At 43.3% G+C, this 42,745-nt stretch carries 39 protein-coding genes and 1 pseudogene; 17 read left to right on the forward strand and 23 right to left on the reverse strand.

The genetic code is table 11. The features are described 5' to 3' along the window. Window positions 1–162: 162 nt before the first annotated feature. The 4 genes from erpA to FTV13_RS13060 all read right to left on the reverse strand — a co-directional run bounded on the left by erpA (window position 163) and on the right by FTV13_RS13060 (window position 4,092). Window positions 163–498, reverse strand: a complete 336-nt coding sequence (gene erpA / locus FTV13_RS13045; RefSeq protein ID WP_004780362.1) for an iron-sulfur cluster insertion protein ErpA — start codon at window positions 496–498, stop codon at window positions 163–165. A 116-nt stretch (window positions 499–614) separates the two neighbouring features. Then, on the reverse strand, window positions 615–1,628 hold the full coding sequence (locus FTV13_RS13050; protein WP_180012283.1) for a putative solute-binding protein: 1,014 nt from the start codon (window positions 1,626–1,628) through the stop codon (window positions 615–617). A 194-nt stretch (window positions 1,629–1,822) separates the two neighbouring features. Continuing rightward, window positions 1,823–2,833 (reverse strand): putative solute-binding protein, encoded by a 1,011-nt coding sequence (locus FTV13_RS13055; RefSeq protein ID WP_004780360.1) that lies wholly within the window; start codon window positions 2,831–2,833, stop codon window positions 1,823–1,825. Between the two features lie 254 nt (window positions 2,834–3,087). Beyond that, complete coding sequence (locus FTV13_RS13060) at window positions 3,088–4,092, reverse strand: putative solute-binding protein (protein ID WP_180012244.1); 1,005 nt, start codon at window positions 4,090–4,092, stop codon at window positions 3,088–3,090. A 211-nt stretch (window positions 4,093–4,303) separates the two neighbouring features. On the opposite strand from FTV13_RS13060, the gene FTV13_RS13065 reads away from it, so the two are divergent. Both FTV13_RS13065 and FTV13_RS13070 read left to right on the forward strand, forming a co-directional pair. Beyond that, window positions 4,304–6,247, forward strand: coding sequence for an ATP-binding cassette domain-containing protein (locus FTV13_RS13065; protein WP_180012246.1), 1,944 nt, complete (start codon window positions 4,304–4,306; stop codon window positions 6,245–6,247). A 304-nt stretch (window positions 6,248–6,551) separates the two neighbouring features. Further along, complete coding sequence (locus tag FTV13_RS13070) at window positions 6,552–7,715, forward strand: zinc-dependent alcohol dehydrogenase (RefSeq protein ID WP_180012249.1); 1,164 nt, start codon at window positions 6,552–6,554, stop codon at window positions 7,713–7,715. Window positions 7,716–8,411: 696 nt separating this feature from the next. Here FTV13_RS13070 and FTV13_RS13075 read toward each other — a convergent pair. From FTV13_RS13075 to dnaA, 5 genes are all read right to left on the reverse strand, one after another. Next, window positions 8,412–8,759, reverse strand: a complete 348-nt coding sequence (locus FTV13_RS13075; protein WP_180012252.1) for a hypothetical protein — start codon at window positions 8,757–8,759, stop codon at window positions 8,412–8,414. Window positions 8,760–8,951: 192 nt separating this feature from the next. After that, window positions 8,952–11,417, reverse strand: coding sequence for a DNA topoisomerase (ATP-hydrolyzing) subunit B (gyrB, locus tag FTV13_RS13080; RefSeq protein WP_180012254.1), 2,466 nt, complete (start codon window positions 11,415–11,417; stop codon window positions 8,952–8,954). A gap of 54 nt (window positions 11,418–11,471) precedes the next feature. Further along, entirely contained in the window at window positions 11,472–12,554 is a 1,083-nt protein-coding gene (recF, locus tag FTV13_RS13085) for a DNA replication/repair protein RecF (RefSeq protein ID WP_179993059.1), read from the reverse strand. Window positions 12,555–12,579: 25 nt separating this feature from the next. Beyond that, complete coding sequence (gene dnaN / locus FTV13_RS13090) at window positions 12,580–13,728, reverse strand: DNA polymerase III subunit beta (RefSeq protein ID WP_004780351.1); 1,149 nt, start codon at window positions 13,726–13,728, stop codon at window positions 12,580–12,582. Between the two features lie 109 nt (window positions 13,729–13,837). Next, window positions 13,838–15,220, reverse strand: coding sequence for a chromosomal replication initiator protein DnaA (gene dnaA / locus FTV13_RS13095; protein ID WP_004780349.1), 1,383 nt, complete (start codon window positions 15,218–15,220; stop codon window positions 13,838–13,840). A 658-nt stretch (window positions 15,221–15,878) separates the two neighbouring features. Here dnaA and rpmH point away from each other — a divergent pair. From rpmH to mnmE, 5 genes are all read left to right on the forward strand, one after another. Then, window positions 15,879–16,013, forward strand: a complete 135-nt coding sequence (rpmH, locus tag FTV13_RS13100) for a 50S ribosomal protein L34 (protein WP_000831329.1) — start codon at window positions 15,879–15,881, stop codon at window positions 16,011–16,013. A gap of 29 nt (window positions 16,014–16,042) precedes the next feature. Further along, the gene (gene rnpA, locus FTV13_RS13105) at window positions 16,043–16,438 is read left to right on the forward strand and encodes a ribonuclease P protein component (protein ID WP_180012256.1); all 396 of its coding nucleotides are present in this window, start codon (window positions 16,043–16,045) and stop codon (window positions 16,436–16,438) included. 9 nt (window positions 16,439–16,447) lie between these two features. Then, window positions 16,448–16,768 (forward strand): membrane protein insertion efficiency factor YidD, encoded by a 321-nt coding sequence (yidD, locus tag FTV13_RS13110; RefSeq protein ID WP_005233127.1) that lies wholly within the window; start codon window positions 16,448–16,450, stop codon window positions 16,766–16,768. A gap of 5 nt (window positions 16,769–16,773) precedes the next feature. Then, window positions 16,774–18,537, forward strand: a complete 1,764-nt coding sequence (gene yidC, locus FTV13_RS13115) for a membrane protein insertase YidC (protein WP_180012258.1) — start codon at window positions 16,774–16,776, stop codon at window positions 18,535–18,537. A gap of 91 nt (window positions 18,538–18,628) precedes the next feature. Continuing rightward, complete coding sequence (gene mnmE / locus FTV13_RS13120; protein ID WP_180012260.1) at window positions 18,629–19,984, forward strand: tRNA uridine-5-carboxymethylaminomethyl(34) synthesis GTPase MnmE; 1,356 nt, start codon at window positions 18,629–18,631, stop codon at window positions 19,982–19,984. A 43-nt stretch (window positions 19,985–20,027) separates the two neighbouring features. On the opposite strand, the gene FTV13_RS13125 is transcribed toward mnmE, so the two are convergent. Then, window positions 20,028–21,173, reverse strand: a complete 1,146-nt coding sequence (locus FTV13_RS13125; RefSeq protein WP_179993070.1) for an MFS transporter — start codon at window positions 21,171–21,173, stop codon at window positions 20,028–20,030. Between the two features lie 172 nt (window positions 21,174–21,345). Continuing rightward, window positions 21,346–21,609 (reverse strand): metal/formaldehyde-sensitive transcriptional repressor, encoded by a 264-nt coding sequence (locus FTV13_RS13130; protein ID WP_159124458.1) that lies wholly within the window; start codon window positions 21,607–21,609, stop codon window positions 21,346–21,348. A 56-nt stretch (window positions 21,610–21,665) separates the two neighbouring features. Here FTV13_RS13130 and dmeF point away from each other — a divergent pair, with 56 nt between their 5' ends. Together dmeF and FTV13_RS13140 are read left to right on the forward strand one after the other, a co-directional pair. Further along, window positions 21,666–22,601, forward strand: coding sequence for a CDF family Co(II)/Ni(II) efflux transporter DmeF (gene dmeF, locus FTV13_RS13135; protein ID WP_180012261.1), 936 nt, complete (start codon window positions 21,666–21,668; stop codon window positions 22,599–22,601). Window positions 22,602–22,737: 136 nt separating this feature from the next. After that, window positions 22,738–23,436, forward strand: a complete 699-nt coding sequence (locus tag FTV13_RS13140) for a DsbC family protein (protein ID WP_180012263.1) — start codon at window positions 22,738–22,740, stop codon at window positions 23,434–23,436. A gap of 81 nt (window positions 23,437–23,517) precedes the next feature. Here FTV13_RS13140 and FTV13_RS13145 read toward each other — a convergent pair whose 3' ends face one another. The 5 genes from FTV13_RS13145 to FTV13_RS13165 all read right to left on the reverse strand — a co-directional run bounded on the left by FTV13_RS13145 (window position 23,518) and on the right by FTV13_RS13165 (window position 28,755). Then, window positions 23,518–23,775, reverse strand: coding sequence for a GlsB/YeaQ/YmgE family stress response membrane protein (locus FTV13_RS13145; RefSeq protein ID WP_034171345.1), 258 nt, complete (start codon window positions 23,773–23,775; stop codon window positions 23,518–23,520). 175 nt (window positions 23,776–23,950) lie between these two features. Next, complete coding sequence (gene hpt, locus FTV13_RS13150) at window positions 23,951–24,478, reverse strand: hypoxanthine phosphoribosyltransferase (RefSeq protein ID WP_004780337.1); 528 nt, start codon at window positions 24,476–24,478, stop codon at window positions 23,951–23,953. Window positions 24,479–24,689: 211 nt separating this feature from the next. Further along, window positions 24,690–26,009 carry a guanine deaminase gene (gene guaD, locus FTV13_RS13155; protein WP_180012265.1) on the reverse strand — a complete coding sequence of 440 codons (1,320 nt, stop codon included), beginning with the start codon at window positions 26,007–26,009 and terminating at the stop codon, window positions 24,690–24,692. 255 nt (window positions 26,010–26,264) lie between these two features. Further along, entirely contained in the window at window positions 26,265–27,230 is a 966-nt protein-coding gene (locus tag FTV13_RS13160) for a TerC family protein (protein WP_180012267.1), read from the reverse strand. Window positions 27,231–27,561: 331 nt separating this feature from the next. Further along, the gene (locus FTV13_RS13165) at window positions 27,562–28,755 is read right to left on the reverse strand and encodes a sugar transporter (protein WP_180012285.1); all 1,194 of its coding nucleotides are present in this window, start codon (window positions 28,753–28,755) and stop codon (window positions 27,562–27,564) included. Between the two features lie 292 nt (window positions 28,756–29,047). Here FTV13_RS13165 and FTV13_RS13170 point away from each other — a divergent pair, with 292 nt between their 5' ends. Then, window positions 29,048–29,335, forward strand: coding sequence for a GNAT family N-acetyltransferase (locus FTV13_RS13170; protein WP_004780333.1), 288 nt, complete (start codon window positions 29,048–29,050; stop codon window positions 29,333–29,335). On the opposite strand, the gene FTV13_RS13175 is transcribed toward FTV13_RS13170, so the two are convergent. Beyond that, window positions 29,328–29,681, reverse strand: coding sequence for a hypothetical protein (locus FTV13_RS13175; protein ID WP_180012269.1), 354 nt, complete (start codon window positions 29,679–29,681; stop codon window positions 29,328–29,330). The two genes, FTV13_RS13170 and FTV13_RS13175, sit on opposite strands and share 8 nt — an antisense overlap. A 202-nt stretch (window positions 29,682–29,883) precedes the next feature. Here FTV13_RS13175 and FTV13_RS13180 point away from each other — a divergent pair, with 202 nt between their 5' ends. Next, on the forward strand, window positions 29,884–30,354 hold the full coding sequence (locus tag FTV13_RS13180; protein WP_180012271.1) for a BLUF domain-containing protein: 471 nt from the start codon (window positions 29,884–29,886) through the stop codon (window positions 30,352–30,354). Between the two features lie 57 nt (window positions 30,355–30,411). On the opposite strand, the gene FTV13_RS13185 is transcribed toward FTV13_RS13180, so the two are convergent. The 5 genes and pseudogenes from FTV13_RS13185 to mpl all read right to left on the reverse strand — a co-directional run bounded on the left by FTV13_RS13185 (window position 30,412) and on the right by mpl (window position 34,282). Further along, a complete protein-coding gene (locus FTV13_RS13185; protein WP_306669480.1) occupies window positions 30,412–31,122 on the reverse strand; it encodes a zinc-binding dehydrogenase in 711 nt (236 codons plus the stop codon). A gap of 3 nt (window positions 31,123–31,125) precedes the next feature. Then, window positions 31,126–31,212: pseudogene (locus tag FTV13_RS15900) on the reverse strand (hypothetical protein); the annotation flags it as partial. A gap of 27 nt (window positions 31,213–31,239) precedes the next feature. Then, a complete protein-coding gene (locus FTV13_RS13190; protein ID WP_180012273.1) occupies window positions 31,240–32,202 on the reverse strand; it encodes an IS30 family transposase in 963 nt (320 codons plus the stop codon). A gap of 69 nt (window positions 32,203–32,271) precedes the next feature. Further along, a complete protein-coding gene (locus FTV13_RS13195; protein ID WP_306669479.1) occupies window positions 32,272–32,571 on the reverse strand; it encodes an alcohol dehydrogenase catalytic domain-containing protein in 300 nt (99 codons plus the stop codon). Window positions 32,572–32,917: 346 nt separating this feature from the next. Next, window positions 32,918–34,282 (reverse strand): UDP-N-acetylmuramate:L-alanyl-gamma-D-glutamyl-meso-diaminopimelate ligase, encoded by a 1,365-nt coding sequence (mpl, locus tag FTV13_RS13200; protein WP_180012275.1) that lies wholly within the window; start codon window positions 34,280–34,282, stop codon window positions 32,918–32,920. A 241-nt stretch (window positions 34,283–34,523) separates the two neighbouring features. Here mpl and FTV13_RS13205 point away from each other — a divergent pair, with 241 nt between their 5' ends. The 4 genes from FTV13_RS13205 to FTV13_RS13220 all read left to right on the forward strand — a co-directional run bounded on the left by FTV13_RS13205 (window position 34,524) and on the right by FTV13_RS13220 (window position 38,745). Next, window positions 34,524–34,865 (forward strand): DMT family protein, encoded by a 342-nt coding sequence (locus FTV13_RS13205; protein ID WP_180012287.1) that lies wholly within the window; start codon window positions 34,524–34,526, stop codon window positions 34,863–34,865. Window positions 34,866–35,062: 197 nt separating this feature from the next. Continuing rightward, a complete protein-coding gene (purE, locus tag FTV13_RS13210) occupies window positions 35,063–35,575 on the forward strand; it encodes a 5-(carboxyamino)imidazole ribonucleotide mutase (protein ID WP_004780321.1) in 513 nt (170 codons plus the stop codon). 28 nt (window positions 35,576–35,603) lie between these two features. After that, window positions 35,604–36,725, forward strand: coding sequence for a 5-(carboxyamino)imidazole ribonucleotide synthase (locus FTV13_RS13215; RefSeq protein WP_179993046.1), 1,122 nt, complete (start codon window positions 35,604–35,606; stop codon window positions 36,723–36,725). Between the two features lie 724 nt (window positions 36,726–37,449). Next, window positions 37,450–38,745, forward strand: a complete 1,296-nt coding sequence (locus FTV13_RS13220; RefSeq protein ID WP_218946471.1) for a lytic murein transglycosylase — start codon at window positions 37,450–37,452, stop codon at window positions 38,743–38,745. Between the two features lie 102 nt (window positions 38,746–38,847). Here FTV13_RS13220 and FTV13_RS13225 read toward each other — a convergent pair whose 3' ends face one another. Beyond that, complete coding sequence (locus FTV13_RS13225; RefSeq protein ID WP_180012277.1) at window positions 38,848–39,975, reverse strand: anhydro-N-acetylmuramic acid kinase; 1,128 nt, start codon at window positions 39,973–39,975, stop codon at window positions 38,848–38,850. Between the two features lie 63 nt (window positions 39,976–40,038). On the opposite strand from FTV13_RS13225, the gene tyrS reads away from it, so the two are divergent. Continuing rightward, window positions 40,039–41,271, forward strand: coding sequence for a tyrosine--tRNA ligase (tyrS, locus tag FTV13_RS13230; protein WP_180012279.1), 1,233 nt, complete (start codon window positions 40,039–40,041; stop codon window positions 41,269–41,271). A 498-nt stretch (window positions 41,272–41,769) separates the two neighbouring features. Next, window positions 41,770–42,060, forward strand: coding sequence for a hypothetical protein (locus FTV13_RS13235; protein ID WP_180012281.1), 291 nt, complete (start codon window positions 41,770–41,772; stop codon window positions 42,058–42,060). Window positions 42,061–42,745 lie beyond the last annotated feature (685 nt).

The following is a 42,745-nucleotide window of genomic DNA, read 5'->3' on the forward strand; positions in this document are numbered from 1 at the left end:
TACTGGAGAAATCTAGGAGGTATGTTTTGCCTGAGAGGAGGGTTAGAAGTTGCCCAAGAGTTGTGAAAGGTAAACCACTGAAATACCCAAGAAAATGCCAGTCAATTTCTTAACTGACTGGCATTACTCATATGAGGACTTTTTTATTCAACTTGATAGGTATTAGATCGAGAATGAAGATCCACAACCACAGGTCGTGGTCGCATTCGGGTTTTGTACCACAAAACGTGAACCTTCCAGACCTTCAACATAGTCAACCACTGAACCGACCAAATATTGATAGCTTAGAGAATCGACCAGCATTTTGACATCGCCATTGACGAATTCTGCATCATCTTCATTTTGGCTTTCCGCAAAGTTAAAGCCATAAGAGAAACCTGAACAACCGCCACCGGTGACATACACACGGAGCATTAAGTCTTGGTTACCTTCACTGTCACGCAACTGGCGTACTTTATTTGCGGCATTGTCGGTGAGCACAAGCGCTTGAGCATTCATGGCGGATTCCTCTGTTGAATGGAATGTCTTTAAAAAGAAAAGACCATATTTCAAGTATAACACACTCAATATATGGTCAGTCTGTACAGATTAAAAGTCAAATCAGAGTAATTTTATCAGGATTGTTTATAGTTCTCATCCTGTAATGCACATTCGAAGTTTTTCGGATTCTGCTTGCAGCGGAATTGCCAGAGTAACTTCATCATACGTTTGTCATAAATACCGCGTTTGGTCAGATCAATCCGCGAATCACGCATCAGCTTTTGGTAACCCGGCTTATCTACCTCAGGAATATCCATCCAGTATTTAGAGGGAATATCTGCCTTCATTTTACCTAAAATACCAAAAGCACGTGGTAACTGGCTTTTCACCCATTCACGTGATTTTTGTCCATATCCTGCCGGGAATTTATCTGGACGAATAATGATATTACCAGTGACCTGCAATACCGGATAATTCACAATGGCACCCTTGCTGCCCAAACCTTTATGCAGCTCTAGCGGTTTAAATACGGCAGCAGGCGCACCAATAATATCGACCTGGCCATTGTTAAATTTAGAGCCAAAGTTGGTCACATCGGCGCTGACTGCCTGTGCACCCACTTGTTGAACCATGATTTTTTGTGCTTCGTCATAGTCAAGTACAGCAATTTTTTTACCTGCTGCTTTCGCAACTGTATTAATGCTTCGGTCATTGACCATCAGGAAGGCATCGCCTACCGGAATCACTCCTGCGACTTCATATTTGCCTTGAACCATGAGCTTGGCAAAGGTTGGACTCGCCAGGCCTTGCATGACTTTTACCGCCAGGTTCAGATCTGGAATTGCGCCGATCGCATCGAGTGAACCGGTAAAACGGTTAAACTGACGGCCACGCATACCGGTAACACTGATCCCGTCACATTTACCGGCTTTAAAATCTTCTGCGACGACAGCTTCATTGGTATTTACCCTAAGCTCGATATCAGCACCCCAGTTTTTTGCAGCCAACTGATAGTCTTTCATTACGGCATAGACGTCACCATTTTTGCCGACCAGATCGAATACACATACCACCTGTTTAGCCTGAGCCAGACCTGAAACTGCCGCGAGTGCTGCACCTACAGCTAGGGCTTTCCATCCTCTCTGCATCATTTTGCTTTCCTTGATTGCCTTGTTTTTGTTATCTGCTTTAAGTGCTACATGTTATTGTTTTTTATACTAAACATGAAAACATTATTTTTAATCAGCTTAACTGCTTTACCGTGATCTGCAATGGCAGATCTGACTTTGTTTAATATAAAAAAAGCTTAGATAAATCTAAGCTTTTTTCCTTAAAAATCAAATTATTCGCCAGAAAGTGAACATTCAAAGTTGGCCTTATCGACAGAGCAACGTGCACGTTTCAATACCGACATCATGCTGGCATCATAGATTCCACGCTTGGTCATATCCATACGCCCTTCACGTAATAACTTCTGGTACTTGGTTTTATCTTCTGCACTCAGATTCAGCTTATATTTCGCCGGAATACCTGCTTCCAGACGATTAATCATCGCCATGCTCTTAGGCAGATTTTTAATGAACCAGTCACGAGACTTCTGGCCAAAACCGGCTGGGAATTTCTCCGGACGGATCACAAAGTCAGAGGTGACATGCAGTACCGGGAAGTTAAACATCGCACCGCTATTGCCCAGACCTTTATAGATTTCGAGTGGCTTGTACGCATACGCCGGTGCGCCCACCATATCGACTTGGCCATTATTAAACTTGGCCACGAAGTTGGATACATCAGACACTACGGCCTGAGCACCTACACGTTGAACCATGATTTTTTGCGCATCATCATAGCCAAGAACAGCGAACTTCTTCCCTGCGGCTTTTTCAATAGAGTTGATGTTTTTGTCACGCACAAAGATAAAAGCTGAACCCAGTGGCGCAATCCCGGCCACCTCATATTTTTTACCGCCCATGGTGGTAACCATTTTAGCGGCATTACGCTTATCCAAAGCGAAGCTAATCGCACGCTGTGCAATGGCATTACTTGGAGCACCACCTAAGGCATCGATTGAACCGGCAAACTTGTTATATTGACGGGCACGCATGGCGGTCATGAATACGCCATCACATTTGCCAGCCTTAAAGTCATTGTCAGCGACGGCTTCATCCTGACGAGCGATCAGATTAATATCTGCGCCCCAGCCTTTTGCTGCCAGTGCCCATTCCTGAGCCATCTGGAAAGACTCGCCAGATTTACCAAGTAGGTCAAACACACAGATATCGACCTTTTCTGCATGTGCCACACCTGCAAAACCAAATGCAGAAAATGCAGCCAATGATAAGAGTGTTTTTTTCATTTTAGTTATCCTTTGAAATCTTGTTGTTAGCTGAGTGTCCGTACACGCGTCAAATATTAAGCAAATTTATTTCAAAAAAATAGAGCATTTACTCCAGATAAAAGCGGCTTTTTGGCCTATAAAGATAAATCAGTTTTTCTTGATTTCTTTTATCTTATTTTTTTATAAATATATCAGCATCTTAATATTTTAGCTTAGCTACTTCGAATTACATTTCATTCGCTGTAGTTACAAAGATATACATGATTTTAAAACTATTCACCACTAATTGAGCATTCGAAATTGGTTCTTTCCACAGTACAGCGTGCCCGTTTTAATACCGTCATCATGCCAGCATCATAGATGCCCTGTTTGGTTAAATCCATACGCCCTTCACGCAGAATTTTCTGATAACTGACCTGTTCCTCACGACTCAGGTTCAGAACATATTTACGCGGGATTTCTGCTTCCATCCGTTTTACCATCGCGAAGCTGCGTGGTAACTGCTTAACAAACCATTGTCGGGAATTGGCTGCAAACTGTTCCGGAAATTTATCCGGTCGAATAATCAGATCTGCCGTGACATTGACCACCGGAAAGTTAATCATGGCTCCTTTTTGGCCCAGTCCTTTAGTCACTTCGAGAGGTTTAAAGGCATAAGCGGGCGCTGCCACAATATCCACTTCACCCTGATTAAATTTACGGATGAAATTGGAAATTTCCGAATTTACCGGTACAGCTTCTACCCGGTTCACCATAATGGTTTGGGCATAGTCATAATGTAGAACTGCAAACTTCTTGCCTTTAATATGTTCCAGCTTGTTCATATTACGATCACGGACAAAGATATAAGCAGGACCAATCTGGCCAATACCGGCTACTTCAAATTTTTCCTTGCCAATCTGAGTGGTCATGCGCTTGGTATTACGCTTATCCAGCACATAACTCACCGCTTTCATGGCAATGTCATTATTAGGAACGCCGCCAATGGCATCAATGGAGCCTGCAAATTTGTTATAAGCTCGCGCGCGCATGGAGGTCATATAGAAGCCATCGCATTTTCCGGCTTTGGCATCCTGATCGACTTTGGCTTCATCCTGATAAGCAATCAATTGAACCGTAGCCCCCCACTGCTTGCTGGCCAATGCCCATTCTTCCAGCAGTTTGAAGGATTCACCCGATTTTCCCAGTAAATCAAATACACAGATATTGACTGGGGCAGCATGTGCACTCGAAGCCCATAGGCCTAGTGCAGATAAAATTAAAAATCCTTTTTTCATTTTTATTTTACTCAATATTATTATGAGCCTTGATGGCTCTATCTTTCGGTTTTTAAACAAAATAGAGTATTTACTCAAAACATAGTTCATCATATATGAATCTATAAATTTTTAAAGCTTGAACAGGATAAACTGCAACGAAGATTTTTTGTTTTCTCTCGGCTTTCCATTAGAATAGCGGCATTCTCTTTTGCCCTTGTTAGTAAGTTCAATGATTCAGTTAGACCAAGTTTCGTTACGCCGTGGTGGGCGAGTGTTATTTCAAAAAGCCTCCATGCAGCTTCATCCCGGCTGGAAAAATGGTTTAACCGGCGTGAATGGTGCAGGAAAATCCACCCTGTTTGCGGCTCTTTTAGGTGAGCTCAGTGCAGATGAGGGTTCGCTAACCCGTCCATCCGTTTGGACCGTAGCGCATATGGCTCAGGAAATTAAAGCGCTAGATATGCCGGCCATTGATTTTGTTCTGTCAGGCGATGAAGAGTATTGGGATATACAGGCCAAACTGGCACATCCGGAACAACTATCCGATGCTGAACTGGCACAGTTACATGGCCGTTTCGACGAGATTCATGGCTATTCCGCTCCCTCTAAAGCAGCACAGTTAATGGCTGGTTTAGGCTTTATGGATCATCAGATTCGCCTGGATGTTTCCAGCTTTTCAGGCGGTTGGCGGATGCGTTTGAATTTGGCCCGTACCCTGATGAGCCGTTCAGACCTGCTATTACTCGATGAACCGACCAACCACTTGGATCTGGATGCGATTTTGTGGCTCGAAGACTGGTTAAAGGCATATGAAGGCACTTTAGTATTGATTTCGCATGACCGTGATTTTCTGGATGCCGTGACGGATCATATTCTGCATATCGAAAATCAGGAACTCACCCTCTATACCGGCAATTATTCAACTTTTGAAGTGACCCGTAGTGAACGTCTGGCGCAACAGCAACAAGCCTTTGAGAAACAGCAGGAAGCCCGGGCACATTTACAAAAATTTATTGACCGTTTTAAAGCCAAAGCGACCAAAGCACGTCAGGCCCAAAGTCGGATCAAAATGCTGGAGCGCATGCAGGATCTCGCCCCTGCTCATGTGGATACACCTTTTACCTTCAGTTTCCGTGAACCGACCAAAATGAGTTCACCACTTCTGGCCTTGGAACAGGCGGAAATTGGTTATGGCGATAAATCGATTGCCAGCAAAATTAACCTGCAAATCACCCCAAATTCACGTATCGGTTTATTGGGGATGAATGGTGCGGGTAAATCAACCCTAATCAAAACCTTAGTCGGAGATTTGCCTTTATTAAATGGTCAACGTAAAGCCTCAGAATTACTCAATATCGGTTATTTTGCCCAGCACCAGATGGATGCTTTGGACGCTAATGCCAGCCCAATGCTACAACTGGCACGTATCGCCGATCCAAAAATCAGTGAAGCTTCTTTACGCTCTTTCCTCGGCAGTTTCGGTTTTAGCGGTGAGCGCATGGATACCCCATGTGAGAGTTTCTCTGGGGGTGAACGTGCACGTTTGGCTTTGGCTTTAATTGTTTGGCAGCGTCCAAATGTACTGATTCTGGATGAACCGACAAACCATCTGGATCTGGATATGCGCCATGCCCTGACTATGGCTTTGCAGGATTTTGAAGGTGCGGTGGTACTCGTTTCGCATGAACGTCAATTGATTGCGACAGTATGTGATGAATTGCTGTTAGTGCATGCCGGACGTTGTAGCGAATTTGAGGGCGATCTGCAGGACTATGCCAAATGGTTACGTGAAGCGCGTCAACAGCAGATCAATGCGCAGAATGCCTTAGCCAAAGCACAGGTAGTAGAAACAGAAGCTAAACCTGTGGTGGTAGCCAAAGTAGATAAGGAAGCACAGCGCAAACTGGCCGCTCAACGTCGTGAGCAGACTCGTCCGATTCGCAAGAATATCGAAAAATGCGAAGCGCAAATTGACAAGTTACAACCGCGTCTGGCAGAAATTGAAGAATTGCTGGCAGATAGCGCTTTATATGAAGCTGCACGTAAAGATGACTTGCTGAAACTTATGAACGAGCAAACTGAACTGAAACAGAAACTGGAAACTGCCGAAGAGCAAATGCTAGAACTGATGATGGAGCTAGAAAGTTTGGAGCAATCTTTTCAGGAAGGTTAAGTTTTAAACCTTGATTCAAATCTTAGAGATTAGCTGCAACTGGAGCTAATCTCTTTTTTATACTTTTTATATATTGCTCTCTCCATCTTTTCCCTGATTTTTTTATCGAAACCGTTTTTTGACATATTTTGTAGTGAATTACGCAAATCCTATATAAGTTTATTTTTTAAACACTCGGATGTCTTATTTCATACATTAATTTACAGCGATTTCTTGGCGCATAAGGCTCTAATAAAAGTGTTTTTTATTTTTGGTAGCCTTGATACGAGTCTGTTTAATGTTGAACTAGAGAGAGGAAATCCGCATGCGTGCTCTTACCTATCATGGTGCTCGGGATGTACGAGTTGAATCCGTTCCAGATCCAGTGATTCAGGAACCAGATGACGTCATTTTAAGGGTGACAGCGACTGCCATCTGTGGCTCAGATCTGCATCTATACCGGGGTAAAATCCCGGCCACTGAAGATGGCGATATTTTCGGCCATGAATTTATGGGAATTGTAGAAGAAGTCGGCCCTGAAGTCACAGAAGTCAAAAAAGGCGACCGGGTAATTATTCCTTTCGTGATTGCATGTGGTCACTGTTTTTTCTGTGAACATGAACTGATGGCTGCCTGTGAAAATACCAATACTGGCCGTGGTGCAATTATCAATAAGAAACAAATTCCACCAGGTGCCGCTCTATTTGGTTATAGCCATTTATATGGCGGTGTACCAGGCGGACAGGCTGAATATGTTCGTGTGCCTAAAGGTAATGTGGGCCCATTTAAAGTGCCAGGATCATTACCGGATGAAAAAGTCCTGTTTCTGACTGATATCTTGCCTACTGCATGGCAGGCTGTAACCAATGCCCAGGTCACTCGCGGCTCCAGTGTTGCGATTTATGGTGCTGGTCCAGTTGGTTTACTGTCGGCTGCCTGCGCACGTATGCTGGGTGCCGAACAGATCTTTATGGTCGATCACCACCCTTACCGTCTGCGTTTCGCCCATCAAACTTATGGTGCAATTCCAGTGAATTTTGATGAAGTCGATGCAGCTGAATATATTATTCAAAATACTGCCGGTCATCGTGGTGTTGATGCCGTCATTGATGCGATTGGTTTCGAGGCCAAAGGCAGTTTGCTTGAAACTGTGATGACGAATCTAAAAATTGAAGGTTCGAGCGGCTTTGCCCTACGTCAATGTATCGCCGCAGTACGCCGTGGTGGTGTGGTGAGTGTGCCAGGCGTATATGCTGGTCCAATTCATGGCTTCCTGTTTGGTGATGCCTTTGATAAAGGATTGACCTTTAAAATGGGTCAAACGAATGTACATAAATTCCTGCCACAATTACTTGAATATGTAGAAAATGGCCAGCTGTCTCCAGAAGTGATTATCACCCATCGCATGAAACTGGAAGAAGCTGCTGAAGGCTATCGTATTTTCGATAAACGTGAAGAAGACTGCCGCAAGATTATTCTGACCCCATAAATACAATGGTAAAAAATAGAAAGCGCCATTAGGCGCTTTTTTTATTTTTGATCACCATTTTATAAACCGTATTTTTTTCTATTTTCAGTTTCTAAAAGCTCAGATCTATTGCCTGTTTATCAAATGAACTGGCACTAGGTCACGTGATGATCCAGCTTAAAGAAACTAAGCTATAGAAGTAAAAGTTAGAAAAATCTATAAGCCTATGATTCAGTAATAAAAAATTGAAAGTTCACTTGATTATTAAATTAATTGTGTAGTTTAGCTACAGTGAAGATCTTTAGAATTAAAATATGTTCCACGCTGATTATTAATTAAATCTACAATATTAATATAAGCTATTAATTTTTAGCTGGTTTATATAATTTTTCCATTAAAAACAGATAAAAATTCACCTGAACTGGTTGCTTTTAAGAGCAGAGAAGTTATGGCTCCAACTAGTCTTTTAAATTCAAAAACCCATTTTAAATTTAAAAACACTTATCCACAAGATAGAGAAATTAAATTTAAATTTAAAAAATTAAGAGATAAGAAAGACAATATAACTTGTGGATAAATACTATCTTATTCACATAAAAAAATATGGATAACTTTGCAGTTATCCACACGATTGATCAGGGTTTAAACAAAATTTAAAACAACACTATTCAAATATTTTTAGAAAATTTCGAAGTAACTTAATAAATCATTGGAACTTTAGGATTTCAAAAATCTAAGTTCTAGAATTTTCCATTCATCCTCTAGCTTCCAGATCTCCTGAAGACGCTGTTTATTATTTTCCAGTCCAATCAAGATCCGGCATTCGGTCTGATCTTCATTGTACTCGTATTCTTCATATTCTATGTCTGGCTTCAGCGGTTTCCATACACCGTTTTGTACCGCATGAGCGATCCGGTCATAACGCAGATAACTTCCTTCTACGCGGCCTTCCTGTTCAAAAACCACCTGAAAGTCCTGATGTTCGTAGTGGCGCAGCACATCATAGTCGCCACTATAGAATGCATTGGCCCAGATCTCACGTATTTCTTCAAGCTGGCTATCCATGGATAAACCTCTTTATAAATAAGACTTGATTCTACTGAACCAGGCTTTTTTGAAACCTAATATCAGCGGATCATTGGTCTAAAAACTGCTTAGATTAAAATTATTCTAAACAGTTCATCTGGCATTAATAGAAAATTTACGTAAAAAAAGCGCCTTAAAAGGCGCTTTTTCGTTTCGATTTATTCCGATGGATCAGGTATCAATATCGGCATTCAAGGCATTTTCTTCAATGAAGGCACGACGTGGTTCCACATCATCCCCCATCAGACAAGAGAACATACGGTCTGCTTCAATCGCATCCTGTACCGTCACTTGTAGCATGTTACGGTTTTCTGGATCCATCGTGGTTTCCCACAGCTGGTCTGCGTTCATCTCACCCAGACCTTTATAACGCTGGATCATCATGCCGCGGCGAGAGTCTTGCAGAATGTGCTGCCAAACCTGATGGAAACTGCTGACCTGAATCTTGCGCTCACCTTTCTGTAAATAAGCACCCTCTTCAAGCAGCGTGAACCAGCTTTTCGAATTTTTCAGTAAACGTGCATATTCACTTGAGCTGAGCAGGCTAGCATCTAGCAGATAGTGATGCGGCAGGTTATGCACATAAATCGTAATCCTCGGCAACCAGCTTTCTACGATCTGGCCATCAACGTTTTTTTCAAAACGTTCCAGACTCAATTCAGGACGTAAACTTGGCTGGATTTTTTCAATCGCAGCACGCAGGTCTTCACCCCAGGTTTCCACATAAGCTTTATCTTCCAGCTGATCCAGCTTGAATGCTTCCAGTGAAATCAACGCATCCAGCAAGCTTGCAGGATAACGTACAGTTAAACGTGCCAGACTCTTTTGTGAAGTTTGATAATCGGTAATCACATTGGCTAGAGCTTCACCACGAATCGCAGGGGCATCAGCACTGATATGCAGTTCCAGCTCATCAATCGCATTCGAAATCAGGTAAGTTTCCAGTGCATCATTGTCCTTGATGTACTGTTCCTGTTTGCCTTTTTTCAGCTTGTACAATGGTGGCTGCGCAATATAGATATGACCACGTTCCACCAGTTCCGGCATTTGACGGAAGAAGAAAGTCAGCAACAACGTACGAATGTGTGAACCATCCACGTCAGCATCGGTCATGATGATGATTTTGTGATAACGCAGCTTGTCCGGGTTATATTCTTCACGACCAATCCCACAGCCGAGTGCCGTAATCAGCGTACCCACTTCTGCAGAAGAAATCATACGGTCAAAACGGGCACGTTCCACGTTCAGGATCTTACCTTTTAGCGGCAGAATTGCCTGCATCTTACGGTTACGGCCCTGTTTTGCAGAACCGCCCGCAGAGTCACCTTCGACCAGGTACAGTTCAGATAAAGCTGGATCTTTCTCTTGACAATCCGCCAGTTTACCTGGAAGACCGGCGATATCCAGCGCGCTCTTACGACGGGTCATTTCACGGGCTTTACGCGCCGCATCACGGGCACGCGCTGCATCAATGATCTTGCCTGCAATTGATTTAGCCGCCTGTGGATTCTCTAACAGATATTCAGAGAATGCCTTGTTCATGGCCTGCTCAACGGCAGATTTCACTTCACTCGATACCAGTTTTTCTTTGGTTTGTGAAGAGAATTTCGGATCCGGCACTTTTACTGACACAATCGCAGTCAAACCTTCACGCGCATCATCACCTGAAACCACAACTTTTTCTTTTTTCAGGATATTTTCACTGTCCATGTAGTTATTTAAACCACGGGTCAGTGCTGCACGGAAACCGGCTAAGTGAGTACCACCATCCTTTTGCGGGATATTGTTGGTAAAGCAGCGTACATTTTCCTGATAAGAATCATTCCATTGCAGTGCAACTTCTACACCAATGCCATTTTCCGCCTGAGTGGTGAAATGGAAAATGTCATTCAGGTGGGTTTTACCTTGGTTAATGTACTTAACAAACTCAGCCAAACCGCCTTCATAGTCAAAAATGTATTCGGCATTGATACGTTCGTCACGTAATACGATTCGCACACCTGCATTCAGGAAGGACAGTTCACGTAAACGACGTGCCAGAATGTCGACATTAAAAATGGTTTGGCTAAAGGTTTCAGCACTTGGCCAGAAACGCACGCGAGTACCGGTCTTATCGGTCTCACCCACCACTTTTAACGGGAATTGTGGATCACCATGACGGTATTCCTGTTCATGGATTTTACCGGCACGATGAATAGTTAATTCCAGTTTTTCTGACAACGCATTTACTACGGATACACCTACACCGTGCAGACCGCCAGAAACTTTATAGCTGTTATCATCAAACTTACCGCCAGCATGCAGAATGGTTAGAATCACTTCTGCAGCAGACACGCCTTCTTCAGGGTGAATGTCGGTCGGAATACCACGGCCATTGTCTGATACTGAAACTGATTCATCTTCATGAATAGTCACTAAAATTTCATCACAGTGACCTGCCAGCGCCTCATCAATCGAGTTATCTACGACCTCGAAGACCATGTGGTGTAAGCCGGTACCATCGTCTGTATCACCAATGTACATGCCTGGACGCTTACGTACTGCGTCTAAACCACGTAATACCTTGATGCTAGAGGAATCATAAGCTTTTTCAGTGGTTTGTTCTGTTTGAGAAGCAGCTTGATCTTCTGAACTCATGGTTTCTCCCTAGTGAAATATAGGTTTATCCAAAGATAGGTAAAAATTTAAAAACTATTGCACAACAACTTGAACTGTACCGTTTTCAACATTGAATAACTGATATGAGATAGACAGATCATGTAGGTGCTTTTGTACTGATTCATGGTCTAAAGTGGTAATAAAAACTTGACTACCAAGCTGGCTCAATCGCTCAATTAAACGTTGTTGTGCGGTTAAATCTAATTCTGCTGTCACATCATCTAATAATACCACAGTTTCCTTATTACAAGAATGCAGCATTGCGATTTGCGACAGTTTAAGTGCCATCATTAAAAGCTTTTTTTGTCCACGGGACAGGATCACATCAGCATCCCCCAAAGGGGTCTTGATACGCAAATCTGCGCGATGTGGACCATATTCGGTATAGCGTCGTTCCACATCTTTATCATGATGATTGGTCAGGTCATTCAGCAGGCCGTTTTCGCTGTGAAAGCCAGGGCTGTATTCCAGAGAAATCTCCAGATCAGGCAGTAGATGCTTGAGATCATCCTCAAAAAATGGCTTCCACTGTTCCACGATGCCGACACGCTGGGAGTGCAAAATCTCGCCATACTCACTCAGCATCTGGTTCCACGGTTCCAGATCAGACAAACTTAGAAAACGTTTGGATTTAAGCAGGCTGTTCCGCTGTTTTAAGGCTCGTGAATAATATTGCCAGGCATGATAAAACTCTGGTTCCACGTGGAACATTAACCAGTCCAATAACTGACGACGTGGTTTGGCGCCATGATCGATAATATCGGTACTTTGTGGATCGAGCAGTTGTAAGGGCAACATTTTGGCAAGCTGGCCTTGAGTCGCAATCGCATCGCCATTGACCTTAATCAGCTGTTCCCCGCTGGCCATTTTTTGCATGCCGACTTTTTCAGTTTCCGATTGGGCGAACACAATCGCATCCGAGGCGCCATGCTGAATGTAATTTTTCGGGATATGGGTACGAAAGGAACGTCCTGTGGCCAGTAAATGAATAGCTTCCAGTACTGAAGTCTTGCCTGAACCATTCTGGCCATAAAAAACATTAAACGGTTGCAATCCCTGGAGTGCAACCGTTTTTAAGTTTCGTACACGTTCAATATGAAGACGCGTAATATGCATAGCGTTGGCTTAGCTCAGCTGTCGCTTAGACACGCATTGGCATCACGACATAGGTCTGATCGGTATGAGATGGATCCTGAACCAGCACAGACTGATTCGCTTCAGTCATGGTCATTGATACATCTTCACCATCTAGTACACCTAGCACTTCAATCAGGTATTGCGCATTGAATGACATTTCCAGTGGTGCATCTGCATACTGGATGGCCAGATCTTCAATCGCCTCATCCTGTTCCGGGTTATTGGCACGAAGTTGTAATGAACCGGCATTAAAGTTCAGGAATACGCCACGCAGTTTTTCATTACTCAAAATAGCCACGCGTTGTAAAGATTGCTTAAACACGTCATGCGCAATAATCACATTCTTGTCGCCACCACGTGGAATCACACGGCGGTAGTCTGGGAATTTGCCGTCAATCAGTTTCGTGGTGAAACGAACCGTAATATCGGCCTGTTCTTTATCACGGCTGGCCATACGAATGGTCACATTCAATAATTCACGACCAATCAGCAAAGAAAGCTGCTCATCTTCAACGCTTAATAAACGTTGCAATTCAGCGACTGCCTTACGTGGAACAATGGCTTGAATCGGTTGAGTTGCTGTCGATTGTGCTGCTGTTTCACACAGTGCCAAGCGGTGACCATCTGTCGTTACCGCACGAAGCTGATTGGCGTCAATTTCAAGTAAAGTACCGGTCAGGTAGAAACGCACATCCTGCACTGCCATTGCGAAAGCCGTTTTTTCAAACAGACGCTTTAATTCGCGCTGAGTCACAGTCACTTGCGTGCCTTGAGTATTTTCAGTATTCAGTAATGGATAGTCATCCGCAGGCAAAGTACCGAGCACAAAACGACTATTTCCAGATTTCAGGATACAACGCTGGTCATCGGTAATTTGCAGGTCGATCAGGGCTGCTGATGGCAAAGATTTACAGATATCAATCAGCTTACGTGCTGGAACAGTGGTTTCACCGGCTTGCAGACATGCACCTTCAGCCAATTGTGTGCTGGCAACCAGTTCCACTTCCAGATCCGAACCAGTGACGGTCAAAGCTTCAGCAGTCACCTGGATTTTCAGGTTTGAAAGAATATTTAAGGTATGGCGACGTTCAACCGCTCCTACGACATGTGAGAGAACATTCAGTAAGCTTTCTTTCGCGATTTTTAAACGCACGGTACATTCCTCTAAAGCTGAAGATTAATAAGATAAAAGTTGAATTTTTAGCAGTTAACTATGCGGCAAAACAGGCCGCATAGCAAGAACAGAATTTGAGCGTTTTAGGTCAACTCTGCAACAGGCGTTGCAGGTTTTTATAGTCCTCATTGAAGATCGGATCTTCTTCACGCAAGCTCTGTACTTTTTCGCAGGCATGCATGACTGTACTGTGATCTCGACCACCAAAAGCCATACCAATTTCCGGGAAACTGTCTCCAGTCAGTTCACGTGCCAGACCCATTGCAAGCTGACGTGGACGCGCATAAATACGGGTACGTTTTGGACCTACCAGCTCTTTAAGTGGAATGCGAAAATACTCACTCACTACACGCTGGATATTTTCAGTACTGATGGTACGGGCACGAATTGCGAGGACATCTTTCAAAGACTCACGTACCACATCTAGATCAATCGGCGTTCCTTTAAAACGCGAGATCGCCACCACTTTATTAAGCGCACCTTCAAGTTCACGGACGTTCGCTACCACTTGTTGGGCGATAAATAGCGCACAGTTACGTGGTAAGTCTACACCAGTGTTTTCAGCTTTTTTCAGCAAGATTTCAATTCGGGTTTCGATATCGGGTGGTTCCACACCCACAGAAAGTCCCCAGGAAAAACGTGAAACCAGACGTGGGTCCAGTTCGGTCAATTCTTTAGGATAACGATCCGAGGTGAGAATAATTTGCTTCGATTCATCCAGCAACGCGTTAAAGGTATAGAAGAACTCCACCAGACTGGCTTCTTTACCTGCCAGCAAATGAATATCATCAACCAGCAAAAGATCCAGTGAACGGCAGTTTTTCTTAAACTCTTCAACCTTGCCCTGTTGTAGGGAACTGACAAAATCCTGCACAAAGCTTTCCGCAGTCATATACATTACGCGGGCATTCGGCTTGGCCTGCAATAAAGCATTACCAACGGCTTGCATCAAGTGGGTTTTACCCAGACCAGTCGGACCATATAAAAATAGCGGGTTATGTTGTGAAGCCCCGAGTTGGGTTAACACCTTACGACAGGTTTCAGCCGCCATCTGGTTAGAACGGCCTTCAACAAATAACGAGAAGGTAAATAAAGGGTTCAGCTGACGTTTACGGCTATTTTTGCCTGAATCTTCTTTTTCTTTCTTAGGACGCGGCGCTGGCGCAACCACAGGCGCAGATTCCAAAGCCGCTGTTGTCGTCGCTGGCTGTTCACTGGCAGATAAAATTGCACCTGGACGCGAATCCACCAGAATTTCAACTTTACGTACGCGACCTTCAGACAGCTGTTCGGCCAAAATCGAAATCAGTTCCAGATGATGCTCTTGAATGTAGCGCGTCCAATACGGATTAGGTGCATAAAGACGCAGGGTATCGTCCAGCTCTTCTGCAACCAACGGGCGAATCCACATTGTAAAGACATTTCCAGAGAGCTCTTGTCGCAAGCGATTTAAGCAGTCTGTCCAAAGCATGTGAATCCCCTATTCATTCCATTGTTAATCAAAAAGGCTGACCGCGACCAAAGCGGGTCGCCATTCTAACCAAGTTATCCACATCTGTCATGGCAATTTCCACAGATTTTGCGCAAAAAGCAGACATGGTGGATAAATTTAAATTTAAAAAGCTGGTGTGGATAAGTTTATCCGCAAGCTGTGGATAAAATATAGCACAAAGTTATCCACAAAGTATAAAATTAATAAAAACAGTTTTATCCACAAACTAAGTTTTTGTTTATTTAATGAAAAATTAGCTTTTCCACAGAAAAAGTCCACCCTAATAATAATAAATTTAAATTTATAAATTTGAATTTATTTATAAGATTCGATTCTTTTGTGGATAACTGAGAAAAGTTTAAATTTAAATTCAAAACTCATGGGTTAAATTTAGATTTCACATAAGTTGTGGATAACTATGTTGATATAAGTGTTAATAACTTATATTTAATTTTAAAACAAATAGTTATATTGTGGTTAACTTATATATAGGTATTTGAATACAATTTTTTTAATCCCTATTTACAATTTTGATTTCAGTCTTATTTGAAAAGAAAGTGGCTTTTGCATTGACAGCTCAAGCAATGAGCACTAAAATCGCGGACCTTTATAGAAAGATCATTTTTGGAGTTTCAATATGAAACGTACATTCCAACCATCTGAATTAAAGCGTAAACGCGTTCATGGTTTCCGTGCTCGTATGGCTACTAAAGCTGGTCGTCAAGTTCTAGCTCGCCGTCGTGCAAAAGGTCGTCACAGCTTAACTGTTTAATCAGTTAGGCTTTGCCGATTTTGGGTGTTATGACTCCACTTTATAGTTTTGGTACAGAGCTTCGTTTACGCTGTGCTGCAGATTATAAAGGAGTCTTTGATGGTGCGCTTTTTAAAGTGCATCAACCCCATTTCCTTTTTCTTGCAAAACATTCCGAACTGCCAAACAGCCGTTTGGGTTTAGTTGTTGCCAAGAAAAAAGTGCGCCGTGCGCACGAACGAAATCGAGTAAAACGACTTGCTCGCGAAAGTTTTCGCCTGCATCAACAGCAACTAGATGATTTGGATATTGTGGTTATGCCTAAAGTAGGTATAGAAGCGGTACCGAACGCAGAGTTGCATCAGCAATTACAATTTGCCTGGCAGAAACTCAACCGTCTTGCCAAAAAGCATTCCAAAATAGCATCATCCTCCCCACAAAAGTAGAGATGGCCAATGGTACGTTTACTGCATTGGTTAATACGTTTCTATCAGATTGCGATTAGTCCTTTATTGGGACCACGCTGTCGTTATATTCCAACATGTTCTCAATATTCCTTGGAAGCAGTCCATACACATGGAGCTGTACGTGGTGTGTGGCTGGCTACTAAGCGTATTTGCCGTTGTCATCCGTGGGGTGGCTCTGGATATGATCCGGTTCCCCCGAAAGCGATTCGTTTTATTTCATTTCAGCAAATAGATTCTCAAACGCTTCACGTTGCTGTACCCTTTCGTGATCGTTTATTGAACCAAAATCACTCTAACCACTTGGGGTAATACATATGCAACAATGGGCCAGGATTGCAATTCTCGGAGCCATGTTTGTTGTCGCATATTTGCTCATTTTGGCGTGGCAAAAAGATTATGGCAATGCTGAAACCAAACCACAGCAAGAAGCTGCGGTTGTTTCACATGAAGTATCTGCAGATTTGCCAAATGCTCAGACGGCGACAGCCGCTTCTGATCTGCCACAAGCAAATATGCCAGCGCAGCAAGCAACGGATGCCACCGCACCTGTAAGTCAGCAGCTTATTTCAGTACAAACTGACCTTTATCATCTTTGGATCAACCCTAAAGGTGGTGATATTGTTCGTGTTGAATTACTCAATCATGACAAGAATAAAGACAGCGATGAACCATTCGTCATGCTGGAAAGCGATGCGAAACGGACTTATGTCGCTCAGTCGGGCCTGATCGGTCTGAATGGACCGGACAGCAGCCGTAATGGCCGTCCAACCTATGAGCTGGAAAAAACGGCTTATACACTGGCAGATGCCAAAGCCGCTAAAAATAAAGATGGCGAAACTGTCAAAGTACTTTCTGTACCTATGGTCTTTAAAACGGCTGATGGTGTAGAGGTCATTAAAACCTTCAACTTTACTGAAGGTGAATATCCGATAGTTGTGAATCACAAAGTGGTCAACCGCAGCGGCCAGACCTGGCAAGGTCAGATGTTCGGTCAGATCAAACGTGACAATTCCGAAGATCCAGGTAAATCTGATCAGGGGATCTTCACACTGGGTACGTTCCTGGGCGGCGCTTGGGGTACACCGGATGAGCATTACAACAAGTTGAAATTTGACAACTTTGTTGAAGAAAAACTGAATACCGAAGCCAAAGGTGGCTGGGTTGCAATGGTTCAGCACTACTTCGTGAGTGCCTGGGTGCCAGGTAACCTGAAATTGACTCAAGCCAATGGTGAAGCCTACAGTGCGAAGCTGGAATCACGTAAATCAACTGATAACATGAATATCATTGGCTTTACCTCTCCGACCTTCAATGTACCTGCCGGTACTGTGGCTGAAATTGATGCGACCTTCTATTCTGGTCCAAAAGTTCAATCGGAGCTGAAAGACCTAGCGACTGGTCTGAACCAGACTGTAGATTATGGCTGGTTATGGCCGATTGCCAAACTACTATTTGTTGGTCTGGAATTTTTCCATGGCCTGGTAGGTAACTGGGGCTGGGCGATCATTCTGTTGACTATTCTGGTAAAACTGATCCTGTGGCCATTGTCGTCGAAGAGTTACCGCTCTATGGCGAAAATGCGTGTGATTGCGCCAGAAATGCAGCGTATGAAAGAAGAGTTCGGTGAAGACCGTATGCGCTTCTCTCAAGAGATGATGGCACTGTACAAACGCGAGCAGGTAAATCCACTTGCCGGCTGTTTACCGCTCTTGCTGCAAATGCCAATCTTCCTGGCATTGTACTGGGTACTGATGGAATCTGTGGAACTGCGTCATGCACCATGGATGCTGTGGATTCAGGATTTATCTTCAATGGATCCTTGGTTTATCCTGCCATTGCTGATGGGTGCAACCATGTATATCCAGCAGTCGTTGAACCCACAACCAACTGATCCAATGCAGGCGAAAGTGTTCAAGATTATGCCAGTGATCTTTACAGTATTCTTGCTGTTCTTCCCGGCAGGTCTGGTGTTGTACTGGATTGTGAACAACTTGATCACGATCTTGCAGCAAACACTGATCAACAAGTCTGTTGCCAAAGACCGTGCTAAACGCGATGAGGCAACACCAGTCAACTAAGTTGTATTGATGGGCTGAATAAATCCGCTTAAGATGGTAATCTTGAGCGGATTTTTTTTGCTGTACTTTTAAGTTTTTCTAGGTGAATGTTATGCTCGACCGAACTACGATTGCTGCGATTGCAACTCCCCCAGGACGTGGCGGTGTAGGTGTCATTCGCCTGTCAGGTCCCAAGTCTTATGAAATTGCCCAGGCCTTGAGCCAAAAAGATTTGCCTAAAGCCCGTTTTGCCGGTTTTCGCCAGTTCTATGATGCAGCTGGTGAAGTGATGGACGAAGGTCTGGTGATCTGCTTCCCGAATCCGAATTCCTTTACTGGTGAAGATGTAGTAGAACTGCAAGGTCATGGTGGCCCGGTGATTCAGAATGCCCTGTTGGGCCGTTTGCTGGAACTGGGTGCCACTGCAGCCAAAGCCGGTGAATTCTCGATGCGTGCCTTTGAGAATGGCAAGCTGGATCTGGTACAGGCTGAAGCCATTGCCGATCTGATTGATGCGACCTCCCAAGCGGCTGCCCGGTCTGCAGTCCGTTCTCTACAAGGGGCATTCTCGACTAAGGTCAATACGGTATTAGAACAGCTGATTCATTTGCGTTTGCATGTCGAAGCGGCGATTGATTTTCCTGAAGAAGAAATCGACTTCCTGGCGGATGGCAAGATTTTAAATCTGCTGGATGGCGTGGCGAATGCCGTCACTCAGGTTCAGCAATCTGCACGTCAGGGTCAGTTACTGCGCGAAGGTCTACAAGTGGTGATTGCCGGTAAACCGAATGCAGGTAAATCTTCCTTGCTCAATGCCCTAGCAGGTAATGAACGTGCGATTGTGACCGATATTGCCGGGACAACCCGTGATGTATTGCATGAAAAGATCACATTGAATGGCCTGCCGATTACCCTGACCGATACTGCTGGTCTGCGGGAAACCGGCGATATCGTGGAAAAAGAAGGTATTCGCCGCGCGATTAAAGAAATTGAACAGGCCGATCTGCTGTTGCTGGTTTATGACCTGAGCCAAGGTGATGACCCATTACAACTCGCTCAAGAATATTTTGCCGAGCATCTCGAGCCAAAACGTCTGATCCTGATTGGGAATAAAGCCGATTTGACCGGTGCCGATGCTGTCATGGGGGATTTTAACGGCTTCCGTCACATTACCGTTTCAGCCAAGCAAGAAACTGGCGTCCAGTCGCTCATAGATGCGATTACGGCGCATGCAGGCTTCCAGCCTGAAGAAGATACCTTTATTGCCCGTACCCGCCATTTAGACGCAATGAAGCGCACTCAGATGTACCTAGCTGAAGCCCGTGAGCAACTTGTAGTGTATAACGCAGGTGAACTGGTCGCAGAGTCTTTACGTCTGGCACAGAATGCGCTGGGCGAAATTACGGGTGACTTTAGTGCGGATGACCTGCTGGGCAAGATCTTTGGATCGTTCTGTATTGGAAAATAATCCTTAAGTTATATAAAAAAGCCCTCAAATGTGGGCTTTTTTATTAGGCTTTTAGCTGCAATTTTTGATGCCATAACCAAAGGATTAGACAGAGTGCACTGATCGCCACACAGAAACTGATCACGGCAAATCCTAAGCCGAAGTGATCAGCCAGATACCCCACCGCGATAATCGGCACAATCGTGCCCAAATAGCCAATAAACAGGTAAGTCGACATCACGGCTGCCCGATTTTGCAAGGTTGTGATCGCATGAATCACACCGAATGCGCCCATTAAGGCAAAACCATGTCCAATCCCGAATAAGATATCACTGGCGAAGAACAAGATACTTGCTTTAAGGATCATACAAAGAGCAAGGCTAACCAAGCTCACCAGCATAATCATCAAGCCAATATTCAGACATTTCTTTGCAGGAACAGCTTTAGCAAAGAACTGCACCACAGCAGAAATCAGCAAAATACAGGTAATGGCGGTACCGCTGACCAAAGGACCATGCCAGGGCAAGATATCCTGCACAAAAGACGGTGACAGTGAAGCAAATAAACTGAAAGCAGCAAAGGCATTAAATGCAGTTAATCCCACAATCATGAACACAGCATGATACTGAGGTTCAGGACGCAGTAATTTCGGTGCAATACTAAAAGGCTGACGTTCAAAAGCAGGGGTTTTTAGCCAGAATAATCCGACAAAACACAGCACAGCCCCCAAAATAATAGGCAGGTATGGAGTAATTAATGGGGTTTGAGAGAACTGCGCAATCACTCCACCCACAAACGGCCCCAAACCAAAGCCTATGGCCGTCAGAATCGATACCAGCTGCGGTGCAAGCTGCTTATGAGTCTCTGGAATGGTTTGCATCATGCCCAGCATTGCTGAAGTGGTCATCAGGCCTGAAGCAATGCCAATAATAAAACGACCCACCGACAAAATCAGCGCATTCTCGGCAAAGACTGAAATGACCAAGCCAATGCTAATAAATACCAGGCCAATTTGCAGGGTTCTTAAGAAACCAATCGTGTTGCTGGTACGTCCCAGGAATAACAAGGTACCCAGACAGCCAAACATATAGGCGACAAAAATATAGGTAATCTGGCTTGGGGATAAATGCCAGATCTGTTGATAAATGGGGTAAAGCGGACTTGCCAGTGCTGTACCGATGGTACCCATAATCAATGCAAGACTGACCATGGCGAAAGGTCGCCATGAGATATTTTCTGTCATGTAGCTGCCGTAAAAGTTTCACCACACTTTAAAAAGAATGATGTGGAAGAAAGAAGAGAATGGGTGGCAGTGTATCGGTTAGATGAAAAAGCGGTCAATTATCTTGCTGTAAACAAAACAAAAATATTGAGCTAAACAATCAGCCATAACGTTTTAATAATTTTAAAAACTCAGCCAGTTTTTCTTCATTGACTGCAGCTTCTCCAATGACATGCTCTCTTAAATGGGTTTCGATCAATTCATTCATCAAACCGTTTATGGCACCTTTAACGGCTGCAACCTGTTGCAGGACCTGAATACAACCTGCTTCAGGATTCAGGAGAGACTGCTCTACAGCGTTCATCTGACCTTGCAAGCGCCGTACCCGGTTTAATATTTTTTTATCATCATGTACATGACTCACCACAAATCTCCAAAAATAAATATACTAGGGGGGAGTATTAATAACAGTTCCCTTTTATGCAAAAACATAACGCCGATTCGCACAGCCATCAATTTGATGAAGGTAATCCACTCGCACAGAAAAAGATTCTGTTTGCCACGATTCTGACCGCCGTCATGATGGTGCTGGAAGTATTAGGGGGATGGATCTTCCAGTCAATGGCTTTACTTGCTGATGGCTGGCATATGGGCTCGCATGTATTGGCCTTGGGGCTGGCTTACTTTGCCTATAAAGCTGCCCGCCATTATACGAATGACCCCCGCTTTAATATGGGCACCTGGCGGATTGAAATTCTGGCCAGTTATAGCAGTGCAATTTTATTGCTTGTGGTAGCCGGTTTTATGGCGATTCATTCAGTAGAACGTCTATTTTCGCCAGTTCAGATTCATTATAACGAAGCCATTCCAATCGCGATTTTAGGACTATTGATTAATCTGGCCTGTGCCTGGTTGCTGCATGATGATGGGCACCATCACCATGATCATCATCATGGGCATTCCCATCACGAGCATGATAATAATCATGGTCATCATGACTTGAACCATAAAGCGGCCTTTCTGCATGTGGTTGCTGATGCTGTAACTTCTGTTCTGGCCATTATTGCCTTGTTTGCTGGAAAATATATGGGCTGGGATTTTCTCGATGCAGTACTGGGACTGGTCGGCTCAATCCTGATTGCACGCTGGGCGATTGGCCTGCTAAAGCAAAGTGCCAAGACTTTACTGGATGCCGATATGGATGCCCCAGTGGTCGAAGAAATACGTGAAGTCATTGCTGAATATGGGAATGATCTGCATTTAACTGACCTGCATGTATCGAGAGTCGGTAAAGGTAAATTTTCCTGTTTTGTTGCCGTTCAAACGGGAATCCCCATTAGTGCTGATCAAATCCGTGAGGCGATCTCTATTCATGAAGAAATTGTGCATATCTCGGTGGAAGTGAATCAGCATTAAAGGGGCAATGTTCCACGTGAAACATGATTGATTGATCAGTTCGATTTGAACATCAGGCTACATAAAATAGTCAGAATTTTCTTTTTAAAAAGACTAAAATCGAAACACATTTAACTTGCACCTGAGCAGGACATTCATGCAAATAAGAAATATGCTGCTGGCTTTGACCCTCTTCCCTGGCCTTAGCTTTGCCAATGTGGATACAGTTAAAGCCAATCTGGCAAAAAACAGTCCCAACCTGAAAATTGAAAATATTCAGCCTACCGAAATGAAAGGAATCTATAGCGGTTCCATGCAGGGGCAGATTGTCTATCTGAATGAAGATGCCCAGCATCTCCTAGCTGGTTCAATGTTCCGTATTCAGGACCAGCATAATCTGACTCAGGATTTATTACTCAAACAAAACAGTGTCGACTGGAAAAAGTTACCGCTACAGGATGCGATTAAATCAGTCAGAGGGACAGGAAAACGTCAGCTTGCCATCTTTTCTGACCCAAATTGCCCGTATTGTAAACAACTTGAAGTAGAGCTGAAAAAACTCAAAGATGTCACGATTTATACCTTCATTCTGCCTTTAAAACAGCAGTCAATTGCGCCGTCCAAACAGGTTTATTGTGAAAAAAATCCAGCACAGGCTTGGGAAGACCTGATTGATCAAGGTATACAACCTAAATCGAAAAAGAGCTGTGCCAACCCGATTGAACGTAATAAACAGCTGGCACAATCACTCGGTGTAAATGGCACACCAGCGATTATTTTCTCGAATGGTTTTAAAGTCATGGGCGCTCAGCCAGCAGAACAGATTGAACAAGGTTTCAAAGAATTCGGCCTGTAAAATTCTGACTATACTCAATAAATAAAAAAGAGCACTTAAACCAGTGCTCTTTTTATGAAATAAACTTATTCCAAGCAGGGCTTAGATCCGTTTACGTTTGGTCACCATATTGTAGATAAACAGGATGACTACGGCACCGATCACTGAGGCAATAAAGCCTGCGGCAGAATCTTGGGAGTACAAGCCCAGCATACGTCCGGCAAAGGTCGCAACCAGTGAACCGGCAATCCCCAGCAGGGTCGTAACAATGAATCCAGCTTTGTCATCACCAGGATGAATCGCGCGTGCAACCAGACCCGCAATAAAACCCACTACAATCGCAACGATAATTGACCACATCAGCATACTCCTTGTTATCATGTCTTTGTTTTTACATCATGTTTATCTTGCGGCAAGAAAAGCACTGAAAAAAGTCATGTCCTGCAACGGGCTGTTGCGTTTTTGTTTGCTGTGTTACTGAAATGATTCAAGAAATAAAAAAAGTGGCACGAAGCCACTTCTTTTAAACCGGTTCTTAAAGACCGATTTCACCAATAAATGGAATATGACGGTATTTTTGATCATAGTCCAGACCGTAACCAACAATGAACTTGTCTTCGACTTCAAAGCCCAGAAATTTTACTTCCAGCTCGATTTCACGACGTGAAGGTTTGCTCACCAAAGTGCATAGTTCAATTGAGTTTGGCTGACGGGTTTGCAGGATTTCCAGGACTTTGCTTAAGGTATTACCTGAGTCGATAATATCTTCAACCACTAGCACATCTTTACCACGGATTTCACCGTCCAGATCTTTCAGGATTTTGACATCACGGCTCGAAATCGTACCGCCGCCGTAGCTGGATACAGTCATGAAGTCGAGTTCATGTGGCTTGGTAATGGCACGACACAAGTCTGCCATGAAAATCACTGAACCGCGTAACAAACCGATAAGTACAAGCTCTTTGTCACTATTGGCATAGTGTGCATCGATTTTAGCACCAAGCTCTTTGACTTTAGCTTGAATTTCTTCAGCGGAAATCATTACGCTCATTTGAACGGTCATGGGTAGATACCTAAAAAATAAAAATAGCAAAATAAAAAAGGTGTTGACCTGCAACACCTGAATTGCAGCAATTTTAATACATCCTTGCTTGAGATGCACCTGTTTTACTTGCTGTAAATGTAATCAATTTTTGAGCTGCTGTGAATCTCTCTTCAGCGCAAAGACACAGACGGCGAAGATTGCAGCCAAAATGATCCGATGCTGACGCGATTTATTGGGCCTTGACATAGACAGCCTGTCCATAGACATAAGTTGCTGCAATATTACGGTCATCTCCCAGCATGGTCAGTGCAAAAAAGGTATCTTCAATATTTTTGGCCCTGCTCTGCCGTAGTTGTTGTAAAGCGGTGGCATTGAGATCCAGCACCACAAAGTCTGCTTCTTTGCCCATATTGAAATTCCCCAAACGGTCATCCAGACTTAAGGCTTTCGCACCACCCAGGGTCGCATGATATAGCGACTCAAAAGCCGAAAGTTTTTCTCCTTGCAGCTGTTGTACTTTATAAGCCTCATTCAGGGTTTGTAGCTGGTTAAAGGAGGTTCCTGCCCCGATATCGGTACCTAAGCCGACTTTCACGCCTTTATCCCAGGCTTTCTTCAGCGGAAATAAACCGCTACCCAGGAACAGGTTTGAGGTTGGACAGAAGGCAATCGCAGAGTCGGTTTGATGCATAAAATCCCACTCCCCTTCTTCCAGATGCACACAATGCGCAAATACGGATTTAGCGCCGGTCAGTCCATAATGATGATAGACATCCAGATAGCCTTCACGTTCCGGAAAGAGTTCTTTTACCCAGGCAATCTCATTTTTGTTTTCACTGAGATGAGTATGGATATAAACATCTGGATATTCGACTTTTAACTGCCCTGCTTTTTCCAGCTGTTCAGGCGTTGAGGTCGGAGCAAAACGTGGCGTAATCGCATAAAGATTACGTCCTTTACCATGCCATTTCTCAATCAGGGCTTTAGAGTCGCTATAGGCAGATTCTGCAGTATCCGTCAGGGCTTCAGGTGCATGGCGGTCCATTAGCACTTTACCGGCAATCAGACGCATATTCTGTGCTGTAGCCGCTTCGAACAGTGCTTCTACCGAGGCTGGATGAACGGTACAGAACACCAAAGCTGTGGTTGTACCATTTTTCAGCAATTCCTGAATAAAGAACTGTGCAATTTTCTGGCTATACGCCGGATCCTGAAACTGGATCTCGGTCGGGAAGGTATAAGTATTTAACCATTCTAGTAGCTGTTCCCCATAAGCACCGACCATTTCAGTTTGCGGGAAATGGATATGGGTATCGATCATACCCGGAATGATGAGCTGTTCAGGATAATGAGTAACATGCAGACCTTCAGGAAGCTGCTGCTGACCTTCCTGCCAGGAACCAAACCACTGGATTATTCCATTTTTTATGATGAGTAAACCATCTTCTATATAACGCACTTGGTCGTGAATTTCACGTGCTTGGGCAACTGTATTCTGGATATCGAGGAAACGACCGCGGATGGCTGTCGTTGCAATGTGAGAAGACATTGAAAACCTGCACTTTGTAATTTTTTCGATTGATTGTAGCTGAAAAGTTCTAGCCTGTATGGGAAATACACAACTAAAAATCCCCAAATTTTAACAATGCAAAATAGCGGCCAAGATCAAAGCAATTATCACGAGATTTTTAAATTAGATTTAAATAAAGAAAATGATGTTCATTAAAGTAGCCAAAACGATCACTGGCCTGAAATAAAAAAAGCCCGCATTTTGCGGACTTATCAGGAATGCCGAAGCAATTATTTATAGCGCTGTTTCATTGTATTTTTTGCTATGACGGATTGATAACCAGGCGGTAATCGTCAGCACAATGACAATAAAGCTCAGGGAAATCCAGATCGGCATATGGAATACTTCCAGCATCAGCATCTTGAAGCCGATAAAGACCAGAATGATCCCGAGGCCATAAGGCAGATAGTACATTTTTGATGCAGCACCAGCGAGCAGGAAGAACATGGCACGCAGACCCAGAATCGCCATCAGGTTCGCTGTTAAAACAATAAAGGGATCGGTGGTGACAGCGAAAATGGCTGGGATCGAGTCTACCGCAAAGATCACATCAGAAGCTTCCACCAGAATCAGCACCAGAAATAATGGCGTTGCCCACAGGACACCGTTCTGATGCACAAAAAATTTATTGCCACGCATTTGCGGCGTAATCCGGATATGTTTGCGTAGCCATTTCAGAACTGCCATATCTTCAATATCGGTATGCTCTTCTCCTTGGCCGCGCAGGAATTTAAAACCGGTATACACCAGGAACGCACCGAAGAGATACAGAATCCAGGAGAACTCCTGTACGAACCATGCGCCAATAAAAATAAAGATGGTCCGCAGAATAATGGCACCCAAAACGCCATAGAGCAGCAGCTGGCGTTGCAGTGCAGGAGGAATAGCAAAGGCAGCAAAGATCATCAGCCAGACAAAGACATTATCAATTGCCAGAGATTTTTCCAGCAAATAACCGGCAAAGTATTCCATCACCTTCTGGTTTGCCAGAGCAGCCCCTGAAGTCTGTTCCAGATACAGCCATAATGCACCGCCAAATAGGGTCGCTACACTGACCCAGGCAATACTCCAGTAGGCGGCAGTACGGACTTTGGTGGGCTGTCCGTGCTGATGCTTAAAGCCGATAAAATCGATGACCAGCATCACTGCAACGATAATGAAAAAAGCCAGATACAGCCAAGGTGTACCAATTGTTTCCATGGGAATTCTCCACATCTGACAATCGGCCATAAAAAAACCTTGACCTGCTGTCAGATGAAATACATCTATAACAACATGATCAAGGTCTTGCCTACATCTTTGTGCTTTACTGGATGAGATCCAGCAGTATTTCAAGATGCTCAGATACCGACTTTTTGCAAAGTGTAATGACGATATTCTGACACGTTCAAAAACTAAAATTTCATTCTTAAACGTTTGGAGGAGGCTACTCCCCTTGTTCAAACTCAATTCTGTTTGAGCAATTGCTCAATATCAAATGAGCATGACAGATTTTATGCATAATCACAAATTATTTTACAAAAAGCAGCGTTTAATCAGCAGCTTTGGGCAGAAAGTCCAAACGCTGAACCAAATAAAGACTAAGCAGAAATCCAAGAATCGCCAGCCCTGCGCCTACCCAGCCAATGCTCGATAGCCCAATCTGAAGTGTGACTATACTGCCAAGCAAAGCTCCTCCGCCAATCCCGACGTTATACAGGCCTGAATAAATGGCCATGGCAACATCTGTGGCATCTGCAGCTAGGTTCAGGGTTTTGGATTGTAGAGCCAAGCTGAAACCAATGATGCTCAAACCCCACAGCAGAGATAAGCCAGAGAGGCCTGTGACTGTGCTCGACAAGGGCAATAACAGCAGCATGGAAATAACCAGTCCAAAAGTAAAAGCAGGAATAGTCATTTTCGGAAACTGTGCGGCAAAGCGGCCAAACAGATAAGAACCCAGGAATCCTGCTCCGCCATAAACCAGAAGTAAAGTTGTGGTCTGGGCTGAATCAAAGCGGGCGATATTCAGGGAGAATGGTTCAATATAGCTATAAGCGGTAAACTGCGCCGTAATCACCAGAATGGTGAGGGTAAAGACTAGCATCAGGCTTGGACGTTTGATCAGGCTTTTTAAGCTGCTGAGGGAGCCTGAATTGACACTTGGAAGCAATGGCAAGGTTTTGGCCAGAATCAGGCAAATGATCAATGCGAGACACACAATCAGGGCAAAACTATTACGCCAGCCATACGCCTCACCAATCATCCGGCCAAATGGAATACCGAGCACCATTGCCATCGCCGTTCCTGTGGCCAATAAACCGAGTGCCTGAAACTCTTTACCTTTCGGTGCGACCCGAACCGCGAGTGAAGCGGTAATCGACCAGAACAAGGCATGTGCGATGGCAATCCCTATCCGGCTGATCACCAGCATGCTAAAACTCCAGGCAAAATAGGACAGCACATGACTTAAAATAAAGACCGCAAAGACCAGCATCAGTAGAAAACGCCGTTCTATGGCTTTAGTGAGCAGCATGATCGGAAGAGATAGTAGGGCCACGATCCAGGCATAAATGGTCAGCATGATGCCGGCCTGAGTGGCGGACATGGCAAAGCTTTGCCCGATTCCACTCAGTAATGCCACAGGAATAAATTCGGTGGTGTTAAAAATAAAAGCCGCGCAGGCTAAAGCGATGACACCAATCCATTGCTTGGTGACGGAAGAAGCGGAAGATGAGTCAGACATACGAAGTTGCATGCAAAAAGATGCTGCATTCTAATCCTGTCTTTCTCAATTAGGGAGTAGGTAAAATTAAATTTTTGGGGTGATATGTGATGACTAAAACTGCATCACCCTCAATCAGGCAAAATAGAGAAATAAAAAGTTATCAATATTTGAAAAAAATCACAGGAAATGATGAAAGAAAATAAAAAATTTCATCCAATATTAAAAACTTAACAATAATTCATATTATTTCTTTAAGAAGATGTTTTAAATTAAATAAACCAATAATTTTATTAAGAGATCAGCCTTCAGTATGGACATTCAACATCAAGATTCAAAACGCGGCGGTGTATTTTTTATGGAGGAAGATGGTCGACGTCTTGCTGAAATTACATATCAGTGGCAAGAAGCATCGACCATCGTGGCTGATCATACCTGGGTAGATAATTCCTTACGCGGTCAAGGCGTAGCACGCAAAATGCTGGATGTACTGGTCGACTTTGCCCGCAAGAATAGCTTAAAAATTATTCCCCAGTGTTCCTATGTAGATGTCATGTTTAAACGTGATCGCAGCCTACAGGATGTGGCAGCTGCTATTTAGCAATTAAATTAAACTTATCCAAGATAGAGATATGTTGTAATTTGCCTTTAAGTGCAGGTACAGAAATACGCTGCAGCAGGTTATATACGCCATAACCTGCCATCAGGCCTATGCTGTTCCATAACACTTCTTCATATTTGCCTAACAGCGTAAGTATTCCTATCATCAGGCTTACACTGATATAAAAAAATATACGACGGCGAACAAACTGTAAAAGCGTCCAGCCTACAAAAACTGAACTGAGCAGAATGTTGGTCTCGGTCGTCAAGGCCATCTCATTCAGCATAATCAAAAGCATAAAACATATACACAACAACGCTACAGTGAAAATCAGATCTTTTAACATCAGGTTTCACTCCTTCATCATTATCGCTATATATCTGAAATCATTGATTTCCTCTCAGGAGGTAATTGTTAGAAGTTTTCTTTGGAAAAGCAAACCTAAAACAATGTAAGCAAAAACGGATATTTGATTAAAAAATGATCGACTTAAATTAAAATAATTGATTAAATTATGCTTTTAATTCTTTCTTCAGTGAGATGACCTTATGCTACAGCTTTGCTACGCCAGTGAGCGGATAGAATCTGAACAAGAGTTATTACAGGATCTTAGCGATATATTATCTGTAGCGAGAAAATTTAATAAAGCTCACCAAATTAACGGGGTTTTATATTATTCCCACGGCAAGTTTTTTCAATGTCTGGAAGGTGAGGCAGAGGTGGTAGAAAATCTGTTTCAGAGTATTTGCCGTGATCCACGCCATCATCAGGTGCTTCGCTTTCAGGATGCAACGGTAGAACGTCCACATTTCTCGGAGTGGTCGATGAAATATGTCCATAAACATAGTGAAATTTCTTCTTTATTTTCACGTTTAGGTTTAGGCCAATTTGAACCTCATGCACTGCAACAGGAACAACTGGGTGGATTCCTGGAACTGCTCTATCGTCTGGATGAAAATCAGGCCAATCTTGCTTCTCCTCAAGGTTATAAACAGCGTGGTTATATTCCCTATTTTTAATTGATGCTAAAAAATAAAAAAGTCCGCATAGCGGACTTTTTTGTTGCCAATGATGATCTAAGTCATTTCAATCATGACCTTTAAAGCCTTTTCGTCAGAGGCATGTTTAAACACATCATAGGCCTTTTCAAATTCAGCAAACTTGAAGTGATGGGTGGCCAGTTTTTCCAGTGGCAGTTTGCCGGAGCAGCAGGTTTTGAGCAGCATCCCGGTGGTATTGGTATTGACCAGGCCAGTGGTGATGGTCAGGTTTTTAATCCAGAGTTTATTCAGTTCAAAATTGACGGATTTACCATGTACACCGACATTGGCCAGATGACCGCCTTCTTTCACAATATGCTGGCAAATATTCCAGGTGGCTTCCAGGCCCACCGCTTCAATGGCACAGTCCACTCCTCTTCCATCAGTGAGGTCCAGTACACGTTGAATAGCATCCTCATTGGCTGAATTCACGGTATGGGTGGCACCGACAGTTTTGGCAAATTCCAGCCGGTTATCATCGACATCGACCATGATGATATTGGCTGGAGAATAAAACTGAGCAGTGAGCAAGGCACTCATGCCGATTGGGCCGGCACCGACAATCGCCACATTGTCTCCCGGTTTGACCTGACCATATTGCACACCAATTTCATGTGAGGTCGGTAAAATATCTGAAAGAAAGACCGCAACATCTTCATTCAGACCTTCTGGTAGGTGATAGAGAGAAGTATCGGCAAATGGGGTTCGGACATATTCGGCATGAGTGCCGTCAATCATATAGCCCATGATCCAGCCACCCTCGTTTCTACAATGGGCATATAGCTGTTTCTGACAGTTTTCGCAGGTGCCGCAGCGGCTGACACAGGAAATAATCACCCGATCGCCCTTTTTAAAGTGGCGGATTCAAGCGGCAAGTGCAACAGTATAAAAACCAGCCATAACTTCACTCGGTGTATACCAACCTAGTGTTTTTCTAGGACGATGGTTGAGTGCAAACTCTATCTGCTCTATTTGTTCGTTTGACACGCCATCAAACGATGATGATTTTGGTAGATATTGACGGATTAAACCATTCGTATTTTCATTTCTAGCTCGCTGAATAGACTTGTAAGGATCAGCAAAATACGTCTCTATGCCAGCATCAGTAATTCTTTTGTGTTCGGAAAATTCTTTGCCATTATCAAATGTCACACTATAAGCATGGCTCATTTGTAAACGATCTAATGCACAAGTAATCGTTTGAGAGGATGCTCTTATTGGCCCTAAATGAACAATATGTACATACAGGCTCTTTCGATCAACGAGAGTCAATAAAGCACCTTTATGATGTTTACCAATCACCGTGTCACCTTCGAAATCTCCTAAACGTTGTCGTTGATCAATGACCTGGTGTCGGCAGTGAATACTTGTTTTATCAATGATTTGACCCCTACGATCCGTGTTTTTGTAACCGCGTTTTCGATATTTCTTCTGATGCCTTAAATGTAGATGAAGTTTACCGCCTTTTGATTTATCTTGATAAATGTACTGGTAAATCCACTCATGTGAAGGTATATCCAGCCAACCGCGTTGTGTTAAAGCACCTGAAATTTGTTCGGGTGACCAGTCCAAACCAATCAAATAATCAATATAAGCGAAGGCAAATGCTGTCATTGATGATGAAGGACGGTACCGTCTTTGACTTGCAAATTTAGCTGCCTGTTGAGCTCTATATCCACGTTGCCCAGTATTTCTTTTTAATTCACGGTAGATGGTTGATCGTGAATGTCCTAATTCCCGAGCAAGGGTAGCGATTGAACTTTTACTTTTCAAAGTAGCATAAATTTCGTATCTTTCATCTTGAGAAAGTTGGGTGTATTTCTTCATTGTGTGCTTTCCAATTGCGAGTTGAAAAAGTCTAATGATTCTATGAATACACCTAACTTTTTCAACTAACTACAAATGTGTTGCACTTGGGATTTGAATCTGCGAGTTTTGAACTGCGGAACCGACTTCTTCCACAATACCAATACCTTCATGACCGAGAATCCGGCCATTAAAGCTGCCGGTTTTTTCTTTTGCGACCTCTTCAATTTCGGGGTTTTTACCTTTCCAGATCCCGAGGTCGGTACCACAAATGGTGACTTTGCTAAGTTTGATAATGGCATCAGTAGGTTGCAGAATTTGGGGAATAGGACGTTCTTCAAAACGAATATCATTGGCGCCGTAATACACCATGGCTTTCATTGTTGTCATGACAGATCTCCTAAGGAAATGAGGGTCTGAACAAGAGAGATAAAGCTATTTTTTTGCTGCCTTTACAGCCTGGAAAATCATCAGGAGGGTGAAGGATAAAAGAGGATCGAAATACTGTTGTTCCTATTGATTGTGCCTAGAGCACTCAAAGATTGCAATGAGTCTTATGTTCAGATTGCAACAAAAGATAATGAAAAGAAGAAAGATAAATTTTAGCTGTTTTAACAGTGAAATAAGAAAGTTGATTTGAACTTGAATGAAGTTTAATTTTCTTAAAAAAGATAGAAAGCGAATTTAATTTTTAAAATAAAAAAGCCCGCTATTACGGGCTTTTTTATATAAATTTTTAAGCTTTTAAAGCGCTAATCAGTTTCTGATGTAGCCCGCCAAAACCGCCATTGGACATGATCACCACGGCATCGCCCTCACCTGCTTCAGCCACTACGGTCTGGATAATCTCATCCAGAGTACGTGCGACTACAGCTTTATTTGGCGCAGCGTCAATTACCGGTTGCAGATCCCAGTCCAGACCTTCAGGTTGATACCAGATCACTTCATCCGCCAGACGCGCGGAATGTGCCAAGCCATCTTTATGACTGCCCATACGCATAGTATTGGAACGTGGTTCAATAATTGCCCACAGCTTACGTTCACCGAGACGCTTGCGTGCGCCATCAAGGGTGGTATCAATCGCGGTTGGGTGATGGGCAAAGTCATCATAGACTTCAATGCCGCGTACAGTGTCCAGCAGTTCCATACGGCGCTTAACACCGCCAAAGTTTGAAAGTGCTTCACAAGCCGTTTCAATAGAGACACCGACATGTTCAGCAGCAGCAATCGTTGCCAGTGCATTGGCTACACTATGCTGACCCGTCATATTCCATTTCACTTCGCCTTTCACGATACCGTATTGGAGTACCTTGAAGTGAGAACCATCTTCTGAAAGCTGTTCAGCATAAAGCTCAGATTTTTCATTGGCATCTAATGAAGTACGAACCACAGGCGTCCAGCAGCCCTGCTCTAGCACTTCATCAATATTCGTTTCAGTAATTGGCGTAATAATGCGGCCTTCACTTGGAATGGTACGCACTAAATGGTGGAACTGTTTCTGGATCGCTGCCAGATCATCAAAGATATCGGCATGGTCAAATTCCAGATTGTTCAGAATCGCCGTTTTAGGATGGTAATGCACGAACTTGGAACGCTTGTCGAAAAAGGCAGAATCATATTCATCGGCTTCGACACAGAAGTATTTGCCGCCACCTAAACGCGCACTTTCAGAAAAGCCAAGCGGGACACCGCCAATCAGGAAGCCAGGTTCTAAACCTGCCTGATCCAGTACCCATGCCAGCATGGTGGTGGTTGTGGTTTTACCATGCGTACCGGCTACACCTAAAACGTGTTTACCTTGTAGGACATGATCTGCCAGAAACTGCGGGCCTGAAATATAAGGCAGGCCTTCGTTCAGCATATATTCCACGGCATCAATACCACGTTTCATGGCATTGCCGACAATCACCAGATCCGGATGCGGCTGTAAATGGCTATGGTCATAGCCCTGCATTAAAGTAATGCCTGCATTTTCCAGCTGGGTCGACATCGGTGGATAAACGTTTTGATCCGATCCTGTCACCTTATGGCCCAGATCACGTGCCAGTAATGCCAGTGAACCCATAAAGGTGCCACAAATACCCAAAATATGCAGATGCATCTACTTCACTCCATTTTGCCTGACACATCACTTTGTACTGGTGCTGTTGCCATGATTTATTCGATTTGCAAGCAACGATAGCAAGGCTTTGACCGAAAAGATAGTCAAAGTTCAAGCATTCCTGCGGGATTTTTTAAATCCTGTTTCACAGACAAATTCAGGGAAATTTTCAAGCTTCCAGAATATCTTTTAGCAAAATAAATCGTAAAATAAGCCCGAACTTTTTGCAGAGTGCATGCAGATGCTACCGGCTCTCTTTCTTCTGGTGATTGCCAACTGTTTTATGACCCTGGCCTGGTATGGACATCTCAAATTCCTGCCGCATGATGCACCGCTGTGGCAGGCGATTTTATTTAGCTGGGCCATTGCCCTGTTTGAATATAGCCTGATGATTCCAGCAACCAAATTATTGGCCCAACAGGGACTGGCGGTGGGTCAAATGAAAATTACCCAGGAAGCCGTCACTCTACTGGTCTTTGTTCCCTTTATGATTTTCCTGTTCAAACAGCCGTTTAAACTGGATTATTTATGGGCAGCGCTGTGTCTCTGTGGCTGTGTCTATTTTGTATTCCGCAGTTCCTGAAATCATCTACTAGCCACTACTTCCCTATTTTTATTCCAGTTTTTAAGAATCCAATAAAAAAATAAGAAAAATCGAGCCTTGCTTTGACCGTTAAATTTTATGAAGCTGAAAAATCAGTCTATAATATGCATTCCTATTCAAGCTTGGCTCTCTCGTCGAGATTTATCTTTCTTACTTTAATCTCTGGAAAATTTGCAATGAATGCGGCTGCTGCACAAGATACTCCTCTCGTAGGTATTATCATGGGTTCTCAATCAGATTGGGCAACTCTCGAACACACTGCCAAAATGCTCAAGCAGCTTGGTGTCCCATTTGAAGCCGAAGTCGTTTCCGCACACCGTACCCCGGACCGTCTGTTTGAATATGCTGAACAAGCGCGTGATCGTGGTATTCAGGTGATTATTGCCGGTGCAGGTGGTGCAGCGCATTTACCAGGTATGTGTGCAGCCAAAACTGATCTGCCAGTACTGGGTGTACCCGTCAAATCTTCGATCTTAAATGGTGTCGATTCATTGCTTTCTATCGTGCAAATGCCAGCGGGTATCGCCGTAGGAACATTGGCGATCGGTCCTGCCGGTGCAACCAATGCAGCCATTATGGCAGCACAGATTTTAGGTTTAACCCGTCCAGAGATCGCAAAAAATGTCGCAGATTTCCGCGCGGCACAAACCGAGAAAGTCGCAAGTAACAATATTCCAGGTCAAATGTAAGTCCAAGCTTAATACGGGATCAAACACAATGGATAAAACCATCGGTATTTTTGGTGGCGGCCAGTTAGGTCGGATGATGGCACAAGCCGCACTACCTCTAAATATTCAATGTACGTTCTTTGAAGCCAATACGGACTGCCCTTCTGCGGCTTTGGGTCCGGTTTTCTCAACAAAAGCTGTAAATGGCTTGCAGGATTTCATCAATAGCGCAGATGTCTTCAGCCTGGAGTTTGAAAATACACCCCTAGCTGATGTCGACGTTTTAACGCAAAACAAAGATCTGCATCCGCCTCGTCAGGCTTTAGCTATTGCACAACATCGTCTGTCTGAAAAGGCACTATTTGATGAACTGGAAATTCCGGTTGCACCATATAAAGCGGTGACTTCAGTCGAAAGCTTGCAGGCGGCCGTTGCTGAGCTTGGCTTACCGATCGTGCTAAAAACCTCTCGTGGTGGTTATGACGGCAAAGGCCAGTTCGTTCTACGTTCAGCAGATCAGATTGATCAGGCCTGGGCGGAACTCGGCCCTGCTGGTGAATTGATTGCCGAAAGTTTTGTGACTTTCTCGCGTGAAGTATCCATCATTGCGGTACGTGGTCAAAATGGTGATGTCAAAACCTGGCCATTGGCTGAAAATCATCACCATAACGGCATCCTGTCGCATTCCATCGTTCCGGCACCCAATAGTGCGGATCTGCAGCCAGTCGCGCAGGATTACATCACTCGCCTGCTCAATCACTTGAATTATGTGGGTGTCTTGACCCTTGAGCTGTTTGTGACAGACAAAGGCCTGTATGCAAATGAAATGGCACCACGTGTGCATAACTCAGGTCACTGGTCGATTGAAGGCGCTGTCTGCTCGCAGTTTGAAAACCATATTCGTGCGGTCGCAGGTCTGCCACTGGGTTCAACTGAAGTGGTGCGTCCAACCGTGATGGTGAACATTATCGGTCAGCATCCCAAATCTGAAGATGTCCTGACTTTAGAAGGCGCACACCTGCATCTGTACAATAAAACAGAACGTGAAGGTCGCAAGATTGGTCACATCACTTTGATGCCCACAGACAGCGCTCAGCTGACCACTTTATGCCGTCAACTGGCGAAGATTTTACCGAATCCATTGGCATTGAGCGAAGATATGACCATCTAAGCTTTAAGCTGCTGATAAAAAAAGCGATCACTTCGGTGATCGCTTTTTTATTTGTCCAGATTCAGGCATGATTGCGCCTCTTTAAAAATCCCCTGTCATTGGTCGGATCATTTTTAAAATCAATTGCTTATAAACTGATCAATTGAGTATAAATATAATAATTTAATTCGCTGCTATTTTGGGCTGAATTCTGGGTTATTCACTTGTGGATAAACTTAATATTGAGTTTGAATTTAAAACTGGAAATAGATTTTGAATTTAAATCCATAAAAATAAATTCAAATTTAAAAATGAACTTTGAATTTAAACTTCGCTGCTTAAATTTAAATTTAAATTCAAAAATATGAATTCAAATTTAAAAGCTGATCAATGAATTCAAAGTTCTGAATTTAAATATAGTTACTTCTAATAAAAATGAATTTAAAATAGAAATACTATATACCAGAAGCCTTTGGCTGATTGAGCAGTCCTGATCTAAAGACAAGTTATCCACAATAAATTTTTAAATTCAAAAGTAATTTCCTGAGTTTTGAATTTAAATTTAAAAAATGAGCCTGATTTGAATTTAAAATGGACTTGTGGATAAGTTTTTAAATTTAAAAGCTACAAAATGAATTCAAAAGTGTAGGAATTATGAATTTAAATTTACGCATTGGCGCTTTAATTTTCGTCATGAGCTGCTAAGGTAGAAACATAATTCAAAATCTAAATATTTAAGGGTCTTATGCAACGGCTTGCACTTTTTGTTGGTTCTTTGGTTTTAGCTGCTACACAGGCACAGGCAGAACTGATTATTAATGGTCAGCGTGTGACATCAACGGATATATCCTCTGTTCCGAGCAGCCCCGTCAATTATGCGTCCCAAAATAATTTTCAGAATTGTCTTGCCAATTTGCGCAGTCAGGCGATTGCACAAGGCGTAAGTGGTTCAACCTACGATCGTTATACGCAAAATTTAACACCCGATTATTCTGTGATTGAAAAGCTGAATTATCAGCCTGAGTTTTCGACTCCGATCTGGGATTATCTGTCCGGACTGGTGGATGAAGAACGTGTACAACTGGGTCGACAAAAACTGCAGCAACATCGTGAGGTATTAAACCGGATTAGCGCAGCCTATGGAGTGCCGGCAGAAACCATCGTAGCCGTATGGGGCGTAGAAAGTAATTTTGGAGACATTTCCGGGAAATATCCTTTATTACAGTCTTTGGGTACTTTGAGTTGTGAAGGTCGTCGTCAAAGTTATTTCCGTGGTGAGTTCTTCACCACTATGAAACTGTTACAGCGTGGTGATGTCTATGAAAGCCAGCTCAAAGGTTCATGGGCAGGCGCATTTGGTCACACCCAGTTTATGCCATCAACCTATGATGAACTAGCGGTAGATTTTGATGGGGATGGTCGTCGTGATTTAGTCGGCAGTATTCCTGATGCACTGGCTTCTACAGCCAATTTCCTGAAAAAACGTGGCTGGCAGACTGGCCAACCTTGGGGCTTTGAAGTAAAAATTCCACAAGGCATGTCTGTTTCAGGCGAAGGCCGACGCAATAAAAAATCACTGAGTAGCTGGATGAACCGTGGTGTGGTGCGCGCTGACGGTACTTCGCTATTGCAGGGCAATTTATCAGAATCTTCTCAGGCTGGCTTATTGGCACCTGCAGGTGAAAATGGCCCGGTATTTTTAGTCTTTAAGAATTTTGATGCTATTTACAGCTATAATGCAGCAGAAAGTTATGCTTTAGCGATTGCACATTTATCTGACCGCTTACAAGGTAAGGGAGGCATCCAGGCAACTTGGCCAACCGATGATCCAGGTACGTCACGTGCGGAACGTCGCGAGATCCAGCAATTCCTGTTAAACCGTGGCTATGATATTGGTGAGGTGGATGGTCTGATTGGAGATAAAACCCGCCAAGCGATTCGTCAGGAACAGAACCGTCTAGGTTTAAGCCCGACCGGTCGTGCGGGCCAGCAAATCCTGCGTGCATTTAGAAATGAAAATGCCAAACTAATGATGCGTTAGGAAGAATTTAGACATGATCTAAATATAGATCTTCATCATAAAAAAGGTCTGCAAATATGCAGACCTTTTTTATAACTATATATAGTGAGCTTAAAGCTGCTCTTATACAGAGGTAATCGTGCCCAGAACGCGATAACCTGATGCACCTGTCACAGCCGGCAGATTGCCGCTGAGTTGATTCATAAAACGCATCGCCAGCCAGGCAAAAGCCGTGCCTTCTACCCAAGTCGGATTTAAGCCAAGATCGGCTGTGGTTTGTACGCTCCAATGATGTTTGCGTAAACGCCAGCGTAACTGTTCCAATAAATGTGAATTATAAGCACCACCACCACAGACATAGACTTCACCGGTATCCAGACCAGAACGGTAAATGGCTTTTTTAATCGCACGGGTCGTGAGCTTCATTAAAGTAGCTTGCACATTCTCTGGTGTATCTTCAAGTTCATCATATTGAAGATCATTGCGCCAGTCAGCAATCTGTTCATCCAGCCATTCCAGATTAAAGTCTTCGCGGCCGGTACTTTTCGGTGGCTCTTTTGAGAAGAACTCATGTTCCTGTAAACGGTCCAATAGGCTACGGATTGGCGTGCCATAAGCTGCCCAGTTACCATTTTCATCAAAAGGCTGGCCGGTATAACGCTGACACCAGGCATCCATCAGAATATTGGCAGGGCCGGTATCAAAGCCATAGACCTGATCCGGTTGGCCTGCCGGCAGAATACTCACATTGGCAATGCCGCCCAGATTCAGAATCACACGGTGAATACTGTCATGCTGGAAAATATCTTGGTGAAAAGCCGGAACTAAAGGCGCGCCTTGGCCACCAGCAGCCAGATCACGACGACGGAAATCGGAAATGACCGGAATTTGGGTGATTTCGGTAATAATATTTGGATCACCGATTTGCAGGGTAAAGCCATGTTCGGGGCGATGGCGGATGGTCTGACCATGCGATCCAATCGCCTTGATTTGAGATCGATCTAAATTATTTTCTTTAATCAGCGTATTGATACCATGACCAATCATCTGTGCCAGTGCGACATCAGCTTTGCCCATGCGATCGATTTCATTGTCATCTGGCAAAGTTAACGCCATCAGTTCATCACGAAGATCGGGATCAAAAGGCAAGGTGAGGGTGGCATGAAGCTGAAGTGGATCAAAAGAAGCAGCAACAATATCGACACCATCCATGCTTGTGCCGGTCATTACCCCAATATAGATCGCTGTCATGATTATTCTTAAGCCTGCAATGTGCTGAAAAAGTGTTAGTATATCGCACAAATTGAATAACTGATGTATTTGGATTTTGTGATGTCAAATTTCCTGCCGGCTGAAGAACAACTTGCCCTCATCCAACGAGGCACCCACGAAATTATTTCTGAAGAAGACCTTCTGAAGAAATTAAAGCAGAATCGTCCTTTAAAAATTAAAGCGGGTTTTGACCCAACTGCACCGGACCTGCACCTAGGTCATACAGTTTTAATCAATAAATTAAAAGTATTCCAGGACCTGGGTCATGAAGTGTACTTCCTGATCGGCGACTACACTGCGATGATCGGTGACCCAACGGGTAAGAGCGCAACCCGCCCGCCATTGTCACGTGAGCAGGTGCTAGAAAACGCAAAAACTTATCAAGAACAAGTATTTAAAATTCTTGATCCAAACAAAACCAAAGTCGTGTTTAACTCGGAATGGTTTGCACAAAAAACTGCAGCTGACCTGATTCAATTGGCATCACAACAAACAGTTGCACGTATGTTAGAGCGTGATGACTTCACCAAGCGTTATAACAATCAGCAACCGATTGCGATTCATGAATTCTTATATCCACTGGTTCAAGGTTATGACTCAATCGCCTTGGAAGCTGACGTGGAGTTAGGGGGTACAGACCAGACTTTTAACCTGTTGATGGGCCGTACCCTGCAAGGCCGTTATAACCAGGAAGCGCAGGTGTGTATCACTGTGCCAATTCTTGAAGGTCTGGATGGCGTGAACAAGATGTCTAAATCTTTAGGCAACTATATTGGTGTATTTGATGCACCTGGCGCGATGTATCAGAAAGTACTGTCTATGCCAGATTCATTGATTGAGCGTTATTTCGATCTGCTCAGCTTCAAGTCTATAGAAGAAATCCAAGGCTTACTGAAAGAAATCGAAGAAGGCCGTAACCCGCAGGAAGTGAAACGCATTCTTGCGCTGGAACTGGTGGAACGTTTCCATGGTGCTGAAGCTGCTGCTCACGCCCATAAAGGTGCAGGTAATATCATTACTGAAGGTGAACTGCCTGAAGGTACGCCAGAAGTGACTATTTCACGTGGCGAATTTGGTGGTGAGATCTTCATTACTTCAATTTTACGTGAAGCTGGCTTAACCAAAAATGCTGCTCAAGCTAAAGATGCCTTAGGCCGCGGCACTGTAAAAGTGGACTGGAAAACGGTTGATGCGTCTTTTTCTGTGAAAGAGAACGTAACTTTAATTATTCAGGCCAGCAAAAAAGCAATTGCAAAAGTGACCTTCGTTGACTAAGGCTGGTTCTAAGTTATTGAAATAAAAGCAGGCTTCGGCCTGCTTTTATTTTTTAAGCTGTATATGAATTATATAAATATAGAAGTTCAAAAAAAACCTTATAAAAACAACATTTAAATTTTGCCATTTGGCTTGCATTTCTGGTTTTTTGTGTATAAGATTTATTCGTCTAGAGATTCCGTGAAAAGCATATCTAGAGGGTAATGATCAATAACAGACAACTCCATAATTGATCAGGTCTCTAAGTAAAGAGACAAGTTAATATAATGTGAATAACTATAATAATGACATAATGGATCGGGTAAAGATTCAATTCTAAGGAAGAGATTTTGGGAGAGATCTCTTCCTTTTTTATTGGTGTTGTCTGGCTATATGTTCAAGCTTCAATAAATTCAAAACAAAGATGGATGAATCAGCTTGGATTAAGGTTAAATCCATGGTGAGATAAATGGATCATTTTTGAATCTCAATCCATCTATAAAAAGAAAGGTAAATAAGGTGTATCAATACCAGACTGAACAGATGTTTGATGAAGACATCGATTTCATTTTGCGTTTTCTCTTCGAATATGAGTCTGCTGAGCGAAAACAAAAATCTTTTGATCAGGTACAGGCCTTATTTCAGCAATTAGATCTTGCCTCCTACTATTTACTCTTTTCATTAGTCAAAGAACGTCTGCCACGTCGGGCCAAATTATTATTTGCTGCTGAAGACTATAGTGGCAAGAAAGAAGTGATTGAGGAAGTCATGCAACATTGGGTAAAAGATAGATACTCAAATGTGGCTTAACCGATTTTAATCTTCTGCTTATTCTTCTGCGCTTAAGTAAGCTTTCTGGATGATCTGAAATCTAGAAAGATCATATCCTCATTTTTGCTTCTTAAAAGCGGGTGTTAAGAAAAAATCTGTATACAGCAAGGATTTTGATCTTAAAAAAAGCTCCATATATATAAGTCGGATAGAAAACAGCAAAATGTGTAAGCTGATATAAGAAAGTTTCGGAAAATTCTGGATACAGCCCTTAAATTGTACGGTCTTATTTAAAAATCACAGTTTTTTTGATAGTTATCAGGTCTTAATAAATTTTACTGTTTTAAATTGAATTGCAATAAATACGGCTTTTATTGAAGAAAAATGCTCAAAATTTAGATAAAAAAGCGATTTTTTAACGAAATTCGTAGAAAAAAGATACATACGTGAAAAATATAGTGAATTGGGGGTTGCAATGATTCTGAAATCCTCTAGAATGCACCCATACCGACGAGATAGACGGAAACGAACGAAACACGAAGCGTTGAGTTGTTAAGTTTATCGAAGTCCAGCTTCTGGCATTGACGAGATGTTAGAAAGATCATTAAGAGATTATGAAGAACAACTTGTGTGGATTTTTACTGGTTGATTGATCGAAATTATTTTCATTGATTGAATGGTAGAAATTACTCGAAGTTTATTTGAGAAATATTTGTCAGAAAAT

The organism is Acinetobacter sp. YH12235 (assembly GCF_013417705.1).
Taxonomy (GTDB): domain Bacteria; phylum Pseudomonadota; class Gammaproteobacteria; order Pseudomonadales; family Moraxellaceae; genus Acinetobacter.

What these genes read in the sequence shown, in the direction of transcription:
- erpA (WP_004780362.1), bottom strand. Translation starts at nt 498, where the DNA reads ATGAATGCTCAAGCGCTTGTGCTCACCGACAATGCCGCAAATAAAGTA.
- FTV13_RS13050 (WP_180012283.1), bottom strand. Translation starts at nt 1,628, where the DNA reads ATGCAGAGAGGATGGAAAGCCCTAGCTGTAGGTGCAGCACTCGCGGCA.
- FTV13_RS13055 (WP_004780360.1), bottom strand. Translation starts at nt 2,833, where the DNA reads ATGAAAAAAACACTCTTATCATTGGCTGCATTTTCTGCATTTGGTTTT.
- FTV13_RS13060 (WP_180012244.1), bottom strand. Translation starts at nt 4,092, where the DNA reads ATGAAAAAAGGATTTTTAATTTTATCTGCACTAGGCCTATGGGCTTCG.
- FTV13_RS13065 (WP_180012246.1), top strand. Translation starts at nt 4,304, where the DNA reads ATGATTCAGTTAGACCAAGTTTCGTTACGCCGTGGTGGGCGAGTGTTA.
- FTV13_RS13070 (WP_180012249.1), top strand. Translation starts at nt 6,552, where the DNA reads ATGCGTGCTCTTACCTATCATGGTGCTCGGGATGTACGAGTTGAATCC.
- FTV13_RS13075 (WP_180012252.1), bottom strand. Translation starts at nt 8,759, where the DNA reads ATGGATAGCCAGCTTGAAGAAATACGTGAGATCTGGGCCAATGCATTC.
- gyrB (WP_180012254.1), bottom strand. Translation starts at nt 11,417, where the DNA reads ATGAGTTCAGAAGATCAAGCTGCTTCTCAAACAGAACAAACCACTGAA.
- recF (WP_179993059.1), bottom strand. Translation starts at nt 12,554, where the DNA reads ATGCATATTACGCGTCTTCATATTGAACGTGTACGAAACTTAAAAACG.
- dnaA (WP_004780349.1), bottom strand. Translation starts at nt 15,220, where the DNA reads ATGCTTTGGACAGACTGCTTAAATCGCTTGCGACAAGAGCTCTCTGGA.
- rpmH (WP_000831329.1), top strand. Translation starts at nt 15,879, where the DNA reads ATGAAACGTACATTCCAACCATCTGAATTAAAGCGTAAACGCGTTCAT.
- rnpA (WP_180012256.1), top strand. Translation starts at nt 16,043, where the DNA reads ATGACTCCACTTTATAGTTTTGGTACAGAGCTTCGTTTACGCTGTGCT.
- yidD (WP_005233127.1), top strand. Translation starts at nt 16,448, where the DNA reads ATGGTACGTTTACTGCATTGGTTAATACGTTTCTATCAGATTGCGATT.
- yidC (WP_180012258.1), top strand. Translation starts at nt 16,774, where the DNA reads ATGCAACAATGGGCCAGGATTGCAATTCTCGGAGCCATGTTTGTTGTC.
- mnmE (WP_180012260.1), top strand. Translation starts at nt 18,629, where the DNA reads ATGCTCGACCGAACTACGATTGCTGCGATTGCAACTCCCCCAGGACGT.
- FTV13_RS13125 (WP_179993070.1), bottom strand. Translation starts at nt 21,173, where the DNA reads ATGGTCAGTCTTGCATTGATTATGGGTACCATCGGTACAGCACTGGCA.
- dmeF (WP_180012261.1), top strand. Translation starts at nt 21,666, where the DNA reads ATGCAAAAACATAACGCCGATTCGCACAGCCATCAATTTGATGAAGGT.
- FTV13_RS13140 (WP_180012263.1), top strand. Translation starts at nt 22,738, where the DNA reads ATGCAAATAAGAAATATGCTGCTGGCTTTGACCCTCTTCCCTGGCCTT.
- FTV13_RS13145 (WP_034171345.1), bottom strand. Translation starts at nt 23,775, where the DNA reads ATGTGGTCAATTATCGTTGCGATTGTAGTGGGTTTTATTGCGGGTCTG.
- hpt (WP_004780337.1), bottom strand. Translation starts at nt 24,478, where the DNA reads ATGACCGTTCAAATGAGCGTAATGATTTCCGCTGAAGAAATTCAAGCT.
- guaD (WP_180012265.1), bottom strand. Translation starts at nt 26,009, where the DNA reads ATGTCTTCTCACATTGCAACGACAGCCATCCGCGGTCGTTTCCTCGAT.
- FTV13_RS13160 (WP_180012267.1), bottom strand. Translation starts at nt 27,230, where the DNA reads ATGGAAACAATTGGTACACCTTGGCTGTATCTGGCTTTTTTCATTATC.
- FTV13_RS13165 (WP_180012285.1), bottom strand. Translation starts at nt 28,755, where the DNA reads ATGTCTGACTCATCTTCCGCTTCTTCCGTCACCAAGCAATGGATTGGT.
- FTV13_RS13170 (WP_004780333.1), top strand. Translation starts at nt 29,048, where the DNA reads ATGGACATTCAACATCAAGATTCAAAACGCGGCGGTGTATTTTTTATG.
- FTV13_RS13175 (WP_180012269.1), bottom strand. Translation starts at nt 29,681, where the DNA reads ATGTTAAAAGATCTGATTTTCACTGTAGCGTTGTTGTGTATATGTTTT.
- FTV13_RS13180 (WP_180012271.1), top strand. Translation starts at nt 29,884, where the DNA reads ATGCTACAGCTTTGCTACGCCAGTGAGCGGATAGAATCTGAACAAGAG.
- FTV13_RS13185 (WP_306669480.1), bottom strand. Translation starts at nt 31,122, where the DNA reads ATGGGCTATATGATTGACGGCACTCATGCCGAATATGTCCGAACCCCA.
- FTV13_RS13190 (WP_180012273.1), bottom strand. Translation starts at nt 32,202, where the DNA reads ATGAAGAAATACACCCAACTTTCTCAAGATGAAAGATACGAAATTTAT.
- FTV13_RS13195 (WP_306669479.1), bottom strand. Translation starts at nt 32,571, where the DNA reads ATGACAACAATGAAAGCCATGGTGTATTACGGCGCCAATGATATTCGT.
- mpl (WP_180012275.1), bottom strand. Translation starts at nt 34,282, where the DNA reads ATGCATCTGCATATTTTGGGTATTTGTGGCACCTTTATGGGTTCACTG.
- FTV13_RS13205 (WP_180012287.1), top strand. Translation starts at nt 34,524, where the DNA reads ATGCTACCGGCTCTCTTTCTTCTGGTGATTGCCAACTGTTTTATGACC.
- purE (WP_004780321.1), top strand. Translation starts at nt 35,063, where the DNA reads ATGAATGCGGCTGCTGCACAAGATACTCCTCTCGTAGGTATTATCATG.
- FTV13_RS13215 (WP_179993046.1), top strand. Translation starts at nt 35,604, where the DNA reads ATGGATAAAACCATCGGTATTTTTGGTGGCGGCCAGTTAGGTCGGATG.
- FTV13_RS13220 (WP_218946471.1), top strand. Translation starts at nt 37,450, where the DNA reads ATGCAACGGCTTGCACTTTTTGTTGGTTCTTTGGTTTTAGCTGCTACA.
- FTV13_RS13225 (WP_180012277.1), bottom strand. Translation starts at nt 39,975, where the DNA reads ATGACAGCGATCTATATTGGGGTAATGACCGGCACAAGCATGGATGGT.
- tyrS (WP_180012279.1), top strand. Translation starts at nt 40,039, where the DNA reads ATGTATTTGGATTTTGTGATGTCAAATTTCCTGCCGGCTGAAGAACAA.